Origin of the sequence: Deinococcus aetherius, from assembly GCF_025997855.1 — a bacterium.
In the GTDB taxonomy this organism is placed as follows: domain Bacteria; phylum Deinococcota; class Deinococci; order Deinococcales; family Deinococcaceae; genus Deinococcus; species Deinococcus aetherius.
Genome location: NZ_AP026560.1, coordinates 2168433 through 2222711, shown reverse-complemented (window position 1 = coordinate 2222711; position 54279 = coordinate 2168433). Strand labels below are relative to the sequence as shown.

The window sequence follows — 54279 nt, the reverse complement described above, 5'->3', positions numbered from 1 at the left end:
CGGGAATGTGGATCTCGTCGGCGCCGAAAAGCCAAGGCTTCCTGTCAGGTCCGCGACGGAGGTTGACTATCGTGCCGGGTGCCTCTATCTCCGAGGCGGACCGGACGTGATCGAGCTTGCCCCCTCTCAGAAGACGCCGCCGTGGCATCACATGACGTTGGGCAACGACATTGAGCCATTCCCCCACGTCATGAAAATTGACACATCCTGCCGAGTAATCCAGGCCCACCATCAAGCCGGACTATAGGGTGCCGCCTGGAAGCCACGCGCCGGAGACTCACGCCCTACACTGCCCCCCATGCCCAACCTCGAATTCGTCGGCCTCGTGAACTCCCTGCAAGCGACCGCCGAGGCCGCGCTGGGGGACCTCAACGCCGCCACCGCGAGCGCCGCCCGCGACGGCCTGCTGGACGAGAGCCGGGCGCGGCAGACCGCCGAACGTTCCCTGCGCCTCCTGACCATGCTCGCCGAGAAGACGCGCGGCAACCTCGACTTCACGGAAGCCCAGCTCCTCACCGACGCCATCGGCAGCCTGCGCGCCCGGCTGGGGAACTGAGGGGGTGCGCGCCGTTCTCCAGCGGGTGACCCGGGCCCGCTGCACGGTCGAGGGCCAGGTCACGGGCGAGACGGGCCCCGGCTTCCTGATTCTGCTGGGGGTCGCGCCCGGGGACTCCTCCGAAACGGCCCGTACCCTCGCCGCCAAGATCGTCAAGCTGCGCGTCTTCGGGGACGAGGCCGGGAAGATGAACCGCAGTCTGCTCGACGTGGGGGGCGGCGTCCTGAGCATCAGCCAGTTCACCCTCTACGCCGACACCCGCCGGGGCAACCGCCCGAGTTTCACCGGGGTCGCCCCGCCCGACCAGGCCCGCGCGCTGTACGCCGACTTCAACGCGGCCCTGCGGGAGCACGGCGTCCCGGTGGGGGAGGGGGTCTTCGGCGCCCACATGAGCCTCGACCTGACGAATGACGGCCCGGTGACGCTGGTGCTGGACACGGCGGAGATTTAGAGCGTGTTTCAGAAGTGTCTCACGAGAGGGCGGGAAGGGCCATTCCTCTTCCGGGACAGGCTGCACCGTCCCCCCCTCTCCTGCAGAGCTTTACCAGTCCCAGCCTCTGCAAGCAACTCTGCGAGTCTCGCGGTGCGAGCTGTACCAGTCCCCCGCAAGGGGGGAGGAGCAGCAAGCGCGTTCCCACCGTGTCCCTGAGAAGCCTCGTCCAACTTTTGGGACATGCGCTTGGAGTCTCGGACAGCAAGAGCTTGTCATGCTGAGTGCGGCGAAGCGTCCCCACTTGGAAGGTGGGACCTTTCGCTGCCCCCGGGGTGACAGCTTTTCCGGGGTTTCTCGCGTTTGGGGCGCCCGAGCATCAACTTGTCGGTTCAAAAAACGACAGCCGTCCGCGTTTCCCTGACGACTGGAAGCTGGTGACTGGCGCCCCCTCCACACTCAACCCACCCTCAGCTTTTCCCGTGTGGGAGGGCGCTCCCCGTGCCCGCCACGGTAGACCTTGCGCCCCGGGTGCGGCTATTCTGCCCCCCATGACCCGCCCCCTCCTGCTCGCCGCCGCCTTGCTCCTGGGCGTGGCGGGCGCGTACACCGTCAAACCCGGCGACACCCTCTACTCCATCGCGCGGGCGCACGGCACGACCGTCGCCGAGATCACCCGACTGAACGGACTGAAAAACACCTCCCTGGAGGTCGGGCAGACCCTCAAGCTGCCGGGCGAGAAGGCTCCACAGGCCACCGCGCCCGCGACCCCGCCCCCCACGACGGCGGCGCCCACGCCCACCCCCCTCCCCGAGCCGGTTCCCGTGGGGACGGCCCAGGTCGCGGGCCTGACGCTGACGGCTCCGACGAGCCTGCGGATGGGGGACGCCTTCGTGCTGCGCCTGAGCGGCCCGCGCGCGGGGCAGGCCACCGTGCGCTTCCCCAGCGAGGTCGGCGAGGACGTGCGCCGCCCGGACGAGTGGCTGACCCCCACGGGCGCGGCGGGCGAGTACGTGGTGCTGGGGCGCGTGGTGCTCGGCAAGACCACGCCGGTCGTGTACGAGATCAAGGTCGGCGGTGAGCAGGTGCAGGGCAGCGTCCCGGTCACGGGGCTTACCCAGACCATCCAATACCTGAACCTGCCGCCCGCCATCAGCCGCAAGCTGGAGGACCCGGGGCGCAAGGCGGAGGAGGCCGTCGTCGAGAAGGCGTACACCCGCCGCACCCCCCAGGCGTGGGCACGGCCCTTCCAGCCCGCCGTGAACGTGAAGGCCCAGAGCAGCGCCTTCGGTCAGCCCCGCACCTACGTGGCGGGCGGCCCCGTGCTGTACCACTACGGCACCGACTACCCCGCGCCCAGCGGCACCGCCGTCAGGGCCGTGAACGACGGCACCGTCGTCGTCGCGGGCAAGTACCCCGTGCGCGGCGGCCTCGTCATCATCGACCACGGGGCGGGCCTGACGAGCCTGTACTTTCACCAGAGCAAGGTGACCGCCAGGGTCGGACAGAAGGTCCGGCGCGGCGACAAGATCGGCGAGGTGGGCTCGACCGGCCTGAGCGACGGCGCCCACCTCCACCTGGAGATGCGCGTACGTGGCGAGGCCACCAACCCCGCCGGGTGGATGAACCGCATCTGGCCGAGGTGAGGGGGAGCCGTCAGCTTTCAGCGGTCAGCAATCAGCTAAAAGCTGACGGCTGAGAGCTGATTGCTGATAGCTTCTTCCCCATGCCCGACCTCCCCACCCTGGAGCAACTGAACACGCTGGGCGAGGGGCTGCTGCCCGGTCTGATCGGCATCCGCTTCACGCACGCCGAGCCCGGCCTGCTGCGCAGCGAGTTCACCGTGCGCCGCGAACTCCTCGCCCCCAATACCTTCCTGCATGCGGCCTCCATCGTGGCCCTCGCGGACACCACCTGCGGTTACGGGACGCGGATGCTCCTCCCCGAGGGGGCGAGCGGCTTCACCACCATCGAACTCAAGAGTAACCACCTCTCCACCGCCCGCGAAGGGTTGGTGACCTGCGAGGCCCGCGCCGTCCACGCCGGGCGCACCACCCAGGTCTGGGACGCGGAGGTGAGGAGCGGGCAGGGGAAAGTGATGGCGCTGTTCCGGTGCACGCAGGCGGTGCTGTATCCGAAGGGGTAAGTGGGCAGTGGGAAGTGGTGAGTGGGTGAAGTCCCTCTCCCTCCCCGCCCCCAGCTCCTCTGTCCTGTTTTTGTCCTTCTCCACTGACCACTAACCACTCCCCACTCACCTTATGCCCTCTGCCCGCTTCTTCCTCCACCACCCCGACCCCCTGACCCGCGAGGTCGCGCGGGGGTACGCGGGGGGCGCCTTCCTGATGGACAACGGGCACGGCGTGGCGTGGTACGCCGTCGAGCGGCGGGCGCTCGTGCCCCTCACCGAGGAGGAGGGGCTGCACGTCGCGCGGCGGCTGCGGCGGGAACTGGATAGATTCGAGGTGCGGGTGGACACCGCCTTTCCCGACGTGGTGGAGGGGTGCCGGGGCCACCTCCCCGGCTCGCCCGAGCGTGACGGCGAGTGGATCAGCCCGCCCCTCGCGCACATGTACACCCACCTGCACGGGACGGGGCTGGCCCACTCCTTCGAGGTGTGGCGGGACGGGGAACTGGCGGGCGGCGTGCTGGGTCTCGCCCTCGGCGGCGCCTTCATCGCGGAGAGCAAGTTTCACCGCCTTCCGAACGCGAGCAAGGCGGCCCTCGTCCACCTCGCCGCGCACCTGCACGCGCGGGGCTTTTCGCTGCTCGACGCGCAGATTCAGAACCCGCACCTCGCCCGCCTGGGTGTGTACGAGGTCGGCGGGGAGGAGTACCGGGAGCGGCTGTTCCAGGCCCTGGTGCAGGACGTGAGCCTGTAGGGCGTTCGATAGAAAAATGCTGTCAGGCTGAGCGAGACCCTTCGCTCTGCTCAGGGTGACAAATTTGATTCTGTCGGCTGCTCTCAAGCCGTGGGATGACGGAAAAGCGGCCCACCTTTCTTCCCGGCAGGCCGCTCTCGTCGTGTCTTCCTAGCGCACCTTCGTCCCGGTCGGCAGGTCGAGCCGCGTGCCCACCAGATCGAGGTTGCCGTGCTCGTCCTCGGCGGCGAGGATCATGCCCTGGCTCTCGATGCCGCGCAATTTGGCGGGCTTGAGGTTGGCGACGAGGATCACCCGGCGGCCCACGAGGTCTTCGGGCGCGAACCACTTGCGGATGCCGCTGACCACCGTGCGCGTCTCCTCGCCCAGCCGCACGGTGAGCTTGAGGAGCTTGTCGGCCTTCTCGACGGCCTCGGCATTGATCACCTCGGCGATCCGCAGGTCCACCCGGGCGAAGTCCTCGATGGAGATGACGGGTTCGGGGGCGGCGGGAGTGGGGCTGGGCGTGGCGGGCTGGGGCTTCTCGTTCGTCTGGGTCACGGGTTTCTTCCCTTTCTTGGGCGCGGGTGCGGGGGGCGCGGCCTCGTCCTTCTCCCTCGGCTCGGGTTTGGGGAAGAGGATCGGGCCGCCGACGACGCGCGTTCCGGCGGGGGTCAGGCCCCAGGCACCCGTGAGGGCGTAGGACTGCCCGCCAAGGCCGAGTTGCCCGCGCAGCTCCCGGGCCTTGCCGGGGATGACCGCCTCCAGCGCCACGCTCGCCACCCGCAGCCCCTCGGCGGCGGTGTAGAGCACGGTGTCCAGGCGCCGGGCCGTCTCCTCCGACTTGGCGAGGTTCCAGGGCGCACTCTCGGCGATGTAGCGGTTGAGGTCGCGCACGAAGTTCATGGCCGTCTCGATTGCCATGTTCACCTTCAGGTCGCGCACCAGCCTCATCACCTCGCCGGGCAGGGCCAGCGCCGCCGCCTCGATCTCGTGCTCGCGTTCGGTCAGGTCGTGCGCCTGCGGGATCACGCCGCCCCGGTACCTCTGAATCATGCTGATCGTGCGCGAGAGCAGGTTGCCCAGGTCGTTCGCCAGGTCGGAGTTCAGCCGGGAGACCAGGATGCCCTCGCCGTAGGGGCTGTCTGCGCTCAGGGACGCCTCCCGCAGCAGGGTGTAGCGGATCGCGTCCACCGGGTAGTCGGCCACGAGTTGCTCGGGGTCAATCGCGTTGCCCAGCGACTTGCCCATCTTGCGCCCGTCCTCGGCGAGGATGTGGCTGTGGACGACGAGTTTGCGGTAGAGGGGCAGCCCCGCCGCCCGCAGCATCGTCGGCCAGAAGACCGCGTGTGGCTTGAGGATGTCCTTGCCGATGACGTGCCACGCGATGCCGATAGTGTCCTCGCCCATCCCCCGGCTGACGGGCCCGGAGACGTAGTTCAGCAGGGCGTCGAACCACACGTAGGTGACGTGGTCGGGGTCCCAGGGAAGCTCGATGCCCCACGGTACGCGGCTCTTAGGACGGGAAATACTCAGGTCGCCGATGGGCTCCTTCAGCATCTCCAGCACCTCGTTGCGGTACCCGGCGGGCTGGATGAACTCGGGGTGCTTCTGGATGTGCCCCAGGAGCCACGCCTGGTACTTCTCCATGCGGAAGAAGTAGTTCGCCTCGCGCCGGGGCTCGGGCGGGTCCTTGTCACCGGGGTAGCGCCGCACGCCGTCACCGCCCTCGACGAGTTCCTTCTCGGTCACGTACCGCTCTGCCCCGACCGAGTACAGGCCCTCGTACTCGGCGAAGTAGATGTCGCCCGCGTCGTACACCCGCTGCAAGACCTCCTGCACGTACCGCTTGTGGCGGCCCTCCGTCGTGCGGATGAAGTCGTCGTAGCTGATCTCCAGGCGGTCCCACAGGCTCCGAAAGGCGTTGTCGCTGAGATCGTCCGCGAAAGCCTGCGGAGTGACGCCTGCCTTGGCGGCGAGCTTGACGATCCGCTCGCCGTGTTCGTCGGTCCCCGTCAGGAAGGTCACGTCGTACCCGGCGAGGCGGTGGTAGCGCGCCAGGGCGTCGGCCAGAACCTTCTCGTAAACATGTCCCACGTGTGGTGGGCCGGTCAGGTAGTCAATGGCCGTGGTGATGAAGAACTCTCGCTCGGGCTGTCTCGTCATGTGCCACTTCTCCCCGCCTGACCACCGCTTCCTGATGAGAGAAGGGGTCAGGCAACCGTTTCAAGATACGCAAAACTCTTCCGCCTATCTCAAAAGGGCCGCGCCTGGAGGAAAGGGGAGGGGCGGGATGCTCGCCTTCGCACCCCGCCCCTCCCCATGCCTCTACAACACAGCACGTCAGGAGCGCGGGGGCATTCGCATGGGCATGGTCTGCTCGCGGGTGACGGTCATGGAGGCAGTGTAACCGCCGGGCGGGGACCTGTCATCGGCATCCTCGCGGAGGGGAGGCAAGGGCGGCTTTCATGCTTCCTGCACGTGGGCGGGTGGGTCACCTTTCCCCCGTTCTCGCCCCCGACCGCCCCCTACAATCGCGGGCGTGATTGCTTACCTGAGTGGCGTGGTGCGCGAGGTGCGCGACTCCAGCGCCGTGATCGTCGCCGGGGGGGTGGGCTACGAGGTCTTCTGCCCGGCCTCGACCCTGGGAAAACTGGCGGTGGAGGCCCCGGCGGAGTTGAATATCCGGCACGTCATCCGCGAGGACGCTCAACTCCTCTTCGGCTTCAGTGACGCCGACAGCCTGCGCCTCTTCGACCTGCTGACAGGCGTGAGCGGTGTGGGCCCCAAGCTCGGCCTCGCCCTGCTCTCCGCGATGCCCGTGAGCGCCATCGCCCAGGGCCTCCTGACGGGCGACGTGAAGCTGCTCTCCAGCGTCTCGGGGGTGGGCAAGAGGACCGCCGAGCGTCTCGTCCTCGAACTCCAGAACAAGGTGCCCGACCACCTCGCCGCGCCGACCACGCCCGGCGGCAAGGGGGCGGCCCCGGTCACGAGCACGGCGGGCCGCGACGCCATCGAGGCCCTGCTCGCGCTGGGCTTCCGTGAGGGGCAGGTGCGGAGCGTGGTCGCCGAACTCCTCGCCGCCGACCCCGCTCAGAGCGCCGACGCGCTGATCCGCAAGGGGCTGGGGAGGCTGCGGTGACGCCCGCGCCGCACGGCCAGCCGGAAAGCATCAACATCGAGGACGGCACGCCGAGCGGCGCCTCGGGGTTCGAGACCGGGGGGTCGCCCGACTCCGGCGGGGAGGCCCAGAGTCCCCCCGAGCAGCGGGTGACCTGGCTGGAACTGTTTTTCGACCTGATCTTCGTGACCGCCTTCGACCAGCTTGCCAAGCGGCTGGGCGACGCGCCCACCTGGGGCAACCTGGGCATCTTCATGCTGCTGTTCGTGGCGGTGTGGTGGGCCTGGGCGGGGAACACGACCTTCGCGGGGCGCTACGGCAACGACAGCCGCGCCTACCGCTGGGGCACCCTGGTGCAGCTCGTCACGCTGGGTGCGATCAGCCTCACCCTGCGCGGCGACCTCGACCAGACGGGCGCGGCCTTCTCCCTCGCCTACGCGGCGAACCGGCTGACGCTGGTGGTCATGTACCTCTCCACCCTGCGAACACACCCCGAGACGGCGGCCTTTGCGCGCCCAACGGCGACGGGGTACGGCGCGGCGGCGCTGATCTGGCTCGGCAGCGCCCTGCTGGGCGGCACCGCCGAACTCCTCGCCTGGGGGGTGGCGCTCGCCATCGACGTGCTCACGCCCCTGCTGATCCGCGACCGCTACGGCCGGGCGCTTCCCCACCAGGAGCACCTGCCCGAGCGGGTGGGCCTGCTCCAGATCATCGCGCTGGGCGGCATCGTGACCGAGGTCGTGACGGGTGGGCGCCAGCAGGAACTGCGCTGGTCCGAGCAGGTCCCCGCCCTCCTCGCCCTGGTGACCGCCGTGGGGCTGTGGCGGCTGTACTTCGATCAGGCCCGCGCCCTGCCCGTGCTCGCGGCACACCGGGCCGGAAGGGTGGGGTCCCTCCTCGCGTGGCTCTATGGCCACCTGCCCTTCACCCTCAGCGTGGTCATGCTCGCCGTCGGGCTGGGGCACGGCATCTCCGACGAGAGCGGTGCCCGCGACATGGTCAACCGTCAGCTCGTCGCGTGGCCGCTCGTCGGCGCCAATCTCACCCTGCTCTTCTTGCGCTGGAACGCCCTGCGCGTCGCCGGGCGCGGATTCCCCGACCTGAGCGCGGTCGCCATCGGGGTCGCCGCCGCCGCCAGCCTCACCCTCGCCTTCGTGCCGCTGGACACCCTCGCCACGCACGCCGCCGCCTGCGCGATTGCCCTGGGAGCCGCGCTCGTCACCGCCCTCGACCCCGCGACGCGCCGCCTGGGCAAGATCGAGGAGGCGCTGGGAGGGAGCGGCACGCCGGTCTGAGGCTGGGTGGGAGGTCAGTGGGGAGCGTCGAAGGGGCGAGCGTGGCTGACACCCGGCCTCCGCCCCGCAAGTCTCTGAATCCCCACTACTGAAGGGGGAGAAAGCCTCTTCTCGGCGATGGCGTTGGTCAAACGTCCCCTCCCAACCTCTCGCGGTGAGAGCCGTACCAGTCCCCCACAGGGGAGGAGGAGCCAAGAGCGCGAGTGCTCCAGCTCTCTGTCAAAACGCAAACTCGGACGCCCTGCCCGTATCCTTGACTGAACGGTCCTGGCCCACGACCCCGCCCTGCTCGCGCGGCGTTCCGGGTGGGCCCGTTGACGGAAGGCGACAGGATCAACCATTGCGTTCCGAAAGCCCCGATCATTCGCGCTGCCCCTTTGCCCTTGCCGAGCGCAGCGGAAGGCTCCCCCTGTCCCCTCTGCATCCCTCCCTACAGCCCCGCCCTGCTCCCCATGTTGCACTGAGCCCATGACGACACAGGGCGGCACGCTGGTGATAGGGGCAACGGGCGGCATCGGGTCGGCGGTCGCGCGGAGCTTCGCGGCTTCGTCCCCCCTCACGCTGGCAGGACGGAACGCGGAAAAACTCCAGGCCCTCGCCGCCGAGCTGGAAGCGGGCGCGCACCCGCTCGACGTGGGGTTCGAGAGCCACCTCCGCGCCCTGTTCGAGGGACTGGGGGAGTTGGAAACCGTCATCTACGCGGCGGGCGCCGCCCTGCCCCACCTCCTCGCCGAGGCGGACGCGGCGCGGGTGCGCTCGGTGTGGAACGCGAACTACTTCGGGGTCCTGTGGACGCTCAAGTACGGCCTGCCGCGTCTGGCACCGGGCGGGCGGCTGTACGTGATCGGCGCCCGGCCCGAACTCGTCACCGCTCGCGGTTTCTCCCAGTACGCCGCGAGCAAGGCCGCCGTCGCCCGCGCGCTGGAAGTCGCCCGGCTGGAAACGCGCGGCAAGACGTTGACCCTCGTGCTGCCGCCCGCCGTGGACACGCCCCTCTGGACGCAGGTGGGCCGCCCTCCTCGCGGTGCCCTCGCCCCGGGAGCCGTCGCCGCCGCGCTGCTCGCCGACCGGGCAGGGCCGGGCGGGGACGAGTTGCGGGTGGGGTAAGGACGGCGGCCCTCACTCCCGGCACAGCTCCTGACCCGCCCTGTCCGCCGCGACCAGCAGCACGTCCCACACGCTCGAAAAGGGCGGAGCATAGGCGAGGTCCAGCTCGAAGAGGTCCCCCACACTTCCTCCCCGGTGGAGCAGGGCGGCCACCACGTCCACCCGCTTGACGCTCCCCGTGTGCCCGAGAAGCTGCGCCCCCAGCAGGCGGCCCGACCCGCGCTCTGCGGTGAGGCGGACGTGGATGGGCGCGGCGCCCCGGTAGTAGCCCGCGTGGTCGGTGCTGTCCACGTCCACGCTGAGGGCGTCCAGCCCGGCGTGCTCCGCCTCCGCCTGGGTGAGGCCGGTACGCGCCACCCCCAGGCCGAAGGTCTTGAAGATGGCCGTGCCGACGATGCCGGGAAAACGCGCCTCCCCGCCCGCCATGTTCACGCCCGCCACCCGGCCCATGCGGTTGGCGGTCAGCCCCAGGGGGATGTGGACGGCGCGGCCCGTGACCCGGTGCCGACTCTCGGTGTTGTCGCCCGCCGCGTACACGCCCTCCACGCTCGTCTCCTGCCGGTCGTTGGCGGCGACGGCGCCCGTCTCGCCCAGGCGCACGCCCGCCGCCCGCGTGAGGTCGGTGTTCGGCCGCACGCCCACCGCCACGACCACGAGGTCGGCGGGCACGTGGCCCCCGTCCGTGTCCACTCCCGTCACCCGACCCTCCTTCCCCGTCAGGCCCTCCACGGTGACGCCGCAGCGCACGTCCACCCCCTGCCGCTCGACCTCGGCGCGCACCCGGCGTTGGAGGCCCACGTCCAGCATCCGGCCCGCGACCTCCGGCCCCTTTTCGAGGAGGGTCACCTCCAGGCCTCGCGTGCTCAGCGCCTCCGCCATCTCCAGCCCGATGTACCCCGCGCCGACGATGCAGGCTTGCTTGGCTCCCTCAAGGCTCGCCTCGATGGCCTGCCCGTCGGGAAGGTCGCGCAGGACGTGGACGCCCGCGAGGCTGGTGACGGCCCAGGGAGGCCGGACGGGGCTCACCCCCGTGGCGAGCAGGAGGCGGTCGTAGGGCTCGGTGAGGGTGCGGCCCGTCTCCCGGTCCCGGACCGTCACCGTGCGCGCCGTCGCGTCCACGCCCGTGACCTCCTGGCGCAACCGCACGTCGATGTCCCGGTCGCGGAGCTGCCCCGGGGTGCGGGCCACCAGCCGCCCGAAATCCTCCACCTCGCCGCCGATCACGTAGGGCAGGCCGCAGGCGCCGTAGCTCACCCAGTCCCCCCGCTCGAAGACCGTGACCTGCACGTCGGGGCTCTGCCGCCGCGCCCGGCTCGCCGCGCTCATGCCCGCCGCCACCCCGCCCACCACCACGATTCGCATGTGCCCCCAGCCTATGACGGGGAAGGCGGGGCAGTGCCGGTTCCAGACGAGCCGTCCTTCACGCTCGGCCGCGCCGTTACGATGGTCGGCATGACGGACACCGCTCCCGCCCGCGTCCCCCCCGAGACGGACCCCGACGCGCACCTGCCCCTCAACCGTCACCGTCTGATCGCCCCCGGCCCGGTCGAGGTCGAGCCGCGCGTCCTCCTCGAACTCGCCCGGCCGCAGATGCACCACCGCGCGCCCGAGGGGGTCGAGAAGTTGCAGGAGGCCCGGGCCAAACTCACCCGCCTCCTCGGCGCCCCCTACGACGCCGTGATCACCACGAGCAGCGGCACCGGGGCCTTCGAGGGGGCTCTGGTCAGCCTCACCCCCGTGGGCGCGCGGGTCGTGAACGCCCAGGCGGGCAAGTTCTCGGAACGCTGGGGCGAGATGGCGAGGCGGCTCGGGTACGACACGACCGTCGTAGCCCGGCCCTGGGGAGACGTGCTCGACCCCGGGGAGGTCGCCGACGCGGCCAGGGGCGCCCACACCCTCCTGATCACCCACTCCGAGACGAGCACGGGCGCCCTGCACGACCTGGAGGCGGTGACAAAGGCGGCCAAGGCGCAGAACCCTGACCTCATCGTCATCGCCGACTGCGTGACGAGCTACGGGGTCGCGGAACTCCGCCCCGCCGAGTGGGGGGTGGACGCCGTCGTGAGCGGCAGCCAGAAGGGCACCGCCACGCCCCCCGGCCTGGGCTTCGTCCTCTTCAGCCCCGAGGTGCAGGAGCGGATGATCCGGGACACGCCCCGGGGCTTCTACCTCGACCTCACCCGCGAGCTGAAGGGGCAGAAGGCCGGGAACACGCCGCAGACCCCCGCGATCAACCTGATCTACGCCCTGTCGCTGGCCCTCGACCGCCTCCTCGCCGTGCCGCTCGATGTGTTGTGGGCCGAGAAGCGGAGGCAGGCGGACGCGCTGATCGCGGCGGGAACGGCCCTCGGCGCCCCCGCCTGGACTCCCCGCACCACGCCCGCCGTCGCCGTGCTGCGGCCCCCCCAGGGCCTCACCGGGCGGCAGGTCAGCGCCCGCCTCGCCGAGATGGGCCAGCGCGCCCTGCCGGGCCAGGCTCCGCACGAGGACGCGGTGTTCCGCATCTCCACCCTCGGTTATGCCGACCGTTACGACGCGCTGGGCATCGCGGGGATGCTGGAGGACTGCTTCGCCAGCCTGGGGGTGCGTTTCGAGCGGGGAGTGGCGGTGCAGGCGGCGTGGCGGGCGTTGGGGTAGCTAGCGGGAGGGTGGCGCCCGAGCCACGTCCTCACCCCCAACTTCCTTCTACTGACCTCGCCTGCTTGAAAGCCCCTTTTTCACCGTGAGATGTTCAATCTCACCGTCAGTGAGGCCCACACTACTACGTCAGGAATGATGGCTGGTTGGTGCATAATACTAACTGTGACTTGAAACATAAATCAGGATGAACGGCGGCGCAGAAGGCTGAAGTTGATGCCAAAGTGAAAGCATTGAATGCAGCCCCCCCTACGGTCACGGCTGTTCCTACCAGGACAAATCAACAGCGTGCAACTTGGACAAAGGTCTATGGGCCAGCGCCAGCCGGAAAGGACGTCGATCATGTTGTTGATTTGCAGCTCGGGGACATAGACGACATAATGAACTATAATATACTTGACGCTAGTGTCAATCGTAGTTTGGGACGGCAAATTCAGAACCAAATAAATAAAATAATATACCGCGAATAGGGGTTGACAGGGTGGGGGGAGAAATGGCAAAGGGACGGTGCTCATGTGCCGTCCCGACCTCAGTCTACTCCCCATTCCCGACGCCCTGCGACGCCTGACGGTCTGGCTGACCCCCCAGATGCCATCCAAGCTGGTCCACCCCCACGAGAAGATCAGTGACGCCGAATTGGTGGCGGTGGCCCTATTGCAGCGGATTCACAAAGCACCCTACTTCAGGGGCTGGTGGAGGATGCTCAAACTCAACCACTGTCCCCATTACCCTTCGGAGGTCCAGGCCCGTACCCGGCTGGAACGCTTGACCCCTGTGATCGAGGGCGCGAGTGTCGAAGTCCAGGCACTGGACTTCGTGGCCGTGGACTCCGAACCCCTCCCAGTCTGCACCTTCAAGCGCGCTCCCCGTTGCAAGTTCAAGGGGGCACGACACGGCTTCAGTACCTCCGGCCCGGTGTATGGGTTCAAGCTGCATGCCTGGACGACCCTGAATGGCAAAATCGCCCAGTACGTGCTCCGGCCCGCCAACGAGCATGACTTCACCGTCGGGTGCGTGATGAACCGCGACTGGCCCACCTTCGGTGGGCCGAAGCAGATTGGGGACAAAGGCTATCAGTCCGGCACGTACCTGACGCCACCCAAAAGCAATGCCAAGCGTCCTGACCCTCGTTGGAAAGACGAATATGCGGCTGCCCGCAAGATCATCGAGTCGGCGTTCTCGGTGCTGGTGGGTTCCGGCTTGCGGTGGGGGCAGGTCAAGACGATGGCGAGCTTGCGGCTCAAGGTCGCCCTCCTCGTCCTCGCCCACAACCTCAAGTTCTTTGACCTCCCCGCCTAATCACACTTGGCGCTCCGAGTCAATCCCTATTCGCGGTAATATGAAGCCCGGCGATCAGTTCACATCCTGCACAATCAGACCCAGGTGATACTGTATGTTAGAGTTCCTTAAAATGCTGAATCAAAGCAGTGCAAAGCAGTTAAATAAGTCTCCGGCGTCGACAGATGAGCTTGTTGATTTAATTGGTGGAAACTCATTATACGACGGTGCCTACTTCATTCTTAATAGATTGATGTCAAGCAAGTGTACTGAACTCTGTCTACTTCTAGCTCCAAATTTTAAGGGATATATTACTGCTATAGGACATGACTGGCTTGGAAATATTTATGCAGCCGACACATCAAGAATGATGGATGGGCATCCTTTGATTCTATACTTCGATGTCAACTCACAGGAGGTTTTGAACACGCAACAGAACTTGATTGAATTTCATGGGAATACTCTTACGAGCCAAGGGGAAGGCGTTCTTAGACTGGGCGAGTATGATAAGTGGACGGAGAGCGGTCTGCCTCTCAAAGACGCGTCTAGGTGTATTGGCTACACCATACCACTTGCTCTAGGAGGTTCGACCGAGCTAGACAATATGGAAGAAGTCGATATAGAGGTGTATTGGGAATTGACGGGTCAAATTGGAGCCCCCTAAACACTTAGTTTTCCACAAATCCATTTTAACTGCCCGCGTTCTGACTACTGACCACTACTAATGTCACCTGAGAAAGACAAGCTGACCCAGCCGCCCCTTCAAGACTTGGGGCGGCTGCCGTTGCTAGAGCACCACTCCTTTAGGAGAGCTACGGTGTTACCCCACTGATGCCTGCTCAGCTTGCCTTGTCGCGCTGGATCAGTTCTGCGAGGCAGGGCGCAGCCTCCCGGCGCTGCTCGTCGTACAGGTGCGTGTACACCTGCATGGTGAACCCCACGTTCGTATGCCCCAGCCGGTCCTCGATGACCTTCGGGGCCACTCCCCGAAAAGCCAAGAGGCTCGCGTGGGTATGGCGTCGGTGGAGAAACGGTGTTACTATTCCCTTGGAGGCATATGCCGTTGAAGGAATACCGACCTTGACGTGGGAAGTCGAGTACACCGATGAACTCGGGGCCTGGTGGGAAACCTTGATTGAGGCCGAGCAGGAATCCATCGACGCCGCCGTCCGTCTCCTCGAAGCGCGTGGCCCCCACCTCGGCTTTCCTCATACTTCCGGCATTCACGGCTCTCGACACGCCCATATGCGTGAACTTCGTATCCAACACCAGGGCCGTCCCTACCGCATCCTGTACGCCTTCGACCCCCGCCGCAGCGCCATCCTGCTCATCGGGGGCGACAAGACCGGGAATGACCGCTGGTACGAGGTGTTCGTTCCCCTGGCCGATAGCCTGTACGACGTGCATCTCGACACCCTGAACAAGGAGGGCCAGCATGGCGAAGAAGTGGAGTGACCTGCGGGCAAAGATGACGCCGGAACAGCAAGCCCGCGCCGCCGCAAAGGCGGAGGGGATGCTGGTGCAGTTGCAACTGGCCGAGCTGCGTCAGGCCCGGTCGAAAACGCAGGTGGAGGTGGCGCAGGCGATGGATACCCAGCAGGCGGCGGTGTCGAAATTGGAACGGCGGGAGGACATGTACCTGAGCACCCTGCGGGAGTACATCGAGGCCCTGGGGGGAGAGTTGAAGCTGGTGGCCTCGTTCCCGGACGCGGACATTCCCATCGGGTCGGTGCCGCCCCGCTGAATGGAGGTGCCGGGGCGGTGCTATGGCGGAGCTACGCCCCAGGAGAGAAGATCCAGCCTCCGAGATTCCCCGTCTGAATAACGTCGTCTGGGGCGTGATCCAGGAGAACAGGCATCTGCGGGCACAGATGCTCAATCTCACCCCTACCGCCCCTCCCGCGCGTCCGCCAGCAACTCCCCCGCGATGGCGAGGGCGGCGGGCCCGAGGGGACTGCGGGTCACGCCCAGCAGGATGCCCAGCTTGTCCCGCCGGGCGCTGGAGATGTACGTCCAGCGCTCCAGGTCGGCGCGGTGGGTGCGGGCGGTCTCGTCCCGCAGGTAGCGTACGGCCCCGTCGTAGTACCCGACCTGGAAGGCGGCGCGGGCGCGTTTCTCCTGCTCGACCAGACCGAGGCCGCGCGTGGCGAGCAGCACCCGCCGGGCCTCGTCCTCGCCGCCGAAGCCGTAGAGGTTTTCCAGGCGGTAGACGGCCTTGGGGAAGCGCAGCCCGGCGGCGGCCCGCCACGCGTGCGGGAGGCGAATCTCGAACTCCGGCCACGCGTGGGTGTGGGTCAGGAGCGCCGGGTACAGCAGCGTCAGGGCCACGTCGCGCGCCTCGGCGAGGGCGAGCAGTTGTTCCTGCGCCCCGTGGCCGGGGCCGGTGTACTCGCGGCGGGCGGCGTCGAGACGGGCGGCGGCGCGGCCCAGCAACTCCTCCCGGTGCGCGGCGAGGCGTTCCGGGCTCAGCGTCCAGAGGGTGCGCTGGATGCGGCCGTAGTAGCCGGTGGGGTCGTACACGACGCGGCTGGTGGCGAGCAGGGCGAGGGGCGCCTCCTCGCGCGCCGTGTCCCAGTCGCGCCACCCCTCCAGCTTCTCGTAGGGGAAACGCTCCACCGTCACCCCGGCGCGGCTCTCGGTCTGGGGGGAGAGCAGGCCGCGCTCGAAGGTCACCAGGGTCGGCTGGCTGCCCACCCAGGCGACCTCCGTGCCGTGGCTCCCCGCCTGGGCGACCGCCCTCACCTTGCGGTCGGCGACCAGTCGGCTCTGTACCTTGTCGGGGTCCTGCACGCGGCGCCTCCGCCTCCAGCATAGCGGCCCGCTCGCTAGCCTCCCGGAGTCGCAGGGACGGGTGAAGATCAGGGCAAGGGGGACGGCGCTGCGTGCTCGCGGGAAGGCGGCGCAAGATTCGCCTCCGCCCGTCCGAGCACCCGGCGCAGGTGTTCGAGGTGCGCCGTCCTCGACTCGCCTTTGTCCTCGATGTAGGGCTGGATGCCGTGCGTGTACCCCAGCGCGCGGTACACCTCGCCGACCAGCCGGGCTTCCCGCATCAGCGCCCGCCCCTCGGCTGGGGGCAGGAGGTCGGCCCATTCCGCCAGATACGCGGTTTCCACCGCCTCCAGCGTCTCGGGAGAGGCGCCCTCGGGCGCGAGGTAGAGGGGGTCCGCGTCGAGGAAGGGGTGGGTCACGCTCACGTCCGACCAGTCGATCAGGGTCCAGCGCCCCTCCCCGTTCCGCACGGTGTTGCCCCGGTGCAGGTCCCCGTGCCCGATCACCTCCGGCAGCGGCGAGGCGAGCAGGCGCACGCAGGCCTCCTGCAAGCGGCCCTCTAGCACCCACAGCCGCGCGGCCTCGGCGGGGGTCAGGCCGCCTTCCTCCCCGAGGAGAAGCACGTCCCCCCGCAGGAGTTCGGGCAGGAGCGCGGCCACCCACGCCGGGCCGTGGTCGGGCAGCCCGCGTGATCGGAACCCGGGGACCAGCCTCACGCTCGCCCGCTGCACCCGCGCGAGGTGGGCGGCGAGGCCCGCACCGCTCACCTCCTCACCGGGCACGTCTCCCGCGTGGTTCAGCAGCAGCAGGCCCCGGCCCTCGTCGGCGGCGAGGACGAGTGGGGCGGCCCCCGGAATCTCGGCGGAGAGCACGCAGGTCGCCGTCACCTCCCGCGCGAAGAAGGCGGGGACGGCCTTGAGGTACACGGGGTCCCCGCCCCCCTCCAGCGGCACCCGCCACAGGGCGCTGATGCCCCAGTGTTTGACGGGCTCAGGCGGCCCGGCGCGGTTCAGGTCCTGCTCCCCCAATTCCTCGTCGAGCCACGCCAGCGCCCCCGCCGCCCAGCCGACCCGCGCGAAGGGGGGCCGCGTGGGTGGGGCGGGGGAGAGGGCGGCCTCGGCCCACCTCCGCTCGGTCCCGGGCAACTCCTCCGGCAGGGCCCAGGTCACGCCCGTCAGCCCGCCAGGAGCGTCGAGGTGCCACACGGCCTCGCGCACGAGGGTGCCGTCCGCCTCCTCCCCCAGCCAGGCGAAATACAGCCGCCGCAGCGGGGCCAGCCAGGGGGAGAGCGCGGGAAAGGCGCCCGTCAGGCCGCGCCCCACGAAGGTATTCTCCGCGACCACGGTCACGGGCAGGGCGCCGCCCACCGCCGCGACCCGCCGCCCGTCCGGGTGGACGACCACCGCGCGGAGGGTGGCCCGAATGCTCTGCGTCATGCCCGCAGTGTGCGCCGTGCGAGGGCCCGGACGCCTGCGCCGGGTGGCTTAGCCCGGGGAAAAAGCAAAGGAGGCCTCGGCCCCCTCCTCCGTTCCCGCCCGCCGACGCTTACCCGCCTGCCCCGAGCCTCCCCAGCCACACGCCCACCCCGAAGACGACCGCGCCGCCCACGATGACCTGGAAGATGGTCTGCCCCAGGGGACTGCGCATGTACCGCCAGCGGATGACGGCGATGGCGAGGAGTTCGACGATCACGACCACGTACGCCAGCGTCAGCGCCGCGCGCAGGTCGGGCAGCAGGAAGGGGAAGGTGTGGAGCATCCCGCCCAGGATGGTGGCGAGCCCGGTGATCACCCCGCGCGCGACCGGCGTGCCGCGCCCGCTGACCTTGCCGTCGTCCGAGAGCGCCTCGGCGAGCCCCATGCTGATGCCCGCCCCGATGCTCGCCGCCAGCCCGACGAAAAAGGCGTCGATGGGTTTGCCCGTCAGCCCCGCCGTGGCGAAGATCGGCGCGAGCGTGCTCACGCTGCCGTCCATCAGTCCCAGCAGCGCGGGCTGGACCTTTTGCAGGACGAAGGCGTGCTCGCCGTGCGTGGGCGTCAGGGTGGCGACGGCGGGGGCGGACGGCTGGGCAGGCGAGGACATGCTCACATTCTACCCTTACTAGGAATAATTCTCAATAAGGACTATTCCGACGGGAGAACCCGGAATGGGGATGGGCAGGGCCGGGTCGGGTGCGCTCGCCCTGAAAAAATGCCTGTGGAGGCGAGGAATTTCGCCCCGGGAACCCGAGAACCGGGCACGTCTGGGGCCGGAGGGGCGGGCTGTTTGTGGAGAAGGGGTGAAGCCTAGGAAAGCCCCGCTCACTCCTCCCGCGTCTCCCACACCAGCCTTGGCCGGAACTTCAGGGCGTCCGCCGCGACGAGGTGAGCGGGAATACCGCCGACGTGGCGCAGGGTCCGCTCCGGGTTCGCCCCGTGGAGGTGCCCGTAGACGACGAGATCGGGGCGGGCGTCCTCGATCACGTTGCTGAGTGGGTTGGGAGGGTAGGGCGGGCTCGCGGGCGGGTAGTGCAGCATCAGGATCAGGGTGTCGCCGGGCTGACGGAGCCGCGCGGCGACCTGGGTGCTCAGGCGCAATCTCTCCGCCTCGCGGTTCAGCAGCCGCTCGTCTTCCTCGCCCAGGGGTTCGTGGCCGGGAGTGAGCCAGCCGCGCGAGCCACAGACGACCACCCGGCCCACCCGCACGGCGTCGTTCTGCACGGCGAGCATCCCGGGGGGCAGGGCGGCGCGCAGTTTGGACGCACTCGTCCACCAATAGTCGTGGTTTCCCCGCAGCAGCACCTTGGTCCCCGGCAGCGCCGCCACCGGGGCGAGGTCGATGAGCGCGTCGGGGAGCCGCATCGCCCAGGAGAGGTCGCCCGGCAGCAGCACGAGGTCGTCCTCACGTACCACCTCGCGCCACTCCCGGAAGATCGCGTCCGGGTGGCCCGCCCACTGCGGCCCGAAGACCGTCATCGGCTTGGGCGTGACGGTGGCAAGGTGCAGGTCGGCAATGGCGAAGACGCGCATGGGGGAAGGCTCCGGGCGGGGGGACGGGGTGGGGGACAAGCCAAAGCGAAAGCCTCCCGCGTGGGGAGGCCTTGCGCGTGGTCGGGGCGAGAGGATTCGAACCTCCGACCCCTTCGTCCCGAACGAAGTGCGCTACCAGGCTGCGCTACGCCCCGCCCTACCACGGCTCCAGTCAGACGGGCGAAAGGGCCCGCTTTTGGTGCGTGGGGTAGTCTACGCGGCCCCCCGGGGGGTGTCAAGCGAGGGGGCCGCCGTCCGGGCGGGCCTGGAAGGCGCGCAAGCGGAAGCGGCCCGCCGTGCCGACATGCAAAGCTGGGAAGCAGAGCGGCAGCGAAGCGTCCTCATCGGCCCTCAAGGCGAGACCCCTCGTGCATTCAGGGTGACAGGTTCCGGTGGCCTCGCCCTGATCGAAACCGTGGCCTCACTCCGGGTCCTCGAACTCCGTCTCCGACTCCTCATCGCCACCCTGCTCCTCCGGGTGGGCCGCCGACACCTCCCGGATGGCCGCCCAGATCACGGCGCCCGGAAAGCCCCGCCGGGCGAGGAAGGCGTAGGCGGTGGCGCGCGGGTCGCGCTTACGGGCGAAGCTGGGCCAGCGGCGCTCCAGGATGGCTACGGCGTCCGCCCGCTCCTCTTCCGGGTCGCGGGTGGCGAGCGTCTCCTCGATCAGCCCTTCGCCCACGCCCCGGCGTTTGAGGGTCTGCCGGACGCGGAAGCCGCCCACCCCCCGGCGGTGGCCCTCGGCGCGGGCGACCCCCTCGTCGCTCTGGTAGCCGAGTTCCTGCACCCGGGCGAGGACCTCGGCGGCCAGCGTCTCGTCGTCGGTGCGGCGAAGCAGCCGGGTCCTCAACTCCGTCTCCGTGAGCGCCCGGCCCGACAGCGCCCGGAAGGCGTAGGCGAGGAGGTCGTCGCGGGCCTTCTGCCGTTCCTCCGGTGTCCTTTCCCCGCCCGCCGTCACGGCCACAGTATGCCGCTTGCGCCCACCTCCCCGCACCCGCTAAGATGCGCAGGTTGCCTACCGAAGGGTGGGTGACCTCTATCCGGTCAAAGGCCGGGTGGAAGGCGCGGAGGCTCTGCCCATGAGGAGCCGGGCGCATCGTGTTCCTCTCCCCGAGGGGAGTGGGAACCGCCCCGCGAGTGCGGGAGAACAAGGAGAATTCACATGGCCCTTCGTCACAAGTCCGCCCAGAAGCGTCACCGCCAGAGCCTCAAGCGCCGATTGATCAACCGCAGCCGCAAGAGCACGATCAAGACCTTCACCAAGAAGGCCGTCGTCGCCGCAGGAGCGGGCGCCGAGAACGCGACCGAACTCCAGCGCAAGGCCGAGAGCCTGCTCGACAAGGCCGCCAAGGGCAGCACCCTCCACAAGAACACCGCCGCCCGCAAGAAGAGCCGCCTCGCCCGCGCCATCAACAAGGCGAACGCCGCCAAGCAGACGGCGTAAGCGAGCGCCGCTCACGAAAGGGGCCACTCCCGCGAGGGGTGGTCCTTTTTCCGTTCAGCCCGGCCCGGTCTCCCGCACAAACAGGACGAGGCCGGGGTCCACCGCTTCCAACCCCGCCTGTTCCCCTCGTGTCAGAACGGCGCGGTCCGGGCGTCCTCTCCGGGCAGTCGCGCGGCCTGTTCTCCCCCTCCCCTTGCGGGCGACTTGTAAAGCTCCGAAGGAGAGGATTGGGGAGAGGGGTGCCGAGCGCCGCTCGTCCTTCTCCCAGACGACACATCCGTCCTAACAACCAGTTTCGCAATTCACATCGAGCGTCCGGGTGAGGGCTGGGAGTCTGCCGTAGCGCCTATCCATACTCGGCGGGCGCGGCAGGAGCGCGAGGGCGGTCACCGCTCCCCCTACTGCCGGGCTTCCTTGAGGTCCAGCGTGCCCGAGTAGCGGTCGAACTCGACGGTCAGGCGGTAGACGCCCATCTGGCCGCTGCCCAGCAGGTTCAGGGACCAGTTGCCCTTAGGGCAGGTCTGCCCGGCGACCTGGGTGCCGCTGGGGTCCAGGAGGCGCAAGACGGCCTTGCCGCTGCGGACCGAGCAACTTCCCCGGACGCCCACGCTCTTGTCGGACTCGTACAGCTCGAAGGCGTACCTGTTCTCGCCCTGCGCGTTGAGGAGGTGGGTGGGTGTCAGCGTCACGTAGCCGAAGCGCAGCCCCACGGTGAAGTACAGCAGCGCGACGGCAACCGCCAGGGCGACGAACAGGAAGCGCACCCCCCTACTTTACGCTGCCTTCACGAAGGTTGCCGCAGCCCGCCCGTCAGGGGGGATGGAGGGAAAAAAGGCACGGGCGAGCCGGGCCACCCCCTCCCGCAGCCGCTCGGGCGGCAGGTGCGCGAAGGCGAGCAGGACGGCAGGGGGCCGGGCGTGGTGAGCGAGGGGCGCGGCGGGGGAGAGGGCCACCCCGGCCGAAGCCGCCCGCCGCACCGCCTCCTCCTCGGAGAGGGTGGGGGGCAGGGTCACGTGGACGTGGAGCCCCGCGCGGGCGGGTGTGACCTCCCACCCTGGCAGCCCCACCGCCAGGGCCGCGAGCAGGACTCCGTGACGGTGGCGGATCGCCGACCGCGCCCCCCGCAGGTGCCGCGCGTACGCCCCCGAGGCGAGCACGTCCGCGAGCGCGAGGGCGTCGAGCGTGGCGGGGGCCCGGTCGGTCAGGGGCCGGGTGCCCGCCAGCACGCGGGTGACGGGCCCGGGCGCGACGAGGTAGCCGCTGCGGGTGACGGGGGCCAGGCTCTTGCTGAAGCTGCCGAGCAAGATCACCCGGTCGGGGGCGAGCCCCTGCATCGCCGCCGGGGGCCGCCCGCCGTGGTGCAGGTCGGCGGCGTAGTCGTCCTCCAGGAGAAAGGCCCCCGACTGGCGCGCCCACGCCACCACCTCCGCCTGCCGCCCGGCGGGGAGCGTGACGGTCGTGGGGTACTGGGCCCCCGGGGTGAGGTAGAGCAGGGTGGCCCGCTTCGGCAGCGCCGCCGGGTTCAGGCCCGCCGCGTCCACCGGGACCGGGACCAGGGTGGCCCCCGTCGCGCCCAGGGCCGCCCGCGCCCCCGGGTAGGTGGGGTCCTCGACGGCGGCGACCCTCCCCTCCTCCAGAAAGACCCGCGCGAGGGCGTCGAGGGAGGCCTGGGTGCCCCCCGTCAGCATCACCATGTCGGGGGTGACCCGCGCGCCGCGTTCGGCGCTCAGGTAGGCGGCCAGGGCCCGGCGCGTCCCCGGCGGGCCGAGGAGGGTGTCCAGGTCGTCGGGGGAGCCGCCCTCCCCGCGTTCCCCGGCGGTCCGGGCCTGGCGGGTCAGGGCCTGGGCCCACGCGCCCGCCGGGTAGAGGTCGGGGACGGGCTGCCCGAGTCGGAAGTCCACAGCGTACCCGCCGCCCGCGTCCGGCACCCGCCCGGCCAGGGCCCGCGCCGCCCACGCGCTGAGGGGCAGCGGGGAGGCGGGGGCGTCCTCCTGGGGGGGCGCCGCCCCCGGAACCGCGACCCGCGTGCCGCTGCGGGCGCTGCTCCTCACGTACCCCTCCGCGCCGAGTTGCGCGAGGGCGTCCACCACCGTGTTGCGGGAGACGCCCAGCCGCGCCGCCAGGGCGCGGTGCCCCGGCAGCCGGACGCCCTGGGTCAGCACCCCCTCCAGAATCGCCTCGCGCAGCGTCCGGGCCACCCGCGAGTGCAGCGCCTCGCCCGGCAGCGGGGGCCGCAGGTCGAGGGCGCCCTCCGCCAGGGGCGTGCCCCCCGGCCCCTCCCTAACGCTCAAACTCCCGGGCGAGCCACGCGGGGTCGCCCCCCTCGGCGGCGAGCGCCTGCCCGGCGAGGGTGAGGAAGCGGTCGCGCGCCGCCCCGGCCTCCTCGCGGGTCAGGCCGTGGGCGGCGGGGTCCCGCAGAAGGTCCCGGAGAAGCGGGAAGACCGGAGTGTCCGGGTGGAGTTCGCCCCGCACGGTCACGTCGGCCCGCCACTTCAACAGGTAATCGAGCGCGTAGGGGCCGGGTTCGAGGACACAGCCGCCGGGGTAGGGGATGCGCCGGGGCGCCGGGAAGGTCACGGCGGCCCGGGAGGAGGGCGCGGTCGTCATGGGCACAGGATGCACCCGCCCCGCGCGGCGGGCCAGGCCAGCGGTCCCTCTCGACTTCGCTCATTCCCGGCTCATGGCGCGGGCTTGCCCTATCATGGGTCCCACCATGAGCGAGGCGCTGGTGCAGGCGTATCGGGACGCCCTGCCGGAGTACGAGCGGCTGAGGGACGCGGCGGTCGCCCACACCACCCGGCTCCTCACGGGGGCGGGGCTGAACATCCACCACGTCACGGGCCGGGTCAAGCGCCCCGCGAGCCTCGCCGACAAGCTGCGGCGCAAGGCGGGGCGCTACCACTCGCTCGCCGACGTGACCGACCTCGTGGCCGTGCGGGTGATCACCTACTTCGAGCGCGACGTGAACGTGGTCGCCCGCCTCGTGGAGGAGCACCACACGGTCGACTGGGACCATTCCATCGACAAGTCGAGGATGCACGACCCCGACCGCTTCGGGTACATGGGAGTCCACTACGTCGTGAGCCCGCCGCTAGGCGTGCCCGAGTTCGGCGCCCTCGGGGTGGTGCAGTCGGGGGCGAGGTTCGAGGTGCAGATTCGCTCGATCCTCCAGCACGCCTGGGCGGAGATCGAGCACGACCTGGGCTACAAGAACCGCGAGGCCGTTCCGCGCGAGGTGCGGCGCCGCTTCTACCGCCTCGCGGGCCTGCTGGAGATGGCCGACGAGGAGTTCATGGCCCTGCACCGCCTGTCGCACGACTACGCCGCCACCCTGCCCGAGCGCATCGCCGACGACCCCGACGGCGTGTACATCGACGTGCAGAGCATGACGCATCTCCTGGGCGCTTCCCCGGTGCGCGACCTCGACCTCGCCGTCGCCGCCGCCCTGCGGGTGCCCCTGCTCGAAGACTGGCCCGACCCCGAGCGCCCCCAGCGCCTCGCCAGCCTGTTGCATTACGTGGGCGTGCGCTCGGTGGGCCAGCTTCTCAAGGAGCTGCGGCGCCACGAGGCCGAGGTGCTGCGCTTCGCCGCCGCCCTGATGCCCCGGCTGCGCGAGGCCTGGACCCCGGCGGGGGGTGCCCGCCCCGGCACGAGCGTCGTCCACCACGCCCTGCTGCGCGCCTGCGCGAACGCGGCCCTCGACCCCCAGGAGGTCGTCAGCCTCCTCGACCTCAGCGGCTCGCGCAACGTCGGCGAGATGGTGCAGACCGTACGGGAAGTGTACGAGCGGGAAATCCTGAACCACGCCGCCGATTGAGACTCCCGGGGTGGACAGAGGCGAAGTCCCCCGCGTGAGGGCGTCGCCCCTTCAGCCGCCCGGGTCCTGCGGGATGACCGAGATGCTGCCGTCGCGCTCCAGGATGGCGTACTTGATCTGGTCGAGCCGCTCCAGGCCCTGTGACTTGCGGGCGGAGGAGAGCACGTCGTCCTCGTCCACCTGCGCCCGGTCCATGCGGTCTTTCAGGGGCTGGCCGTTCTCCACGAGGAGGACGGGCACGCTGTCGATCAGACGGTCGAGCCGGGCTGAGCGCCCCTTCCACAGGGCGAAGGCGATGTCGAGCCCCACCAGCGTCAGGATCAGGAGCAGGGCGGCGGTGACCGAGAAGTCCTCGCCCAGGAGGGCCTGCTGGGTCGTCTCGGAGATGATGAGCAGCAGCACGAGGTCGAAGGTCGTGATCTGCGAGAGGGCCCGCTTGCCCGCCACCCGGAAGATCACGGTCAGGAAGAGGTAGATGACGGCCCCGCGCAAGACGGCGTCCACCTGCGGACCTCAGGGGTAGACCAGGGCGCTGAAGTTCAGCCCCAGTCCGCCCACCTGCCCGAGGTGCCCGCGCAGCACGCCCGCCCGCTGGAACTCCACGTCGAAGGTCACCCGAAGCTCGTCCCCCTCGCCCCGGAACAGGTACTCGGTGCGTTTCGGCCCGTTCTGAATCCGCATCGGGGGCGGGGTGATCTCCTGCACCTGAAGCCGCTCCAGCGTATCGTTGGCGATCCAGACCTGTCCCTGGCCGTCCGGGCTCAGGGGAAGGCTCACCTCCAACTCGGTCGGCCGGGTTTCCCGCTCGAAACGCGGGAAGTCGAGCGTCAGGTCACCCGAACTCACGCTCGTCCGGGACAGCGGCCCGCCGCCGAACAGGCCCGCGAGCGCGAGCGCGAGGAGCAGCCAGATCACCCCCCACCCGATCCGCTCGACCCGCCACTCCCGCCTCTGGAAGTCGAACTCCTGCTCGATCCGCGCTTTGGTCACGTCCCGACGCTAGGCCTGTCCAGAGCGGGAATGTATCGAGGAATACTAACGAAGGGTTTAGAGGTCCGGCCCCCCTGGAGCCGGGGCTGAACTGCTTACCCCCGCCGGTCCCGGTAGCGCCGGATCAGCGCGTTCGTGCTGGAGTCGTGCGAGAGCTGCGGCTCCTCCTGCGCCTGAAGCTCGGGCACGATCTTCCCGGCGAGGACCTTGCCGAGTTCCACGCCCCACTGGTCGAAGGAGTTGATGTTCCAGATCGCCCCCTGCACGAAGACCTTGTGCTCGTACAGGGCGATCAGGGCGCCCAGCGTGCGCGGGGTCAGGCGGTCGGCGAGGATGGTGTTGGTGGGCCGGTTCCCCTCGAAGACCCGGTGCGGCGCCAGGCCAACCGCGACGCCCTCCGCCTCCACCTCCGCCTGCGTTTTCCCGAAGGCGAGGGCCTCGGTCTGCGCGAAGACGTTCGCCATCAGCAGGTCGTGGTGCGGCGGCTGGCTCCCGGTGTGCAGGGGGTTGAGCGTCTGGCAGAAGCCGATGAAGTCGCAGGGAATCAGGCTGGTCCCCTGGTGGATGAGCTGGTAGAAGGCGTGCTGCCCGTTCGTGCCCGGCTGGCCCCAGACGACCGGCCCCGTCTGGTAGTCCACGTTGCGCCCGTCCAACGTGACGTGCTTGCCGTTGCTCTCCATGTCGAGCTGCTGGAGGTAGGCCGGGAAGTACATCAGATATTGGTCGTAGGGCAGGACGGCGTGCGTCTGCGCGTCGAAGAAATCGCGGTACCACAGGCCGAGCAGCCCGGTCAGCATGGGGAGGTTGCGCTCGGGCGGCGCCGTGCGGAAGTGCTCGTCCATATCGTGCAGCCCGGCCAGGAACTCGCGGAAAGCCTCCGGCCCGACCGCGATCATCAGGCTCAGGCCGATGGCGCTGCCGACGCTGTAGCGGCCCCCCACCCAGTCCCAGAAGCCGAACATGTTGTTCGTGTCGATGCCGAATTTCGAGACCCCCTCCGCGTTCGTGCTCACCGCGACGAAGTGCCGGGCGACCGCCGCGTCGTCCCCGAGCGCGCCCAGCAGCCACGCCCGCGCGCTCGTCGCGTTCGCCATCGTCTCCTGGGTGGTGAAGGTCTTGCTCGACACGATGAACAGCGTCTCTTCGGGGTCGAGGTCGCGGGTCTTCTCGGTGAGGTCGGTGCCGTCCACGTTGGAGACGAAGCGCAGGGTGAGGTCGCGCCGCGAGTAGAACTTCAGCGCCTCGTAGGCCATCACGGGTCCCAGGTCCGAGCCCCCGATCCCGATGTTCACAATGTTGCGGATGGGCCGCCCGGTGAAGCCCAGCCACTCGCCGGAGCGCACGGAGTCGGCGAAGGCGGCCATGCGGTCCAGGACCTCGTGAACCTCGGGGACGACGTTGCGGCCGTCCACCAGAACCTCCGAGCCCCGGGGAGCGCGCAGGGCCGTGTGGAGCACCGCCCGGTTCTCGGTCACGTTGATGCGCTCGCCCGCGAACATGGCGTCCCGCCTTGAGTCCACCCCCGCCTCCCGCGCGAGGTTGAGCAGCAGGCGCAACGTTTCGTCCGTCACCCGGTTCTTGGAGTAGTCGAGGTAAAGGCCCGCTCCCTCGGCCGTCAGGCGCTCGCCCCGCGCGGGGTCCGAGGCGAAGAGGTCGCGCAGGTGCAGGCCCTCGACCTCGCGGAAGTGGCTTTGCAGCGCCCTCCAGGCCGGGAGCTGCGTCAGGGGACCGGCGGCGGCAGGGGAGGTCATGCGCCGAGCATACAGTGGGCCCGGAAAGGGCAGCTTGAGGGTTTCTCAGTCCTTGGCGTCGTTCGAGGCGCCCTTCTGCCCGGGGGCCAGGGTCAGCCCACCTTCCACGTCCGCCACGCTCAGCCCGGGGGCCAGCGCCCCGTTCACCAGCAGGCTGAAGCGGTCCTGCCAGTCGCGCAGCACCTCGCGCTGGTCGCGGTAGCCGCCGTGGAGCAGCGCGAGGAGGCAGGCGTCCACCAGGAGGGCGCTGAGGAGCTGCGTGTTCACCCCGTCGCGCAGCGCCCCCCGCTCGCGCATGGCGATCAATACGGGCTCGACGAGGGCCACCAGGGTCAGGGCCGTGCGGATGCCCTCGCCGGGCTCCTGCTCGCGCCGCGCGCCCAGGACGGCGTGCCCGACCGCGCCGACGAGGTGGCCGTAACGCACGCCGAGGTCGGCCATCCGGGCGGTGACGTGAGCCCAAACCGCCTGGGGGGCCGCCCCCGCGTGCAGCCGCCGCACCGCCTCGTCGCGGGTCTCGCCCACGGTGCGCTCGAAGTGGGCGAGGAGCATGTGGACCTTGCTGGGGTAGTAGCGGTAGAGGTTCGTGCGGCTGACATAAGCCGCGCGGGCGATGTCCTGTGCGCTCGTGGCGTCGAGCCCGCTGCGGGCGAACAGCTCGAAGGCGGCCCGGGCGATGCGTTCGCGCCGCGCCTCGTCCTGCTCCGTCCGGTCGACCTTCACGCCCTCCAGGCTACCGCCCGCCGCCGCGCCTTCGCAGCCCCCACCCTTACGGTTGCGTTGGGGGTTGGGAGCCCTCGCGCCTGTACGACGCACTCTTCAGGACTCGCATTTCTGCGGCGCCTGACCTGGAGCTGACCCTCCAACCCCTTCACCATACCCGCGCTCATGAATTCTCGCTGTGCACGATTCGCCTGACAGCTCACCCGGAGGGCGCTTAGAGTGGATTTCCGGAGCCGCCGAACCTCCGGGAAAGCGACAAAGGGGTGAAGCCGTGCACATCTACCAGCTCTCTGGCCGGAACATGGACGTGACCGACGCGCTGCGCGATTACGTCGAGGAAAAGCTCACGCGCCTGGACCGCTTCAGCGACCAGATCACCGAGGCGCGCGTGACCCTCACCGTGCGGGACGTGCGCGACGCCGCCCGGCGCAACCGCGTCGAGGTGCAGCTCAACGTTCCCAACGGCGTCATCCGCGCCGAGGAGCACCACGCCGACATGTACGCGGCCATCGACCGGGCGTCGGACGTGCTGGAGCGCCAGCTTCGCAAGTTCAAGACCCGCTACATGAAGCGCCGCCAGGACGCCCTCCCCGAGCCCGCCCCCGACCTCGCCGCCGGGGACGTGCCGGTCATTGACGACGACGTGGAGGACTTCCAGCCCGAGATCGTTCGGCAAAAGCGCTTCGACCTGCGTCCCATGAGCCCCGAGGACGCCGTCACCCAGATGGAGGCCCTGGGCCACGACTTCTTCGTCTTCAAGAACATGGACACGGGCACCTGCGCGGTCGTCTACCGCCGCCGCGACGGCAACTACGGGCTGATCGAGCCGAGCTGAGCGTTTCGGTGACGGGGTGGGAAGGGTGGGGCGCGGGCCCCGTCCCCCACCCCTCACTCTTTCCTCATGCGGGTGGGCGCGGGCCCGCCGCCATCTGCTAGGCTGGGGCGTTCATGATCGCGCATGTGGTCAATCCCGGTTCCAGCAGCGTGAAGCTCGCGTGCGCGACCGTTCTGCCGGGCGACAACCCCGACCTGCCCGGCCAGTTGCGGGTCAGCCTCACCCGAGCGGAGGTGCCCCTGCCCGTGCCGCCCGGCGAGGACGACCTGGAGACGCTGACGCGCGCCGTGCTGGAGGCGACCGCCGACTGGCCCGCCCCCGACGCGCTCGTGGCCCGGGGGGGCTGGCTGGGGCAGGTGCGGGCGGGGACGTACCGGGTTACCCCCGAGCTGGCCCGGTTCGCCGCCTCGGCGGGGAACGACGCGGCGGGGCTGGGCGGGGCGCTCGCGCTCGCCGTCGCGGACGTGCGGGGAGTACCTGCCTTCGTGGTGGACCCCCAGAGCGTGAATGAGTTGCTGCCCGAGGCCCGCGTGACGGGAGTGGCGGGCGTGAGCCGCGAGGCCCGCTTCCACGCGCTCAACGCCCGGGTGGTCGCCCGCCGCGCCGCGCACGAGGTGGGCAAGCGGCTTCAGGACGCCCGCGTGGTCGTCGCGCACCTGGGGGCCACCACCAGCGTGACGGCCTTCGACGGCGGGCGTGCGGTCGATACGACGGGCACCGGCCCCGACGGCGGCCCGCTGGGGGCACTCCAGGCCGGGCCGCTGCCCGTGGGCGCCCTGCTCCGTCTCGCCCGGGAGCGGACTGACGCCGAGGTGCGCCGCCTTCTCGCCGCCGGGAGCGGCTTTCTGGCGCTGACGGGCACCGCGAACCTGCGGGAGCTGGAGGTGCGGGAGGCGACCGACCAGGGCGTGCAGGCCGCCACCGCCGCCTTCGTGCATGGGGCGTGCAAGGCCATCGGCGAGCAGTGCGGGGCGCTCCCGGCTCGCCCGGACGCCATCGCCCTGACAGGGGGCATCGCCCGCTGGGACAGCCTCGTGGACCGCGTCGAGCGGCGGGTTGCCTGGATCGCCCCCGTGATCGTGATTCCCGGCGAACTCGAACTCGAAGCGCTCGCCGAGGGCGCGGGCCGGGTGCTCCTGGGGCTGGAGCCGCCGCGCGAGTGGACGCCGCCCGCTCCGGGGAACTCCTGACATGGCCCGCCGCCGTGCCCCCCGCGCCGCCCCCGAGCCCATCCGGGCCACGAGCATGTGGCGGGTCGATCAGGTCTTCCTGTCCCGGCGGGGCGTGCGGGTGGAGGTGATCTGCTCCCTGGTGAACGACCGGGGCGGCCTGCGCAACCTCAGCGTGGTCGCCCCCACCGACGATCCCCACGAGGCCGTACGGCACGCGGCGCGGTTCGTCGCGGGCAAGGGCAACGTCAGCTCCGCCCGGCAGGCCCGCGTCCGCTGGGCGCGCGAGCAGACCACCACCCTGCAAGACGAACTCATCCGCGACGAGGCTCTGGAGGACGAGTTTCAGGACGCCTTCGAGGACACCTTGGCCGAGGTGCGGGACCGGATGCGGTAGGGTCCCTGACCCAAAAACGATGTCATGCCGAGCCAAGCGAAGCGTCTCCTCTTTCTTGTCAGGAGCCCTTCACGTTGCTTTGCGCTACAGCTTCGCAAGTCAGAGTGCCCACTCCTCGGTCAACTGCCCTGGAAAGGCACGCCAAAAGAAAAAGCCCCACCTCTGCGGTGGGGTCCTCTGTGGTTGCAGGGACAGGATTTGAACCTGTGACCTCCGGGTTATGAGCCCGACGAGCTACCAGACTGCTCTACCCTGCGTCGTCTCTCGCGTCGGGATTTCCGGCGCTCAGAAATAGTAGCTCCGACCCGTGATTCTGTCAATGCCCATGACGCGCAGACGCGAGACCGGGGAGGGCTCCGTGCTCCAGCCCACCGCCGGGGAGGGGCCCGGGCGGGTAGGCTGGGCCGTGTGACGGCGGGCGACGTGGTTTCGGGGGAGGCCAGCGGCATCCAGGCCCGCAAGCTGCGGCACATCGAGGCGTGCCTGCGTCCCGAGAGCCAGTACGCCCAGGTGACGACCGGGCTGGAGCGCGTTCCCTGGCCGTACCGGGCGCTGCCCGAACTCGACCTGGACGCGGTGCGGCTGGAGACCGCCTTCCTGGGCCGGACCCTGCGGGCCCCCGTCCTGATCGGGGCGATGACGGGCGGGGCCGAGCAGGCGGCCCTCATCAACCGCCGCCTCGCCACCGCCGCCGCCCGGCTGGGAATCGGGATGATGCTGGGCTCCCAGCGCGTGATGTTGGAGCGTCCCGAGGCGGCGGCCAGCTTCCAGGTGCGCGAGGTGGCCCCCGACATTCTTCTGATCGGCAACCTCGGCGCGGCGCAGTTCGGGCTGGGGTACGGGGAACGCGAGGCCGCGCAGGCGGTGCGGGAGGTCGGGGCCGACGCCCTCGCCATTCACGTCAACCCCCTTCAGGAAGCCTTGCAACCGGGCGGGGACACAGGCTGGGCGGGGCTGACGGCGCGGCTGGCGGAGGTCGTGTCCGCCCTGCCGTTCCCGGTGGTGCTCAAGGAGGTGGGGCACGGGTTGGACGCGCGGACGGCGCGGGCCGCCGCCGGGCTGGGCTTCGCGGCGCTCGATGTGGCGGGCGCGGGCGGCACGAGCTGGGCGCGGGTCGAGCAACTCGTCCACCACGGCGCGGTGCTCAGCCCCGATCTGTGCGAGGTCGGGATTCCGACCGCCCAGGCCCTGCGGGACGCCCGCCTCGCCGCCCCGGGAATGCCCCTGATCGCCTCGGGGGGCATCCGCACCGGCCTCGACGCCGCCCGCGCCCTCGCCCTGGGAGCCCAGGTCGTCGCGGTCGCCCGCCCCCTCCTCGAACCCGCCCTGGAGAGTGCCGGGGCGGTGGAGGCGTGGCTTGCGCGCTTCATCCACGAACTGAGGGTCGCCCTCTTCGTCGGAGGGTACGTGGGTGTGGAAGAGGTGCGGGGAACGGCGCAGTTGGAGTGACGGACACGTCCTACCCTCCCGCCGTCACCTCCTCCGGAACCGGCACACGTTTCACCCTGGCGCCCACCCCCGTCAGCACCTCGTACTCGACTGTTCCCCCCCAGGCGGCCACGTCGCTGACGGTGATCTCGTCCGCTCCCCACGCCTCGACCCAGTCGCCGGGCCGGACCTCCAGCCCGGTCACGTCCACCATGCACTGATCCATGCAGATGCGGCCCAGCACCGGGCGGCGCTCACCCGCCACGAGAACCTGCGCCCGTCCCGTCGCGCCCCTGGGGTAGCCGTCGGCGTAACCGAACCCGACGGTGGCGACGGTCGTCTCCCGCGTGGCCCGCCACAGCCCGCCGTAGCTGACGGTCTCGCCGGGGTGGACTGCGTGGACGTGGGTGACTCGGGCGCGCAGGGTCATCACCGGGGTGAGCCGGGCCCGGTCCCGCAGGTGCGCGGGCGGGTAGCCGTAGGCGGCGAGGCCGGGGCGGGCGAGGGCGAGGCCGGGCAGGGGCCCGAAGCTCAGCACGCCGCCCCCGTTCGCCGCGTGGGCGAGGACGGGGGGCAACGCCTCCAGCACCCGCCGGAAGCGGCTCAACTGCTCGTGGGCAAACGAGAGGTCGGGCTCGTCGGCGGTGGCGAAGTGGGTGTAGGCGCCCTCCAGCACCCCCCGCTCGGCGAGGCGCAGGCCCACGGCCACGGCCTCGTCGGGGCGGGCGCCCAGGCGGTTCATGCCGGTGTCCACCTTCAGGTGCGCGCGGGCGTGGGGGGGCAGGGCGTCCGCCTCCGCGAGGGAGGCGACCGGCAGCCGCACCCCCAGGTCGGCGAGCAGGCCGACCTCCTCCAGGGCGGGCGGGGTGAGCAGCAAGACGGGCTTGCCCAGCCCCAGCGCCGCGAGCGTCACCGCCTCCTGCGGCACCGCCACCCCGAAGCCCCACACGTCGGGGTGACGGGCGGCGACCCGGGCCACCGCCTCCAGCCCGTGCCCGTAGGCGTCAGCCTTCACGGGCAGCAGCAGCCGCGCGCCTCCCCGCCGGGCGAGCGCGGTCAGGTTGCCCGTCAGGGCGGCTTCGGAGATCAGGGCCTGGGCGCGGGGCAGCACCCCCCCATGCTAGGCGTCCTCGCGGGCAGGGCGTAAGGAGCGCGGGCACGCTGTCCGGACCCGGCGCCCACCCCCGGCTGGGGAGACCGCGCGCGGTGCTCGCCCGGCGGGCCCGTGTATCCTGACCGCAAGTGACCATGCGCCGCGCCCTTCCCCGCCTCGCGTTCGTGACCCTGGCCGCCCTGACGGGGCCCCTCGCCGCCGCCCAGACCACGACGCTCGGTGGCACCCTGCCCCTGGTGTCGGTGGGCCAGGGGTGGCCGCAGACGCAGGAGACGTACGTGATCCGCGTCGCGCCCGGGGATGCCGGAAAGCCCCTCGGGCTGGAGGTGTACAGCCCCTCGTTCAACCTCGCGGACGCGGACGGGCGGCGCGGGCCCGGCTACCTCGGGGACGAGACGGGCCGCCGGGGCGAGCCCTTCGAGACGACCTTCGCCCTCTCGGGGCCCGGCGGCGTGATCATCGAGCGGCGCTTCGCGGCGAACCGCGAGCACGCCTGGGAGAGCCTCTTCGCGGGCGGCGTTCCGGCGGGCACCTACACCCTGCGGGTGAGCAGCCGGGGCGACGGCAAGAACGCCTTCGCGCTGCGGGTGGCCGCGCCCTTCGCGCTGGAGGCGACCGCCTTCTCGGCGGCTGCCCGGGGCAACGTCTCGTCTCCCGTCCTCGTCGCGCGGCTGAACGTGACCTCGGCGTGGGTGGGCAGGCCCCTCGACATCTCGAACTACGACCTCGACGGGCCGCGCGAGGTCGAGACCTGGGCCGTGCTGCCGGGCGGGCGGCGGGTGAACCTCACCCCCAGCGCGAACGGACAGTCGGCCACCGACCGCTTCAACGTCACCGCCGATCAGCTTGGGGAGTGGCAGGTCTTCCTGCGGGTGCCCCCCACGACGCGCCAGCCCTCCAACGCCCTGCGGTACGCCTTCCGGTTGGGGGGCACGCTCGTGCGGGCGGAGGTGGGCGGTTTCACCCCGCCCAGGGGCGCGCGGCTCCAGGGCCGCCTCCTGGTGGACGTGGTGGACCCGCAGGGCCGCCCCATTCCCGGCGCGAGCTACGCGGTGGTGGGCGACAGCGTGGTGCGGCCCACTCTGCCCCCCGGGTACGTGCCCGTGGGCAGCACCCTGCTGGAGGGCACCGGCAACGTGGTCTCGCCGACCGAGGTGCGCTTCCGCCCCGGCTACACGCGGGTGCGCTTCGTGGCGCGCTCGCCGCAGGGCTTTCTGACGGTAGAGGCGGTCGCCGTGTACGGGCGTGAGCGCCTGCCCCTGAGCGGCATCTCCTTTCAGGTGGCGGGCCGCAGCTTCACCACGCCCGTGAACGTCGCGCTCGCGCCCGGGGATTACCCGGTCACGCCGACCCCCCTGCCGGGCAGTTCGGTCACCCCGCTGCCCGCCGCCCGGGTGGTCGACAACGGGGCGGGCCGGGTCACCATCGAGTACCGGGTGCGCCCCGAGGTCTCGCTCGTCACCTTCCCCGACGTGGTGGACACCTGCGGGGTGACCCAGCTCACCGCGACCGCCCGCACCGAGTTCCCGTACCGCCTTCCCGGGCGGCTCCGGCTCACCCTGCCGGGTGGCTGGGTGAGCGACGGCCCCCTGCAACTTTCCGGCGACCTCAGCGCCTCGGCCCCCCTGCGGCTGCGGGTGCCCGTGCGGGTCTGCCGCTCGGACACCGCCGAGGTGATCCTCGACCCCTTCGACCTGCGCACCACCGGGCAGGCGCGGGTGCGTAACCCGGGCGGCGCCAACGTCACCCGCACTGTGCAGGGCGGGGGCCGCGCCGCCCTCGGCAAGACCGTCGAGCCCGGCGTGCGCGGCTTCACGGTCACGTTGACCCTGAGCGTGGACACCACCCTGGAAAACGTCCGGGTGATCGACCCCCTGCCCGCTGGGGGGGGCACGCCCGCCGTGCGCGGCCCCGTCAGCGTCCAGGGGCCCAGCCTCGCCAGCGTGACGCCCCGGGTGGAGGGCGAGGCCATCGTCCTCGCGCGGGTGATTCCCGGCACCTACACGCTGACCTACCCTCTCTTTACCGATCTCCCCGCCGACCGGGTGGTCACCACCCCTGACCTGAGCTGGTGAGGAGGCGGACCCCCGAAGGGTGAAGGGGGACTTCTCATGAGAGGCGATTTCTGTTATCCTGTCCTCATGAGGCGTCTCTGGCTCCTGCCCGTGGCCGCCGCCCTGCTGGGGGCGTGCGGCACGCTGGGCACGCCCGAGCCGACCGCCGGGGACCTCCTCGCCGCGCCCACCACCCTCCAAGTCGGGGGCCGCAGCCTGCGCGCCGAGGCGACCCCCACCCTGGGGGACGATACCTTCCAGGTGCGGGTGCGGGTGCAGGCGAAGCACGCCCCGATCCCCGTCCTCAAGGTGACGGGCGTGTACGTGGTCACCGAGGACGGGGTGTGGAACGCCCCGGTGGGCGCCCGGGACCGCAAGGACTGCGGCGATGACCGCTGCCTCCAGGGGACCGGGCGCGGCGCCGCCGAGGGCCTGCGCTCCGGCGAGGGCGTGCAGGTCGTCGTGAGCCTGAAAGACGAGAAGGGCCGGGTGCTGTGGCTGCGCGACGCACGGGCGAGCATCCAGTGAGGGGCCGGCCCTCAGCGATCAGCCCTGAGGCGTGACCACCCCGTCCCGCACCCGCAGCGTGTGGTCGGCCAGGGCTGCCACGTCCCGGTCGTGGGTAATCAGGACGACGGTGCGGCCTGCCCGCGCGGAGGCGAGGAGGAGGTCGAGGACCCGCTCCCCGGTGCGGCTGTCGAGGTTGCCGGTGGGCTCGTCCGCGAGGATCACGCGCGGGTCGCGGGCCAGGGCGCGGGCCACGGCCACCCGCTGCGCCTCGCCGCCCGAGAGCTGGGAGGGCAGGTGCCCGGCGCGCGACCCCAGCCCCACCTCGCCCAGCAGCGCCCGCGCCCGCTCGCGCCGCTCCCGGGGGGGCACGCCCGCCAGCGCGAGCGGGAACTCCACGTTCTCCAGCGCGGTCAGGATGGTCACGAGGTTATGGTTCTGGAAGACGAAGCCGTAATTCGCCAGCCGGAAGTCGGCCCGCGCCGCCTCCGAGAGGGCGTGCAGGTCGGTGCCGTCCACGATCACCCGGCCCGTGGTCGGGGTGTCGAAGCCCGCGAGGAGGCCCAGCAGGGTGCTCTTCCCGCTGCCGCTGGGCCCCACCACCGCCGTCAGGCCGGGCGGGAAGGCGTGGGTGAAGGGGGCCAGGGCCGTCACCGTGCCCTCCCCGCTGGGGTAGACGCGCGACAGGTCCAGGGCCGCGAGGACGGACACGGCGGGGGAGGGAAGCGCGATCATCACACCCGCCCCAGCGCCTCGGTGATGCTCAGGCGCCCCGCGCCCCGCGCCGGGAGGAGGCCGGAGAGCAGGCCGAGCAGCAGGCTGATCCCCAGCGCGAGCGCGGTCAGCCGGGGGGTCAGCGCCGCCGCGTCGATCCCGGCGAGGTTCTGGGTGTAGAGGTTCACCGCCCAGATGCCCCCCAGCCCCAGCAGCAGGCCGCCCACCCCGCCCGCGAGCGCGAGGAGCAGCGACTCGGTGAGCACCAGCGCCCGCACGAAGGCGGGCCGCGCCCCGATGGCGCGCAGGGTGCCGAACTCGCGGGTGCGCTCGAAGACACCCATCATCACCGTGTTCGCCACCGCCAATCCGCCCACGATCAGGGCGATCAGCGAGATGCCGAAGCGCACCGCGTCGCTGATCCTGAGGGCTCGGTCCACGAACGAGAGGAAATCCGACTGCGTCTGCGCCTCCACGTTCAGCCGCTCGCCCAGCGTGGTCGCCACCGCGCGGGCGTCGCGCGGGTTCGCCAGCTTGAGGGCCACCAGCGACACCCGCCCCTGCGCCCCCTCCGCCCGTTGCAGGGTCGAGAGCGGCAGGAAGATGAAGTTGTCCACCAGCCCCGACTCGGGCGCGAGGACCCCGACGACCTGAACCCGGTTGCGGCGGTTGAGGTTGAGGACCGAGCCCGGCTTCAGCCGGAGGTTCTGCGCCGCCTTCGCCCCGACGACCGCCACGCCCCGCCCCTCGTCCGCCGGGGTGAGGGTGCGCCCCAGGGCCGGGGTGACCTTGGGAAAGACCGCCCCCACCCCCTGCGCCGCCGGGAGGCCGTACAGCACCACGCTCTGCGACACGTCGAGGCTGCTGCGCACCGTCATCACGACGGGCGTGACGGTGGTGATGCCCAGTTCGCCCGAGAGCTTCTGGATGTCCCCCACGACCGCCTGGGGGAGGTTGGGCTGGGGCGCGAAGCCCTGGGTAAAGCCGCTGAGGCTGACCTGCACGTCGGGCCCGATGCCGCCGAGTTCCGCCGTGAAGACCTTGCGGATCCCCTCGCCGAGGGAGAGAAAGACCACCATGCTCGCCACCGCCACGGTGATGCCGAGCGCGGTGAGGAGCGTGCGCACCGGGCGGCGAGATAAGCCCCGCCACGCGAGCGTCCAGAGATCCGACCACTTCACGCGCTCCAGGCTACGCCCTGCGCCCGGGAAGGACGGCGGGAAGGGTTGCGGTTGCGCCTGGGGGTAGAGGACTCCCCGGCCCGCCCCCGCTAGACTCCTCCCATGAGCGAAGCTGTGCCGGTCGCGCGGGCGGAGGCGCCACCCCTCCTGTGGTGGCTGATTCTGGCCGTGACGCTGGTGGTGGCGGGACTGGCAGCCCGGTCGCCCGGAGGCGCCGTGTGGCCGCTCGGCGCGCTGGCTGTTCTCCTGGCCGCCGTCTTCTGGCTCGCGCCGCGCCGCTTGTCGTACTCGCTGGAGGAGTACGCACTCGTGGTCACCCGCCTCACGGGCCGCACCGTCCTGCCCTACACCGAGATCACCGCCCGGCGTTCGGCAGGACGGCTGGGGGTGCGGCTCTTCGGCACGGGGATGCCGGGTTATCTCACGGGCCTCTTCTCCTTCGGGCCGGATACCGTGTCGCGGGTCCAGGCGGCGGCGAGCCGGGCCCGGGGCGGCGTGATCGTGGAGCGCGGGGGCACGGCCTTCTTCCTGACTCCTGCCGACCCGGAAGCCTTTTTGCATTCGCTCGCGGCGCGGGGCGTGCGGGTGGGCCGATGACGGGCGGAGGAACGCCCCTCATCCTCCTGCCCGACCTGGGCGACCTCTTCCGGCTCCACCCGGCGTTCAACGCGGGCACGGCGGTGGAACTCCTGCGCTTCCTCGGCGTGTCCGAGGTGGGCTGGGCGAGCGGCGCCGACCCCGACCACCCCCTGCGTGACGCTCTGCCCGCCGCGCGGCTGCGCATCCGGGAGACCTTTCGGGACGACGGGGCCGCGCAGGCGGAGGCCGACCACGAGCAGTTCGTCTCCTTCCTGGCCCAGTACCCGCAGGGCCGGGAGCGGCTGCGGGCGGCGTCGAGGGCGGAGCGCGAGTTCGCGGCGGTGCTCACGGCCCCCCTCACCCCGGGGCGGGCCCTGGGCGCCGAGGTGCTGGAGGCGGCCCGCGCCTACCACGCCGCCGTCCGCGCCGCCCTCGACGAGGGACCGGGGACCCGCTGGCGGGAGCGTCGGCTGGGCGCTCTCGCCGACGCGCTGGTGGGGGAGAGCGGCGTCGTCCTCGTCCCGCTCGACGACCTGCCGGGTCTGCTGGACCGCCTGCCGGGGGCACGCCTCCCCAGCTTGGGCGACTTCACCCCCGGCGAGACGAGCCGCCTGCGCGCCCTCGCTGACCGGGCGTGGCAACTGCGCGAGGACGACGACCTCGGCGCGCTCCTCGATGCCCTGGGCCGCGAGACGGGCGACGCGGTGACTCCGAAGGCGGAGCTGGACGCCGCCGCCGCGAGCATCCACCTCGCCGTGGGGGACCTGCCCGCCGCCCGCGCCCTGCTCGAACGCGCCGCGCACGCCCTCACGGACGAGATGCCGCGCAGCCTGCCGGGGCTGGTCCTCGCCCGGCTGGGGCAGGTGCGCGACGCGCAGGGGGACCGGGACCTCGCCCGGCGCACCTACCAGGCCGTCCTCGCGCTGGGCTACGCGCCCGCCGTCGCCCGGGACACGGCCGAGGCGGGGCTGCACGAGGCGTTCCGGCTGGAGGGCGCAGGCTGAGCGCGGCTCACCTCACCCGCTCCAGCGGCCACGCCCGAACTTCCAGGTGCTCGGCGTGCAGGAGGTGCGGCTCGCCGAGTAGGCTCACCCCCAGCCCGTCCGTGAGGGTGTTCTCCCCGACCACGGCCACGGCGCGGCGGAGCGGCCAGGCGACGTGGGCGACCCGTCCCCGGAACACCCGGCCCCGCCCGTCCGCGCTGTAGAGCACGAGCCGGTCGGTGAGCCAGGCGTCCAGGCTTTGCGGCGCCGGGTTCAGCGCCGGGCCGACCGGGCGGTACGCGGCGGCAAAGCGGGCCGGGCGCTCCCCCCGGTGGGTGCGCAGACTCGCGTAACGGGTGACGCCCTCCCGCCGGTCCACCCACATCCGCGCGTCGAAATAGGGCAGGTGGAAGAGGCGGCGGGCGAGGCGCACGGCGAGCGGCTGGGCGGCGTCCAGGCTGTAGAACCACACGCCGGGCACCCCGTCCACCGTCACGTAGGTCCGCAGGTTGAGTTCCGGGAAGGCGCTTACCCCCGGCACGTCGGGGAGGAGGCGGGGGGAGACGCCCGTCATCCGGAAGGGCACGGCGCCCAGCCACGCCCGGCCCGCCCGCGTGTCCACCTCGACCCCGGCGGGCAGCGTCCGGGCGATGAGGTCGGGGTCCAGCGGCCAGTGCAGGAAGCACAGGTCCCGCCACGTCATCCTCAGGATCCAGGGGGCACGGATCGGGGGAAGGGGCGGGCGCATGGGGAGAGCATACGGCCCGGGGCGCAAAGGGGGCGCCCCGGCCTGGGGAGGTCCGGGGCGCGCAGGAGTGGTCGGCTCTCGAAGGTCAGCGCTTGCGGCGGCGCAGGCGGTCCATCGCGGCCTCCAGGCTCAGGCGCATGCGCTCCAGGGCCTGCGAGAGGTCGCCGATCTCGTCGTTGCGCTCGGGCTGCACCGGGCGGGTGAGGTCGCCCATGCTGATCGCGTCGGCGACCTTCACGAGGCGCTCGATGGGCTGGACGATCCGGCGGGCGCCGCGCACGGCGAGCGAGGCGGCCAGACCCAGGGCGAGCAGCGACACGGCGAGCACGAGCAAGAGCGTGTTGCGCAGGTTCGCGGCGGCCTGCGTGTTACCGACGCCCACGGCGATGCGGTAGAGCAGGTTGGGGGAGGACTCGGCGGCCCCGACCGTCGTGCGGTTCCCCTCCTGCGTCTCCACCACACCCAGACGGCTGACCACGTAGCTCGTCCGCGAGGACTTCTGGTTTTCCCCCGCGTCGGCGAGGCGGCGTAACTTCTGGGCCTGGGCCGAGTTCCCCGCGCCGACCTCGGTGAGCTGGGCAAGCTGCTCGCGGTAGGCGTCGGCGGGGCTGCCGCTCGCCACGAAGGTGCCCGTTTCGGGGTTCTCCCCCAGGAAGCGGGCGACCCGGCCCTGCAGCACGCCGTCGAGTTCCGGGGTCGCGCTGCGGAAGTAGGTGGTGCCGTCGGGCAGCTCCACCCGCACGAAGCCCACGGCCGAGCGGCGCAGCAGGGCGTCGAGTTGGGCGTTCACGGTCTCCTGGTCCCGCGTGTCGAGGCTGGTGCCGACCGCCACCGCCACCGCCTGCGCGTTTTGCTCCACGAGTTGCCGTTGCAGCCCCGGCAGGATCGCGGTGAGCAGCCCCAGCGTGACGGCGGTGGACAGGGCCAGCGGCGCGAGCGCCCCGAAGGTGAGCTGCCGCGCGAGACTGCGCCGGGGCCCCAGGTGCACCTTCGGCTCCTCCGAGACCGCCGTCAGGTACGTCTCGGCCGCCGCGTCCGGCGTTTCCTGGGGCTTCGGGGCCGAATCGGCCACCGTCAGGGCGCCCGTGAAGTCGGACCAGATGTCGTGGCTCGCCGGGGGCGCGCTCGCCTGCACCTCCCCGGCGGGCTCGGGGGCCGCCGTCGGTACCGGGGCGACGACGCCCAGCTCCCCGAGGAGGGACGGCGGCGCGAACGGGTCGGGTGCGAAGGGGTCCGCCGCGACCCGGGCGGGGGCGGCGAGGTCGGCCCAGCTCTCCTCGGGCGGGGGCGCGAGCACGCCCAGGGCGGAGGCGGCGGGCTCCGGCGCGAGGGCCACGCTCCCCTCGGGTTCGGGCGCGGAACGCCGGGGGACGGCAGGGGTGGCGGCGAGCCCCTGGAAGGGCCCCGACAGGACCGTCGTCTCCTCGCGGACCTCCTCCAAGATGGCGGGAACGCCCGCCTCCTGGAAGACGCGCAGCAGCAGTTCGGCGCGGGCGCGTCCGGTGGGTTTCATCAGGCGGCCCGCGCGCCGGGCGGCCAGCCGGGCCGCCTGCTCGGGCGAGAGCTGGAAGCGCGTCACGAGCTGCTCTTCGAGCCCGGCCCGCACCTCCTCGGGGACCGGTTGACGGATCACGACCGTGTACTTCATGGGTTGCCTTTCCTGCCCGTCTCGCCGCGCGACACGCGCTGAGAGACGCGGTCACGAGGAGCACCGGGCGCGGGCCCTTCGGGCCGCCCGCAGAGATGGATTGTTTGCCGCCGCGCGTCTTCCGCGCCCCGGGCGGGGGAAAGTGGGGGCCGGGGCGTCACGCGATCCCCCGTTCGCGCAGTCCGCGCACGAACGCCTGCACCTGCGCCTCGTTGAGTTGCGCGGCGACCGCCGACAGCAGGGTGCCCAGGGTCGCCCCCTCCCCCAGGTCGTCGAGCGTGTCCTCGACGAGGAAGGTGCCCATCGGCCCCAGGACCGCCGTCAGGCAGGCCGTCACCACCCGGGCCGAGGCTTCGGTGACGGGCTGCCCCCGCTGCGACGCCCGCCCCGCCCAGCGCGCCGCCTGCGCGACCGCCTCCGCCACCTCGGGCGCGGTGACCCGCGCGAGCCGGGCGACCTCGATTGCCGGGCGCCCCCCGTTCACGTGATGCAGCACCCGCCACACGGCGAAGGGCAGCGGTGTCTCGTCGCGCAACCCGGGCGGCCAGACGGGCACCCCGGCGCCCGTGTCCAGGGTCACAGGGCCCCCAGTCCGGCGACCGTCCACGCGGATCGCCCCCGCACCTCGGCGAGCGGCAGGTCGGCCAGGCGCACGCCCAGCCGCGCGAGCGTGGCCTGGAAGGCGGCCAGGAGAGCGGGCCGCCACTCCTCGGCGGGAACGTCGGGCTCGACGTGCAGCCGCCCGCCTTGCACGGTGACCTCCCGCGCGAAGGGGTCGAGGCAGGGGTGCTCGGCGGAGAGCCGCACGCACACCGCCCGCCACGCCTCGTCGAGGGGCGCGCTGCGGTGGGTGAGGGCGAGCACCTCGGCCCAGAGGGCCGCCACGCTCGCCTCGTCGGCGCCGGGCGGAGTCAGGAGGTGGCACGCGGAGCCGCTCGGGGGCAGGCTGCCGCCCACGGGCTGCCCCCCCTTCCAGAGACTGCACGCCGAGGCGCCCAGCAGCAGGCCGGAAAAGCCGGAGCGTTCCAGCGTGCCCCGCGCCTCCGGCCAGGTGCCCGCGAGCGGTTCGGGCGTCGTCTCGCGGCAGGACCAGAAGAGGTCGGCGGCGGCGGGGTCGAGTTCCGCCAGGGTCACCCGCGCGCGGGGCAGGGCCACCGTCATGACGGTCCAGGCAGTGTCGCCCGCCGCCGTGTAGCCGCCGCGCAGGGTGCCTGCCACCCACACGAAGCGGGCCCACCCGTCCCCCTGCCGCGCCTCGAACACGCCGCTGAGGCCCCCCGCCTGGCGCGCGGCGAGGTCCACGGTCACCTCCGTCCAGGGATAGTGGTCGGTGCGAAGCCGCGTGTACACGGCGCGGTCGAGCGGTAGGGCGGGCGGGGCCGGGGCTGGGTGCATGTCGGGGTCCGTGGGGAGAGGGAGGAAGAGGCGGCGGGCCGTGGTCTGTCACCGAAACTTCACGGCCCGGAGGAGCTTGCGCCCCCATCAGACCTCGCCCGCTCTTACCGCCCGCTTACAGCCACGAAAAACCCGCCACGGCGCGGGGCCGGGCGGGCAAGGCGAGCTTTCGGGAACTCAGCCGAGTTCGGTGAGCAGCGCCTGGACGCGGGCGCGGAGGTCGCCGCGCGCCTGGGGAGCGCCGAGCTGGTGCAGTCCGCCGTGGTACGCGTCGGGGTCGCCGAAGAGGCGCGAGAGCAGCTCGAACTCGCGCTGGCTGCGTAAGCTCGCGTCGTCGCGAAATAGGGTCACGTACTGGTCCTGGAAGGCCCACTCGCTGAGCCCCCCGTCCAGGAAGGCGCGCATCAGGCGGCGGTAGGGCTCGACGTTGTCCTCGGTGGCGATGGCCCCTTCACCGCTGCGCCGGGGCACCTGCGCCTCGAACACGGGCGTGAGGGCCTGGGAGGTGATGTCCCAGTTGTTGACCTCGAACTGCGGCTCGCCTTCACGGAACAGGATGAACTGCGGGCTGTGGTGAATGATCCCGGTGCGTTCGGCGACGTGGTTGCTCGCCGGGCGCCAGTCCACCACCCGGATGAAGCCCACGGGCAGATCGTGCCGCTTCAGGAAGGTCTCCAGTACCCCGAAGCCCTGCATCGTCTTGTGGCAGGTCCCCGCCTTGAAGACCGCCGCCAGCGGGTACTCCTTCAGGAAGGTGTCCACCTCCTCGGGCGTCGTCAGGGGCACCAGCACCTGCTGCTGTTCGGGTTGCTGCGTGGCTTGTGTCATGTCCCCAGGATACCTCCCGCTTTGAAAAACGAAGTGAGGCGGAACACATGAGGGGAGTAGACTGTCCCATGCCCGGGGCCAGCGAATTCGTCAGCTTCTTCCTTGGAGGGGTCACCGTCAGCGGGTTCGTGAGCCACGAGGAGTTAGCCCGGATCGAGTCGGGTGCCGTCGTGGACGTGACCCTCTGCGGGGTCATCGCCGTCCACGCCGACGTGGGCGAGGCCGTCCCCCTCGGCGACGTGCCGTGTACCTTCATCGGGGGTGAGCCTTCGCCCTTCGTTCCGGCACGGAAGGAGTAGCCGCTCAGTCCAGCGCCCATACCTGCGCCTTGAGGTGGGTGGCGCCGGGGTAGTCCTCGCCGGGGTGGAGGCGGGTGTCCAGATGTGCCCGCCGCCCCCCCTGCGTGAGCCCCGATGCTACCAGGCGCTCGAAGGAGGGGCCCGACAGGCTCGCGGAGTTGGTCATGGCGAGGAGGCGACCGCCCTGCGCCGTCACGTCCGCCGCGAGGCCCGCCAACTCCGGGTAGTCGCGCTCGGCCCGCCACACGCCCGACTTCCCCCGCGCGAAGCTGGGTGGGTCGAGGATCACGAGGTCGAAGGTGTCGCCGCGCCGCCTCAGCCGTCCCAGCCACTCGAACACGTCCCCGTAGAGGAAGTCGGTGCCCTGGGCCGGGAGGCGGCTCAGCGCGTAGTTCTCCTGCCCCCAGGCCAGCACCTTGCGCGAGAGGTCCACGTTCTTCACGACCCCGGCCCCCCCCAGCGCGGCATTCAGCCCGAAGCCGCAGGTGTACGCGAAGGTGTTGAGCACCCGGCCCCCTGGCGGCGCGTGCTCCCGCACCCAGGCGCGGGCGGGCCGGGCGTCGGTGAAGAGCCCGATGCTGAGGTCGGCCCCGGGGCGGATCAGCAAGGGCACGCCGTTCTCCAGCGCCACGATCTCGGCCCGCGCCTCCCCCCAGATCGGCTCGGGTGGGGACAGCCACTCGCGCGTCACGTTCGCCGCGTGCCGGGCCTCCACCGGGCGCCGCTTGAGATAGATGCCCGCCAGCCCGGCCGCCTCGCCGCACGCCGCCGCCAGCCGCGTTTCCTCCTCCGGTGAGAGGTCGGCGTAGAGGCTCAGGACCCCCGCGTCCCCCGCCACGTCGAGAGTGAAGAGGCCGTCCGTCTCGGTGGTGTGCGCCGCCCGGTAAACGGTGGTTCCCTCGCCGGGCAGTCCCGCGCGGCGGGCGAGGAGGGTGGGGAGATGGGGGAGGGGCACGGGGGGAGTGTAGGAGGGTCGGTGGCCAATGGGTAGGGGTCGGTGGGAAGGGAAAGCGGGGGCACAAGCTCTCGCCCTCGTTCACCCCCTCCCGGCCTCTCGCGGTGCGAGCTGTCCCAGTCCCCCCTCAAGGGGGAGGAGAACACCAAAAGAACGGGTGTGCGGTCTCTCCCCCTACGGCCTCCCCCCCAGCATCCACCACACCGCCGTCGTGCAGAGCGCCGTGATCACCCAGAAGCGCAGGGTGACGCGGGTCTCGGGCCAGCCGCTCAGCTCGAAGTGGTGCTGGATGGGGCTCATCTTGAAGATGCGTTTTCCCCGCAGCCGGAAGGACACGACCTGTAAGACCACGCTCAGGACGGCGGCCACCGGAATGATCGCCGCGAGGGGCAGCAGCCACACGTCCGCGTACAGGACGTAGGCACCCGCCGCGACGGCGCCGATGGCGTGCGAGCCCATGTCCCCCATGAAGACCCGCGCCGGGTGGGCGTTGAACCACAGGAAGCCCAGCAGCACGGCGGCGAGCAGGGCGCTGACCGGGGAGAGGGCGAGGAGGGGCAACAGCACGATCATGGCGACGCCCGCCAGCAGCCCGTCCACCCCGTCGGTGAAGTTGAAGGCGTTCACCGAGCCCACCATCACCAGGGTCAGCAGGACGATGTCGGGCACCTGCCCCAGGCTCGGCAGCAATTCGTGCGAGGCGAGTGGCGCGGCGAAATACGCGAAGGCCAGGCCGACCAGGAATTGCAGCGGGAACTTCTCGCGGGCGAGCAACTCCTTCTTGCCGCTCCCCCGCATCCGCGAGCGAATCTTGAGCAGGTCGTCGATGCCCCCGATCACCCCCATCGCCAGCGCGGTGAGCATCAGGAGGAGTTCGCGCTCACCCCCCGCCCGGCCCGTGAGGTAGAAGGGAAAGAAGACGAGCGCGAGCGCCAGCACGAAGGCCACCCCGCCCGCCGTGGGGGTGCCCTCCTTTTTCAGGTGGGTCTGCGGGCCCTCCTGCCGGATGGGCTGCCCCCAGCCCCGCGCCCGGCTCAGACGGATGAAGAGCCCCACCAGGAACCAGGAGAGCAGGGCGGCGACGACCGTCACGCGCGACCTCGAAGGGGAGTCGGGACTGTGAACAAGAACAGCATCTCAAACGGGGAGCGTAGCACGTCCGTCCGGGACAGGAGGAGTCCGGCAGGCGGCCCGTGCGCGGTCGGCCAGCACGCCGAACGCCTCCCGCAGTTCGGGCGGCTCGTGAACGACCACGCCGCACCCCAGCCGCAGCAGCATGGCGGCGAAGGACTCCAGGTGCTCGCGCGTGCAGCGCAGCCGCGTTCCGCCGTACGCGGGATCGGGGTCGAGGGCCACCCGCCCCGGGGCGAAATGGAGGGCCGCCTCCTCGGGGGGAAGGTCCAGCCAGACCTCGATCTCGTACGGGGCGCGGGCGAAGGGCAGGGTGGCGCGTAGGTAGGCCCGGGCATCGAATTCGGGCGGGCGGGTGAAGGTCCGCTCCCCCTCCACGGGCTCCGAGATGCGGTCGAGCCGGAAGGAGCGCAGGGCGTCCCGCAAGAGGCAGCGGCCCACCGCGTACCAGCGCCCGTCGAGGTGAACCACGCCGTACACCTCCACCTCCCGCCGGGTCTGCACCCCCTCGTGCGAGCGGTACGCGAAGGTCACGGCCCGCTGTGCCTGGACGGCGCCCAGCAGGCACGACAGGACGGCGGCGTCGGTGGGCACCGTCCAGGGGAAGGCGTCGAGCTGCACGGCGTCCTCCAGCGCCCCCACGCGCTCCCGCAGCGGGCGGGGCAGGGTCCGGCTGAGCTTCGCGCTCGCGCCCGCCACCGCCGGGGCCAGCGCCGTCAGCCCCAGGTGCTGCAGGGCGTGCAGGCCCAGCGCCAGGGCCAGCGCCTCCTCCCCGCTGAACATCAGGGGCGGGAGGCGGAAGCCGGGTTTCAACCGGTACGCCCCGCCGACTCCCCGCGTGGACTCCACCGGAATCCCCAAATCCTGCAAGCGCGCGATGTACCGCTGCACCGTGCGCGGGCTGACCTCCAGCCGCCGGGCCAGCTCCGCCCCCGTCACCCGCTCGTGGGCCTGGAGCAGTTCGAGCACGGTGAGCACCCGCATCGAGGGGTCGTACATGGGGCCAGTCTGACATGACAAGGCGACGGGTCCTGACGGGAATAGGAGACCTAATCCGGCAGGGGTTTGTGGACCATCCAGACGTTCGGCTCGACGTACCGGCCCTCGTCGCGGTCGAGGTCGATGGTGACGGGGCACAGGGCACCCGGTACGACGTATTCCCCGGGGTCGGGAAAGGGCATCCCCGCCCAGCCCTCCCACTCGCGCACCGTTCCCGTCACGGTCATGGAATCTTCGGCCACGCGCCGGAAGCGTCCGCCGACCCGCTCGTGGGTGCGCAGCCAGGGGTCGAACGGGAGGCCGTCCGCGCGCCGCCAGGAGGCGTAACGGCCCATGGGGGTCAGGGGGTACTCGGCCTTCCGGGTGGGACGAACGGGCGCGATCAGGGCCCCGAGCCGGTGCTTCCCCGCCAGCGCCCGCATCGCCCCGAGAATCTGGGAGCTGAGCCCCTGCCCCTGGTGCCGCCGCGAGACCATCGCCCCCAGGGCGCAGAGGGTGTTGGGCGCCCGACCCGCCAGATGATCCCGCACGCCCCGTTCCAGGGCACCGTCCCAGCCCCCGGGCAGCCCCTGCGCCGTGCCGTCCCAGAAGAGCGGCACCGTCTTCCCGGCGGCCACCACCTCCCCGCCCGCGCAGAGGTAGAGGCTGTAGGCGGCGAAGGTGGAGGAGGTGTGGTGATCATGTCGCTCCGCCACGGCGCCGTGCAGCACGAACTCCGGCCACAGCCCCGCCATGAGTTCGGGGAGAGAGCGGGCCAGCTCGGGCCGCTCGGCATGGGTGTGAAGGTCTAGGCGTGTCACCCGCCCATTCTCGGCGTCAGCGTGGGCGAACCCCCAAAGGCGACGGGTCCTGACGGGAATCGGGGTTACGCTGAGGGCAGAAAGCAGCCTCTCCGGTTGGCTTTCGATGGAGGACTTATGACGCAGACCGGCGCCACCCTGACCCCCTCGCTGATGACGCCCGAGTTCCTCCTCGCCGACTGGCAGGGTCACCGCCGCCTGACCCGCCGGGTGATCGAGGCCTTCCCGGACGATCAACTCTTCACCTTCACGGCGGCCCCTCCCATGCGCTCTTTTGGCGAACTGGCCTGGGAGATCTACGGGGTGGCGGCGTACACGCTGGACGGCCTCGTCACGGACGACTGGCGCGAGCCCGACTGGTCGGCCAGGCCCCCGCAGGAGAAGGTGGCCCTGCTCGCCGCGTGGGACGAGCTGACGGCGAGGTTGGACGCCCAGCTCCCCACCGTCCCGCCCGCCCGCTACGGCGAGGACAAGGCCCTGTTCTGGGGAACGATGTCCGCCCTCGTCACGACGCTCTACGCCATCGACAACGAGATTCACCACCGGGGGCAGGGGTACGTCTACCTGCGCGCCCTCGGCATCGAGCCGCCGCCCTTCTACGAGCGCTGAGGGGTGCGGAGGCCAGGGGATTCGGGACCGGCGCAGGACGGTCGGCGAACCTGGGCAGCCCACCCCTCCCGCGCTCCCCCGGGAGGGGAGCGGAGGTCAACGGGACACCGCCGGACGGAGGAGAGGGAGACCCGCAAGGCAAAAGGCGGAAGGCCGGGGCGTGACTTCCCCGGCCTCCCCGTTTCGCCGTTCGGGCTCAGCCCAGCCGTGCGATCACCGCGTCGGTGAATTCCCTGGTGTTCGCCGTGCCGCCGAGGTCTCGGGTGCGGGGGCCCTCGGTGAGGACGGTGTTCACGGCGTTGTCGATTCGCTGCGCCACCTCGTGCGCGCCTAGGTGATCGAGCATCAGGACGGCGGCGAGGATGGTGGCGGTGGGGTTGCTGATGCCCTGCCCGGCGATGTCGGGGGCGCTGCCGTGGACGCTCTCGAAGATGCCGAACTGGTCGCCGATGTTGCCGCTCGCCGCGATGCCTAGGCCGCCCACCAGCCCGGCGGCGAGGTCGGAGAGGATGTCGCCGAACATGTTGGTCATGACCATCACGTCGAACTGGGTGGGGTTGCGCACAAGCTGCATCGCCGCGTTGTCCACGATCATCGTGTTCGTGTTCAGGCCCTCGACGGTCTTCGTGTGGTCGAGGATCGTGTTCAGGAACAGCCCCTGCGTGACGGGCAGCACGTTGGCCTTGTGGACCACCGTCAGCTTCTGGCGCCGCCTCATGGCGAGGTCGGCGGCGAAACGCCCGATGCGCTCCGAGGCGTCCTTCGTAATCACCGTGTCGGCGATGGCGGTGTCGCCGTAGCGGCGCTCCTGCTCGACGTAGAGGCCCTGGGTGTTCTCGCGCACGATCACGAGGTCCACGTTCTCGTAGGCGCCGGGCACCGGACGGGTCTTGGTGGGGCGCACGTTGGCGTAGAGGCTGTACTTCTGGCGCAGGTGGCGGATCGCGCCGGAAAAGCCCCTCGGTTTCTCCCCGCTGGGGCTGGTCGCCGCGCCGAAGAGGGTGGCGTGGGTGTTCTCGACGGCGTGGTAGGTGGCCTCGGGGACGCTGGTGCCGTGGTCGAGGAAGTATTCGTAGCCGGCCTCGGCGGTCACGTACTCGGCGCCTAAGCCAGCCGCCTCCAGCACGCGCCGGGCGGCGGGAATGACCTCGTGGCCGATGCCGTCACCCTCGATGAGGCAGATGCGGTAGTTCGCCATAGGAAGCAGTGTAGACGAGCCTCGCCGCGCCGTTCACACCCGCGCGGCGCGCACCACGTCACCCGAGACGTGACGCGCGAGCAGGGGGCCGAGCAGGAAGCCCTTGCTCCCCAGCCCGGAGAGGCGCCACACCCCGTCCGGCGTTCTCCCCGCCACGAGCCCGGAGAGCCGGGTGCCGCTCCACCGCCCCGTCACCCGCGCGCCGCCTGTGTCGGTCAGCGCCTCCGCCTTCCCGAGCAGCCAGCCCAGCGAGCGCAGGGGGAGGGTGGGAGCCTGCCAGGTCGAAGCGGGTGCCTCGAAGGTCGCCCCGAGCACGCCACCGACCCCCGCCGGAGCGAGGTATGCCCCGAAGCTCACGGGCACCCGCGTCACAGGGCGGTCGAGGGTGAGCAACGTCCCGGCCCGGTGGGTGGCCGCCTCCCCCGCCCAGCCAGCCCCGACGCTGCCGCCGCACCAGACGACGGCATCACCGCGTAGAGCCCGCCCGTCCTCCAGCGTGACGGAGCGCGCGTCCCAGCGGAGGGCCCGCCCCCGCACAACTTCAGCCCCCGACACCGCCAGGAGCCCGGACGTGAAGGCCGCCCCGTCGAGCCAGCCCCCCTCCGGCAGCCACAGGGCGTGCTCCCACCCCGGGGCGAGGGGAACGGGCGCCTCCCCCGGGGCGAGCCAGGTGTGGGGCAACTCCGGGGGAAGGTGACGCTCGAATTTCTGGCGGGCCCTCCCATCCGGCACGGGGCGCAGCACGCCCGCCCGCCCGTGGGGAATGGGGTGTCCGGCCTCCGCCAGCGTCTCCACGAGCGCCCAGGTCAGCCGCAGCCCCTCCACCGCGCGCTCGTCCACGGCGCCCGACTGGCCGCGCACCGGGTTGAGCAGGGCGGACGGCACCTCACTCGCCGCGTGCCGCCCCGCGTCCACGACAGTCACCCATGTGCCGAGCCGGGCTGCGAAATACGCCACGGCCGCCCCCGCCACTCCTCCCCCGACGATGAGGACGTGAGGCGCGTTCACGGCCCCGTCCTCCGCGTGGCCCGGACGCACTCCCGTTTGCCGGGGGGGCCGGGCCGCTTCTCGACCGGCAGGCCCGCCGCCCCCAGCGCCCGGCGCACATGCCCGGCGGCGCTGTAGGTGGCGAGCGTTCCGCCGGGCGCGAGGGACCGGGCCAGCCGCGCCAGGAAGGCCGGAGTCCACACCTCCGGGTTGCGGGTGGGCGAGAAGCCGTCGAGGTAGAGGGCGGTCGCCCAGTTCTCCGGAAGGGGGGCAGCCAGCACGTCCGCGACCTGCACCGTGAGGGAGACGGCCTCCGTCCGCACCGTCAACAGCGACTGACGCCCCCAGCCGCCCAGGAGCGCGGGCCAGGCGGGGTGGTCGCTCCCCTCGCCCCCCGCCGCGACCTCGCGCAGCACGTCCACGGGGGCGGGATCGAACTCGAAGGCGAGGTAGTCCAGGGGCACGCCCCGCCGCGCCGCCTCCACCAGCGTCGCCCGGAAGTTCACCCCCAGCCCGAAGCCGACCTCCAGCACCCGGGGGGCCGGGTGGAGGTGCGTCCCCGTTCCCTCGACGAAGACGTGCCGGGCCTGCGCCGCCGCCCCGTGCCGCGAGCCGTAGCCTTCCCCGAAGCGCACACTCAGGGCGGTGCGCGAGCCGTCGGGGGTCAGGATGATCTCGCCTGCGGGGCTGGGGGGGCCGTCCATAGCCGGGACAGGATACGGGCCGCGTTCTCGTGCGTTTCGGAAAGCAGGCACAGACAAGCAGACACGGGCGAGGGGCCGGAGGGGTGCTGGCCTCCCTCCGGCCCCTTGTGGGGGTGGATTACTGTCCCGGATCGAGGGGGTCCGGCATCAGGCGGTCGCGCACCAGGCCCTGCGGGTCCTCGACCTCCAGCTCCTCGCGGCGCAGGGTGAGGCGCTCGACCTGCTGGTAGGTCTCGCGCTGCTTGGCGATCCGCACGTCGCTGTAGGGGTAGGTCTGCTTGTCGATCACGGCGCGTTCCTCGTAGAGCGGCACCTCGTAGGTGCGGCCGACCTCCAGCACCTCGCCGTTCATGGTGACGCGCCCGCCCGAGCCCTCGGTCACAGTGATCTCCAGGTGTTCGCGCCCCAGCGTGATGGGCACGACCTCCTCCCGCTGGGTCAGCACCCGGCGAATGGTGATGGCGCCCAACGTCTCGGGCACCACGTCGACCACCGCGCGTTCCTCGTACAGCCGCAGCGTCCCCTCGACCTTGCGCAGGTCGCGGACCTGCTCGGTGGTCACGGTCCGCTCCGTTGTCTGTGCCTGTGCGGTTTGAGCCTGCGTGGCCTGGACCTCCAGGCTCTGGGTCAGTGCGGGCTGCGCCCCGGTGGTCTGCCCCGTGGTCTGAGACGTGTACGTGGTGGTTTGTGTCACCTCGTCCGCCTGTCGCCCCTCCCGGTTCTGATCGTCCATAGTCCTCCCCGTCCTCCCGTCTCCCCTATGAATTGGCGTCCGCATCGAAAAAAGGCGGGGTTGCCCCCGCCCGCGCCTGAGGCGCCCTCAGCTCCTGCGGTTGCGGTCGGTGTCGGTCGTGGTGGTCGAGGTCGTCGTGGTGCCGCTGTTCATCTCCACGTCGCCCGTCTTGTTAACCTCCAGCACCTCGCGGCCCACGGTCTCGGTGACCTGCTGGGTCTCGGTGACGGTGCGCTTGCCGATCTCGACTTCCTCGGTCACGTACGCCTGCTTGGCCACCTGGGCGCGCTCGGCCTCCAGGTCCACCCGCAGCGTCTCGTTCCCGGCCCCGAGAGTAACGTTCCCCTCGACCGGACGGCCGTCGGTGACGGCGTGACGCTCGATCACGACCTCCTCGCGCTGGAGGGGCACGCTCAGCGTCTCCTGGTGGGTCTCGACCCGCTTGCCGATCTCCACGCTGCCCGCCTGGAAGCGCTCCTTGTTCACCATCAGGCGCTCTTCGAGGAGTTGCAGGCGGTCGGGCGTGCGGAAGGCCTGCTCGCGGTAGGTCGCCTGGTCCATCTGAGTGGTCGTGCTCGTGGTCCCCGTGGTGCTGGCACCGCGCAGCACGCGCTCGTTACTCTCGAAGGACTGGTCGGTGTAGGTCTCGCCCTGGCGGTACTCGCTCATGTCGCGCACCTGATCTTTGGTCAGGTTGTCGAAGTACACGCCGTCGTCGGCGAAGCGGGCGTGGCCCACGGGCACGACGACCTCCTTGGAGGAGAACCAGCCGCCCACGTCCAGGATCAGGTAGCGGATGCGGCCCGTGCCGGGGTCCACCAGCGCGTCGCGGACGGTGCCGATCTTGTCGCCGCCCTGGCCGTAGGCCGCATTTCCGCTGGGGTTGTACACGCCCTCACCGGAGAGGCCGTAGCTCTGGTCACTGGACAGGTCGGACAGACGGATCAGGTTGCCTTGCGTCATGTTGAAGCCTCCACTCTGGGTGTGCGGTACGAAGTCCGGACTTTTCCGGGACCAATGCAGTCTGCAACCCCCCCTTCCGCTCTTGCTGAGTTCGAACCCAACCCATTCCTGACCGCTGTTTAGGAGGAACTTCACTCGGTAGGTGAGGTTACAAATCGTGCCTACCTTCAACCTCATCCGGTCGTGAGCCCTATGGGACCCGAGCTTTCCCGAGCCTGGGGATAGAAGCGGGGCGGCGGGTGTATGCTCGCCTCACTTCAAACCTCCGCCTGCCCCGGTGGCCGTTCGTCCGTCTTTTTTCGTTTCTGGGAAAGGATTGGGTGGTGCTGTGCCTGTTCGGATCGTGAGTCTTGCCGCGCACAGCGGCGCGGGTAAAACGACGCTCTCCGAGGCCCTGCTGATGAGGAGCGGGGCCCTGCCGCGCATGGGCCGCATTGAGGACGGCACCACCCAGAGTGACCACACCGAGGCCGAGAAGGGGCACGGCTTCTCCATCACCACGGGCGTGCTGCGGCTCCCCCACCGGGGCACCGACATCACCCTGCTCGACACGCCCGGCTACGCCGACTTCGTGCGCGAGATTCGCGGCGGCATCCGCGCGGCGGACTCGGCCCTGATCCTGGTGAGCGCGGTGAGCGGCGTCGAGGTCGGCACCGAGCGGGTGTGGGCCACCGCCGACCGCTTCGCCACGCCGAGAGTCGTCGTGATCTCGCAGATGGACCGCGAGCGGGCGAACTTCCACGCCGTCCTCGCCGACATCCGCGCGAGCCTGCGGGGCCCCGTCGCGGCCGCCTTCCTCCCCGTGGGCGAGGGGCCGCACTTTCGCGGCGTGGTGGACGTGCTGACGGCGAACGAGGACGACCTTCCCGGCGAGATGCGGGCGGCGCTGCGCGAGGCGAGAGAGGCGCTCGTGGACGCCGTCGTCGAGACCGACGACGACCTGATGAACCGCTACCTGGAGGGCGAGGAACTCGGCGCGGACGAGCTGCGCGGGGCCTACCTGCGGGCTGTTCACGCGGGCACCCTCTACCCGGTCCTCCCCGTGAGCGCCGTCACGGGCGTGGGGGTCCCCGAACTCCTCGACCTGCTGGTGGACGGGCTGCGGAGTGCCTTCGAGCGCGGGCCGTTGACAGGTGTGGACGGGCAGACGCGCGAGCCGACCCCAGACGCCCCCACGAGTGCGCGCGTGTGGCGGGTCAGCGTGGACCCCTTCGTGGGCAAGCTCGCATACATCCGGGTCTGGAGCGGCACCATCCGCCCCGGCGACACGTTGCGCAACACGACGCGCGGGGTGGACGTGAAACCCGCCCACCTCTACGTCGTGAGCGGCAAGGACCTCACCGAGGTACCCGAACTCTCGGCGGGCATGATCGGCGTGCTCACCAAGCTGCCCGACCTGCACACCGGGGACACCCTCGCGGACCCTGCCAACCCCATCGAGTACGACCCCCTGGTCCTCCCCGACCCCGCGCACACGGTCGCCCTCTTCCCACGGACGCGCCAGGACGAGGACCGCCTCAGCGCCGCCGTCGCCCGG

General features: G+C 71.2%; 59 protein-coding genes and 2 tRNA genes (2 of these 61 running past the window's edge). 26 read left to right on the top strand and 35 right to left on the bottom strand.

From position 1 onward, the window contains the following. A protein-coding gene (locus tag DAETH_RS11230) for a tyrosine-protein phosphatase (protein ID WP_264774978.1) crosses the window boundary here: on the bottom strand, positions 1–232 show its beginning. 329 nt of this gene lie to the left of the window's left edge; the window shows 232 of its 561 coding nt (coding positions 1–232); its start codon is at positions 230–232; its stop codon lies off the left edge, out of view. Positions 233–298: 66 nt separating this feature from the next. Between DAETH_RS11230 and DAETH_RS11225 the strand changes: the two genes are divergently transcribed. The 5 genes from DAETH_RS11225 (at position 299) to aat (ending at position 3865) form a co-directional block, all read left to right on the top strand. Further along, the gene (locus DAETH_RS11225; RefSeq protein ID WP_264774977.1) at positions 299–556 is read left to right on the top strand and encodes a DUF1844 domain-containing protein; all 258 of its coding nucleotides are present in this window, start codon (positions 299–301) and stop codon (positions 554–556) included. A gap of 4 nt (positions 557–560) precedes the next feature. Next, the gene (dtd, locus tag DAETH_RS11220; RefSeq protein ID WP_264774976.1) at positions 561–1007 is read left to right on the top strand and encodes a D-aminoacyl-tRNA deacylase; all 447 of its coding nucleotides are present in this window, start codon (positions 561–563) and stop codon (positions 1005–1007) included. A 530-nt stretch (positions 1008–1537) separates the two neighbouring features. Next, positions 1538–2632, top strand: a complete 1095-nt coding sequence (locus DAETH_RS11215) for a LysM peptidoglycan-binding domain-containing M23 family metallopeptidase (protein ID WP_264774975.1) — start codon at positions 1538–1540, stop codon at positions 2630–2632. An 80-nt stretch (positions 2633–2712) separates the two neighbouring features. After that, on the top strand, positions 2713–3132 hold the full coding sequence (locus DAETH_RS11210) for a PaaI family thioesterase (RefSeq protein ID WP_264774974.1): 420 nt from the start codon (positions 2713–2715) through the stop codon (positions 3130–3132). A 112-nt stretch (positions 3133–3244) separates the two neighbouring features. After that, on the top strand, positions 3245–3865 hold the full coding sequence (gene aat / locus DAETH_RS11205; protein ID WP_264774973.1) for a leucyl/phenylalanyl-tRNA--protein transferase: 621 nt from the start codon (positions 3245–3247) through the stop codon (positions 3863–3865). Positions 3866–4015: 150 nt separating this feature from the next. Here aat and metG read toward each other — a convergent pair whose 3' ends face one another. Beyond that, positions 4016–6010 carry a methionine--tRNA ligase gene (gene metG, locus DAETH_RS11200; protein ID WP_406585081.1) on the bottom strand — a complete coding sequence of 665 codons (1995 nt, stop codon included), beginning with the start codon at positions 6008–6010 and terminating at the stop codon, positions 4016–4018. Between the two features lie 376 nt (positions 6011–6386). On the opposite strand from metG, the gene ruvA reads away from it, so the two are divergent. The 3 genes from ruvA to DAETH_RS11185 all read left to right on the top strand — a co-directional run bounded on the left by ruvA (position 6387) and on the right by DAETH_RS11185 (position 9367). After that, the gene (ruvA, locus tag DAETH_RS11195; RefSeq protein WP_264774972.1) at positions 6387–6986 is read left to right on the top strand and encodes a Holliday junction branch migration protein RuvA; all 600 of its coding nucleotides are present in this window, start codon (positions 6387–6389) and stop codon (positions 6984–6986) included. Beyond that, on the top strand, positions 6983–8260 hold the full coding sequence (locus tag DAETH_RS11190; RefSeq protein WP_264774971.1) for a low temperature requirement protein A: 1278 nt from the start codon (positions 6983–6985) through the stop codon (positions 8258–8260). Before ruvA ends, DAETH_RS11190 begins: the two co-directional genes overlap by 4 nt. A gap of 468 nt (positions 8261–8728) precedes the next feature. Beyond that, on the top strand, positions 8729–9367 hold the full coding sequence (locus DAETH_RS11185) for an SDR family NAD(P)-dependent oxidoreductase (protein WP_264774970.1): 639 nt from the start codon (positions 8729–8731) through the stop codon (positions 9365–9367). Between the two features lie 12 nt (positions 9368–9379). Here the strand turns inward: DAETH_RS11185 and DAETH_RS11180 are convergent, their stop codons facing one another. Continuing rightward, positions 9380–10729, bottom strand: coding sequence for an FAD-dependent oxidoreductase (locus tag DAETH_RS11180; RefSeq protein WP_264774969.1), 1350 nt, complete (start codon positions 10727–10729; stop codon positions 9380–9382). 90 nt (positions 10730–10819) lie between these two features. Between DAETH_RS11180 and DAETH_RS11175 the strand changes: the two genes are divergently transcribed. The 3 genes from DAETH_RS11175 to DAETH_RS11165 all read left to right on the top strand — a co-directional run bounded on the left by DAETH_RS11175 (position 10820) and on the right by DAETH_RS11165 (position 13946). After that, positions 10820–12004 carry an aminotransferase class V-fold PLP-dependent enzyme gene (locus DAETH_RS11175; RefSeq protein ID WP_264774968.1) on the top strand — a complete coding sequence of 395 codons (1185 nt, stop codon included), beginning with the start codon at positions 10820–10822 and terminating at the stop codon, positions 12002–12004. Between the two features lie 513 nt (positions 12005–12517). Continuing rightward, positions 12518–13303: an IS982 family transposase gene (locus tag DAETH_RS11170; protein ID WP_264774389.1), complete on the top strand. Its 786-nt coding sequence runs from the start codon at positions 12518–12520 to the stop codon at positions 13301–13303. A 94-nt stretch (positions 13304–13397) separates the two neighbouring features. Continuing rightward, complete coding sequence (locus DAETH_RS11165; protein ID WP_264774967.1) at positions 13398–13946, top strand: DUF1851 domain-containing protein; 549 nt, start codon at positions 13398–13400, stop codon at positions 13944–13946. A gap of 175 nt (positions 13947–14121) precedes the next feature. On the opposite strand, the gene DAETH_RS11160 is transcribed toward DAETH_RS11165, so the two are convergent. Continuing rightward, a complete protein-coding gene (locus DAETH_RS11160; protein WP_264774966.1) occupies positions 14122–14439 on the bottom strand; it encodes a tyrosine-type recombinase/integrase in 318 nt (105 codons plus the stop codon). On the opposite strand from DAETH_RS11160, the gene DAETH_RS11155 reads away from it, so the two are divergent. Both DAETH_RS11155 and DAETH_RS11150 read left to right on the top strand, forming a co-directional pair. Continuing rightward, entirely contained in the window at positions 14363–14737 is a 375-nt protein-coding gene (locus tag DAETH_RS11155) for a type II toxin-antitoxin system RelE/ParE family toxin (RefSeq protein ID WP_264774965.1), read from the top strand. The genes DAETH_RS11160 and DAETH_RS11155 overlap by 77 nt on opposite strands. Then, entirely contained in the window at positions 14718–15026 is a 309-nt protein-coding gene (locus DAETH_RS11150) for a helix-turn-helix domain-containing protein (RefSeq protein WP_264774964.1), read from the top strand. The genes DAETH_RS11155 and DAETH_RS11150 overlap by 20 nt, the downstream gene beginning before the upstream one ends. Positions 15027–15169: 143 nt before the next feature. On the opposite strand, the gene DAETH_RS11145 is transcribed toward DAETH_RS11150, so the two are convergent. The 6 genes from DAETH_RS11145 to recX form a co-directional block, all read right to left on the bottom strand. Then, a complete protein-coding gene (locus tag DAETH_RS11145; protein ID WP_264774963.1) occupies positions 15170–16072 on the bottom strand; it encodes a hypothetical protein in 903 nt (300 codons plus the stop codon). 68 nt (positions 16073–16140) lie between these two features. Next, complete coding sequence (locus DAETH_RS11140) at positions 16141–17487, bottom strand: aminoglycoside phosphotransferase family protein (protein ID WP_264774962.1); 1347 nt, start codon at positions 17485–17487, stop codon at positions 16141–16143. A 109-nt stretch (positions 17488–17596) separates the two neighbouring features. Next, positions 17597–18133, bottom strand: coding sequence for a VIT1/CCC1 transporter family protein (locus DAETH_RS11135; protein WP_319993713.1), 537 nt, complete (start codon positions 18131–18133; stop codon positions 17597–17599). Between the two features lie 218 nt (positions 18134–18351). Then, entirely contained in the window at positions 18352–19059 is a 708-nt protein-coding gene (locus tag DAETH_RS11130; protein WP_264774961.1) for a metallophosphoesterase, read from the bottom strand. Positions 19060–19137: 78 nt separating this feature from the next. Further along, positions 19138–19214, bottom strand: a tRNA-Pro gene (locus DAETH_RS11125). A gap of 266 nt (positions 19215–19480) precedes the next feature. Next, the gene (gene recX / locus DAETH_RS11120; RefSeq protein WP_264774960.1) at positions 19481–20017 is read right to left on the bottom strand and encodes a regulatory protein RecX; all 537 of its coding nucleotides are present in this window, start codon (positions 20015–20017) and stop codon (positions 19481–19483) included. 204 nt (positions 20018–20221) lie between these two features. On the opposite strand from recX, the gene rpsT reads away from it, so the two are divergent. Next, complete coding sequence (rpsT, locus tag DAETH_RS11115) at positions 20222–20503, top strand: 30S ribosomal protein S20 (RefSeq protein WP_264774959.1); 282 nt, start codon at positions 20222–20224, stop codon at positions 20501–20503. A 398-nt stretch (positions 20504–20901) separates the two neighbouring features. On the opposite strand, the gene DAETH_RS11110 is transcribed toward rpsT, so the two are convergent. The 3 genes from DAETH_RS11110 to DAETH_RS11100 are packed head-to-tail and all read right to left on the bottom strand — an operon-like array spanning position 20902 to position 23110. After that, complete coding sequence (locus tag DAETH_RS11110; RefSeq protein ID WP_264774958.1) at positions 20902–21267, bottom strand: hypothetical protein; 366 nt, start codon at positions 21265–21267, stop codon at positions 20902–20904. Positions 21268–21276: 9 nt separating this feature from the next. Then, positions 21277–22794: a MocR-like pyridoxine biosynthesis transcription factor PdxR gene (pdxR, locus tag DAETH_RS11105; RefSeq protein WP_264774957.1), complete on the bottom strand. Its 1518-nt coding sequence runs from the start codon at positions 22792–22794 to the stop codon at positions 21277–21279. Then, positions 22784–23110, bottom strand: coding sequence for a hypothetical protein (locus DAETH_RS11100; RefSeq protein WP_264774956.1), 327 nt, complete (start codon positions 23108–23110; stop codon positions 22784–22786). Before DAETH_RS11100 ends, pdxR begins: the two co-directional genes overlap by 11 nt. Positions 23111–23216: 106 nt before the next feature. On the opposite strand from DAETH_RS11100, the gene DAETH_RS11095 reads away from it, so the two are divergent. Beyond that, positions 23217–24320, top strand: a complete 1104-nt coding sequence (locus DAETH_RS11095) for a GTP pyrophosphokinase (protein WP_264774955.1) — start codon at positions 23217–23219, stop codon at positions 24318–24320. 51 nt (positions 24321–24371) lie between these two features. On the opposite strand, the gene DAETH_RS11090 is transcribed toward DAETH_RS11095, so the two are convergent. The 4 genes from DAETH_RS11090 to DAETH_RS11075 all read right to left on the bottom strand — a co-directional run bounded on the left by DAETH_RS11090 (position 24372) and on the right by DAETH_RS11075 (position 27784). Continuing rightward, positions 24372–24824, bottom strand: coding sequence for a DUF421 domain-containing protein (locus DAETH_RS11090; RefSeq protein ID WP_264774954.1), 453 nt, complete (start codon positions 24822–24824; stop codon positions 24372–24374). Positions 24825–24833: 9 nt separating this feature from the next. Beyond that, positions 24834–25310: a hypothetical protein gene (locus tag DAETH_RS11085; RefSeq protein ID WP_264774953.1), complete on the bottom strand. Its 477-nt coding sequence runs from the start codon at positions 25308–25310 to the stop codon at positions 24834–24836. Between the two features lie 95 nt (positions 25311–25405). Beyond that, on the bottom strand, positions 25406–27061 hold the full coding sequence (gene pgi / locus DAETH_RS11080; RefSeq protein WP_264774952.1) for a glucose-6-phosphate isomerase: 1656 nt from the start codon (positions 27059–27061) through the stop codon (positions 25406–25408). Between the two features lie 45 nt (positions 27062–27106). Continuing rightward, positions 27107–27784 carry a TetR/AcrR family transcriptional regulator gene (locus tag DAETH_RS11075; RefSeq protein WP_264774951.1) on the bottom strand — a complete coding sequence of 226 codons (678 nt, stop codon included), beginning with the start codon at positions 27782–27784 and terminating at the stop codon, positions 27107–27109. Between the two features lie 271 nt (positions 27785–28055). Here DAETH_RS11075 and hpf point away from each other — a divergent pair, with 271 nt between their 5' ends. The 3 genes from hpf to DAETH_RS11060 all read left to right on the top strand — a co-directional run bounded on the left by hpf (position 28056) and on the right by DAETH_RS11060 (position 30185). Next, complete coding sequence (hpf, locus tag DAETH_RS11070) at positions 28056–28619, top strand: ribosome hibernation-promoting factor, HPF/YfiA family (RefSeq protein ID WP_264774950.1); 564 nt, start codon at positions 28056–28058, stop codon at positions 28617–28619. 113 nt (positions 28620–28732) lie between these two features. Next, positions 28733–29809, top strand: coding sequence for a butyrate kinase (locus DAETH_RS11065; RefSeq protein WP_264774949.1), 1077 nt, complete (start codon positions 28733–28735; stop codon positions 29807–29809). 1 nt (position 29810) lies between these two features. Then, positions 29811–30185 (top strand): hypothetical protein, encoded by a 375-nt coding sequence (locus DAETH_RS11060; RefSeq protein WP_264774948.1) that lies wholly within the window; start codon positions 29811–29813, stop codon positions 30183–30185. A gap of 180 nt (positions 30186–30365) precedes the next feature. On the opposite strand, the gene DAETH_RS11055 is transcribed toward DAETH_RS11060, so the two are convergent. Further along, a tRNA-Met gene (locus DAETH_RS11055) sits at positions 30366–30442 on the bottom strand. Positions 30443–30593: 151 nt separating this feature from the next. On the opposite strand from DAETH_RS11055, the gene fni reads away from it, so the two are divergent. Then, positions 30594–31634 (top strand): type 2 isopentenyl-diphosphate Delta-isomerase, encoded by a 1041-nt coding sequence (fni, locus tag DAETH_RS11050; protein WP_264774947.1) that lies wholly within the window; start codon positions 30594–30596, stop codon positions 31632–31634. 10 nt (positions 31635–31644) lie between these two features. Here fni and alr read toward each other — a convergent pair whose 3' ends face one another. Beyond that, positions 31645–32724: an alanine racemase gene (gene alr, locus DAETH_RS11045; RefSeq protein WP_264774946.1), complete on the bottom strand. Its 1080-nt coding sequence runs from the start codon at positions 32722–32724 to the stop codon at positions 31645–31647. Positions 32725–32861: 137 nt separating this feature from the next. Between alr and DAETH_RS11040 the strand changes: the two genes are divergently transcribed. Next, positions 32862–34802 (top strand): hypothetical protein, encoded by a 1941-nt coding sequence (locus DAETH_RS11040; protein ID WP_264777431.1) that lies wholly within the window; start codon positions 32862–32864, stop codon positions 34800–34802. Between the two features lie 66 nt (positions 34803–34868). Continuing rightward, positions 34869–35309, top strand: a complete 441-nt coding sequence (locus DAETH_RS11035) for a hypothetical protein (RefSeq protein ID WP_264774945.1) — start codon at positions 34869–34871, stop codon at positions 35307–35309. 18 nt (positions 35310–35327) lie between these two features. Here the strand turns inward: DAETH_RS11035 and DAETH_RS11030 are convergent, their stop codons facing one another. Both DAETH_RS11030 and DAETH_RS11025 read right to left on the bottom strand, forming a co-directional pair. Beyond that, entirely contained in the window at positions 35328–36023 is a 696-nt protein-coding gene (locus DAETH_RS11030; protein WP_264774944.1) for an ABC transporter ATP-binding protein, read from the bottom strand. Then, positions 36023–37183 carry an ABC transporter permease gene (locus tag DAETH_RS11025; RefSeq protein ID WP_264774943.1) on the bottom strand — a complete coding sequence of 387 codons (1161 nt, stop codon included), beginning with the start codon at positions 37181–37183 and terminating at the stop codon, positions 36023–36025. The genes DAETH_RS11030 and DAETH_RS11025 overlap by 1 nt, the downstream gene beginning before the upstream one ends. A 102-nt stretch (positions 37184–37285) precedes the next feature. Between DAETH_RS11025 and DAETH_RS11020 the strand changes: the two genes are divergently transcribed. Next, complete coding sequence (locus DAETH_RS11020) at positions 37286–37780, top strand: PH domain-containing protein (RefSeq protein ID WP_264774942.1); 495 nt, start codon at positions 37286–37288, stop codon at positions 37778–37780. Next, on the top strand, positions 37777–38766 hold the full coding sequence (locus tag DAETH_RS11015; protein ID WP_264774941.1) for a hypothetical protein: 990 nt from the start codon (positions 37777–37779) through the stop codon (positions 38764–38766). Before DAETH_RS11020 ends, DAETH_RS11015 begins: the two co-directional genes overlap by 4 nt. A 7-nt stretch (positions 38767–38773) precedes the next feature. On the opposite strand, the gene DAETH_RS11010 is transcribed toward DAETH_RS11015, so the two are convergent. The 5 genes from DAETH_RS11010 to DAETH_RS10990 form a co-directional block, all read right to left on the bottom strand. After that, on the bottom strand, positions 38774–39493 hold the full coding sequence (locus tag DAETH_RS11010; protein ID WP_264774940.1) for a YqjF family protein: 720 nt from the start codon (positions 39491–39493) through the stop codon (positions 38774–38776). 85 nt (positions 39494–39578) lie between these two features. Next, positions 39579–41141, bottom strand: coding sequence for a HAMP domain-containing protein (locus DAETH_RS11005; protein WP_264774939.1), 1563 nt, complete (start codon positions 41139–41141; stop codon positions 39579–39581). Positions 41142–41298: 157 nt separating this feature from the next. Continuing rightward, positions 41299–41721, bottom strand: a complete 423-nt coding sequence (locus DAETH_RS11000; RefSeq protein ID WP_264774938.1) for a hypothetical protein — start codon at positions 41719–41721, stop codon at positions 41299–41301. Next, positions 41718–42536 carry a hypothetical protein gene (locus DAETH_RS10995; RefSeq protein WP_264774937.1) on the bottom strand — a complete coding sequence of 273 codons (819 nt, stop codon included), beginning with the start codon at positions 42534–42536 and terminating at the stop codon, positions 41718–41720. Before DAETH_RS10995 ends, DAETH_RS11000 begins: the two co-directional genes overlap by 4 nt. A gap of 177 nt (positions 42537–42713) precedes the next feature. Then, on the bottom strand, positions 42714–43364 hold the full coding sequence (locus DAETH_RS10990; protein ID WP_264774936.1) for a monothiol bacilliredoxin BrxC family protein: 651 nt from the start codon (positions 43362–43364) through the stop codon (positions 42714–42716). Between the two features lie 68 nt (positions 43365–43432). Here DAETH_RS10990 and DAETH_RS10985 point away from each other — a divergent pair, with 68 nt between their 5' ends. Continuing rightward, positions 43433–43663, top strand: coding sequence for a hypothetical protein (locus DAETH_RS10985; RefSeq protein WP_264774935.1), 231 nt, complete (start codon positions 43433–43435; stop codon positions 43661–43663). Positions 43664–43667: 4 nt separating this feature from the next. Here DAETH_RS10985 and DAETH_RS10980 read toward each other — a convergent pair whose 3' ends face one another. From DAETH_RS10980 to DAETH_RS10965, 4 genes are all read right to left on the bottom strand, one after another. After that, positions 43668–44618 carry a class I SAM-dependent rRNA methyltransferase gene (locus tag DAETH_RS10980; RefSeq protein ID WP_264774934.1) on the bottom strand — a complete coding sequence of 317 codons (951 nt, stop codon included), beginning with the start codon at positions 44616–44618 and terminating at the stop codon, positions 43668–43670. Positions 44619–44792: 174 nt separating this feature from the next. Continuing rightward, entirely contained in the window at positions 44793–45710 is a 918-nt protein-coding gene (locus DAETH_RS10975; RefSeq protein ID WP_264774933.1) for a phospho-N-acetylmuramoyl-pentapeptide-transferase, read from the bottom strand. Between the two features lie 45 nt (positions 45711–45755). Further along, positions 45756–46748: a helix-turn-helix transcriptional regulator gene (locus DAETH_RS10970; protein ID WP_264774932.1), complete on the bottom strand. Its 993-nt coding sequence runs from the start codon at positions 46746–46748 to the stop codon at positions 45756–45758. Between the two features lie 50 nt (positions 46749–46798). Then, complete coding sequence (locus DAETH_RS10965; protein WP_264774931.1) at positions 46799–47548, bottom strand: hypothetical protein; 750 nt, start codon at positions 47546–47548, stop codon at positions 46799–46801. Between the two features lie 117 nt (positions 47549–47665). On the opposite strand from DAETH_RS10965, the gene DAETH_RS10960 reads away from it, so the two are divergent. Then, positions 47666–48157 (top strand): DinB family protein, encoded by a 492-nt coding sequence (locus tag DAETH_RS10960; RefSeq protein ID WP_264774930.1) that lies wholly within the window; start codon positions 47666–47668, stop codon positions 48155–48157. Between the two features lie 196 nt (positions 48158–48353). On the opposite strand, the gene DAETH_RS10955 is transcribed toward DAETH_RS10960, so the two are convergent. The 5 genes from DAETH_RS10955 to DAETH_RS10935 form a co-directional block, all read right to left on the bottom strand. Then, positions 48354–49355 (bottom strand): isocitrate/isopropylmalate dehydrogenase family protein, encoded by a 1002-nt coding sequence (locus tag DAETH_RS10955; protein WP_264774929.1) that lies wholly within the window; start codon positions 49353–49355, stop codon positions 48354–48356. Between the two features lie 33 nt (positions 49356–49388). Further along, the gene (locus DAETH_RS10950) at positions 49389–50363 is read right to left on the bottom strand and encodes an FAD-dependent oxidoreductase (RefSeq protein ID WP_264774928.1); all 975 of its coding nucleotides are present in this window, start codon (positions 50361–50363) and stop codon (positions 49389–49391) included. Beyond that, positions 50360–51046 carry a tRNA (5-methylaminomethyl-2-thiouridine)(34)-methyltransferase MnmD gene (mnmD, locus tag DAETH_RS10945; protein WP_264774927.1) on the bottom strand — a complete coding sequence of 229 codons (687 nt, stop codon included), beginning with the start codon at positions 51044–51046 and terminating at the stop codon, positions 50360–50362. Before mnmD ends, DAETH_RS10950 begins: the two co-directional genes overlap by 4 nt. A gap of 118 nt (positions 51047–51164) precedes the next feature. Then, positions 51165–51779 (bottom strand): YsnF/AvaK domain-containing protein, encoded by a 615-nt coding sequence (locus DAETH_RS10940; protein ID WP_264774926.1) that lies wholly within the window; start codon positions 51777–51779, stop codon positions 51165–51167. 87 nt (positions 51780–51866) lie between these two features. Beyond that, a complete protein-coding gene (locus tag DAETH_RS10935; RefSeq protein WP_264774925.1) occupies positions 51867–52742 on the bottom strand; it encodes a PRC and DUF2382 domain-containing protein in 876 nt (291 codons plus the stop codon). A 328-nt stretch (positions 52743–53070) separates the two neighbouring features. Here DAETH_RS10935 and DAETH_RS10930 point away from each other — a divergent pair, with 328 nt between their 5' ends. Beyond that, positions 53071–54279, top strand: partial view of an elongation factor G gene (locus tag DAETH_RS10930; RefSeq protein WP_264774924.1) — the 5' portion only. 789 nt of this gene lie beyond the right edge of the window; only the first 1209 of its 1998 coding nucleotides appear in the window; its start codon is at positions 53071–53073; its stop codon lies off the right edge, out of view.

Coding starts and splice junctions, on each gene's coding strand:
- DAETH_RS11225 (WP_264774977.1), top strand. CDS start 299: ATGCCCAACCTCGAATTCGTCGGCCTCGTGAACTCCCTGCAAGCGACC.
- DAETH_RS11215 (WP_264774975.1), top strand. CDS start 1,538: ATGACCCGCCCCCTCCTGCTCGCCGCCGCCTTGCTCCTGGGCGTGGCG.
- DAETH_RS11210 (WP_264774974.1), top strand. CDS start 2,713: ATGCCCGACCTCCCCACCCTGGAGCAACTGAACACGCTGGGCGAGGGG.
- aat (WP_264774973.1), top strand. CDS start 3,245: ATGCCCTCTGCCCGCTTCTTCCTCCACCACCCCGACCCCCTGACCCGC.
- metG (WP_406585081.1), bottom strand. CDS start 6,010: ATGACGAGACAGCCCGAGCGAGAGTTCTTCATCACCACGGCCATTGAC.
- DAETH_RS11185 (WP_264774970.1), top strand. CDS start 8,729: ATGACGACACAGGGCGGCACGCTGGTGATAGGGGCAACGGGCGGCATC.
- DAETH_RS11180 (WP_264774969.1), bottom strand. CDS start 10,729: ATGCGAATCGTGGTGGTGGGCGGGGTGGCGGCGGGCATGAGCGCGGCG.
- DAETH_RS11175 (WP_264774968.1), top strand. CDS start 10,820: ATGACGGACACCGCTCCCGCCCGCGTCCCCCCCGAGACGGACCCCGAC.
- DAETH_RS11170 (WP_264774389.1), top strand. CDS start 12,518: ATGTGCCGTCCCGACCTCAGTCTACTCCCCATTCCCGACGCCCTGCGA.
- DAETH_RS11165 (WP_264774967.1), top strand. CDS start 13,398: ATGTTAGAGTTCCTTAAAATGCTGAATCAAAGCAGTGCAAAGCAGTTA.
- DAETH_RS11160 (WP_264774966.1), bottom strand. CDS start 14,439: ATGGATTCCTGCTCGGCCTCAATCAAGGTTTCCCACCAGGCCCCGAGT.
- DAETH_RS11150 (WP_264774964.1), top strand. CDS start 14,718: ATGGCGAAGAAGTGGAGTGACCTGCGGGCAAAGATGACGCCGGAACAG.
- DAETH_RS11140 (WP_264774962.1), bottom strand. CDS start 17,487: ATGACGCAGAGCATTCGGGCCACCCTCCGCGCGGTGGTCGTCCACCCG.
- DAETH_RS11135 (WP_319993713.1), bottom strand. CDS start 18,133: ATGTCCTCGCCTGCCCAGCCGTCCGCCCCCGCCGTCGCCACCCTGACG.
- DAETH_RS11130 (WP_264774961.1), bottom strand. CDS start 19,059: ATGCGCGTCTTCGCCATTGCCGACCTGCACCTTGCCACCGTCACGCCC.
- rpsT (WP_264774959.1), top strand. CDS start 20,222: ATGGCCCTTCGTCACAAGTCCGCCCAGAAGCGTCACCGCCAGAGCCTC.
- DAETH_RS11100 (WP_264774956.1), bottom strand. CDS start 23,110: ATGACGACCGCGCCCTCCTCCCGGGCCGCCGTGACCTTCCCGGCGCCC.
- DAETH_RS11095 (WP_264774955.1), top strand. CDS start 23,217: ATGAGCGAGGCGCTGGTGCAGGCGTATCGGGACGCCCTGCCGGAGTAC.
- pgi (WP_264774952.1), bottom strand. CDS start 27,061: ATGACCTCCCCTGCCGCCGCCGGTCCCCTGACGCAGCTCCCGGCCTGG.
- DAETH_RS11065 (WP_264774949.1), top strand. CDS start 28,733: ATGATCGCGCATGTGGTCAATCCCGGTTCCAGCAGCGTGAAGCTCGCG.
- DAETH_RS11060 (WP_264774948.1), top strand. CDS start 29,811: ATGGCCCGCCGCCGTGCCCCCCGCGCCGCCCCCGAGCCCATCCGGGCC.
- DAETH_RS11040 (WP_264777431.1), top strand. CDS start 32,862: ATGCGCCGCGCCCTTCCCCGCCTCGCGTTCGTGACCCTGGCCGCCCTG.
- DAETH_RS11035 (WP_264774945.1), top strand. CDS start 34,869: ATGAGGCGTCTCTGGCTCCTGCCCGTGGCCGCCGCCCTGCTGGGGGCG.
- DAETH_RS11030 (WP_264774944.1), bottom strand. CDS start 36,023: ATGATCGCGCTTCCCTCCCCCGCCGTGTCCGTCCTCGCGGCCCTGGAC.
- DAETH_RS11020 (WP_264774942.1), top strand. CDS start 37,286: ATGAGCGAAGCTGTGCCGGTCGCGCGGGCGGAGGCGCCACCCCTCCTG.
- DAETH_RS11015 (WP_264774941.1), top strand. CDS start 37,777: ATGACGGGCGGAGGAACGCCCCTCATCCTCCTGCCCGACCTGGGCGAC.
- DAETH_RS11010 (WP_264774940.1), bottom strand. CDS start 39,493: ATGCGCCCGCCCCTTCCCCCGATCCGTGCCCCCTGGATCCTGAGGATG.
- DAETH_RS11005 (WP_264774939.1), bottom strand. CDS start 41,141: ATGAAGTACACGGTCGTGATCCGTCAACCGGTCCCCGAGGAGGTGCGG.
- DAETH_RS10995 (WP_264774937.1), bottom strand. CDS start 42,536: ATGCACCCAGCCCCGGCCCCGCCCGCCCTACCGCTCGACCGCGCCGTG.
- DAETH_RS10990 (WP_264774936.1), bottom strand. CDS start 43,364: ATGACACAAGCCACGCAGCAACCCGAACAGCAGCAGGTGCTGGTGCCC.
- DAETH_RS10985 (WP_264774935.1), top strand. CDS start 43,433: ATGCCCGGGGCCAGCGAATTCGTCAGCTTCTTCCTTGGAGGGGTCACC.
- DAETH_RS10970 (WP_264774932.1), bottom strand. CDS start 46,748: ATGTACGACCCCTCGATGCGGGTGCTCACCGTGCTCGAACTGCTCCAG.
- DAETH_RS10960 (WP_264774930.1), top strand. CDS start 47,666: ATGACGCAGACCGGCGCCACCCTGACCCCCTCGCTGATGACGCCCGAG.
- DAETH_RS10955 (WP_264774929.1), bottom strand. CDS start 49,355: ATGGCGAACTACCGCATCTGCCTCATCGAGGGTGACGGCATCGGCCAC.
- mnmD (WP_264774927.1), bottom strand. CDS start 51,046: ATGGACGGCCCCCCCAGCCCCGCAGGCGAGATCATCCTGACCCCCGAC.
- DAETH_RS10940 (WP_264774926.1), bottom strand. CDS start 51,779: ATGGACGATCAGAACCGGGAGGGGCGACAGGCGGACGAGGTGACACAA.
- DAETH_RS10935 (WP_264774925.1), bottom strand. CDS start 52,742: ATGACGCAAGGCAACCTGATCCGTCTGTCCGACCTGTCCAGTGACCAG.